Origin of the sequence: Nocardioides marmorisolisilvae (assembly GCF_031656915.1) — a bacterium.
Classification (GTDB): Bacteria; Actinomycetota; Actinomycetes; order Propionibacteriales; family Nocardioidaceae; genus Marmoricola; species Marmoricola terrisoli.
Window position 1 is genome coordinate 398,807 of sequence record NZ_CP134227.1, and the last position, 55,575, is coordinate 454,381.

The following is a 55,575-nucleotide window of genomic DNA, read 5'->3' on the forward strand; positions in this document are numbered from 1 at the left end:
AGTCCGACCAGCACCGGCTGCTGCGACCGGAGGCCCAGCGTGAGGCGCTCGACGAGTTCGCCGGGAAGTCCGTCACCACGCCGCTGCGCGACTACACGGCGAGGTTCAGCCGGCTCAAGGAGGTCGAGAGCGAGCTCCACGAGGTGACCACCCATGCCAGGGAGCGCGCCCGCGAGGCCGACCTGCTCCGCCTGGGCCTGAGCGAGATCGAGGCGGTCGCGCCGCAGCCGGGCGAGGACGCCGCCCTGGCGGCCGAGGAGGCACGCCTGGGTCACGCCGACACGCTGCGTACCGCGGCGGAGTCGGCCCGGGCGGCGCTCTCCGCGGATGAGGGACCCGACGCCACCGGTGCCCTCGCCGCCGCTCGGCGTGCGCTGGAGTCCGTGCGTGAGCATGACGGCGACGCCGCCGCCCTGTCCGACCGGGTGGCCGAGATGGGCTACCTGCTGGCCGACCTGGCCACCGACGTCGCGTCGTACTCGGCCGCGGTCGAGACCGATCCGGCACGGCTCGCGGCGGTCTCGGAACGGCGTGCCGCCCTGACCGCACTGACCCGCAAGTACGGCGACAGCATCGACGAGGTGCTCGCCTGGGCTGCGCAGGCGGTCACCAGGCTCACCGAGCTGGACGACTCCGACGAGCACCTCGAACGGTTGCGCGAGGAGAGCACCCGGCTGCGCGCGGAGCTGACCGACCTGGCCGGTCGGCTGAGCAGCGCGCGCAAGGTGGCCGCATCGCGGCTGGCCGGGGCGGTGACCCGCGAGCTGCACTCCCTCTCGATGCCGCACGCCCTCCTCGAGGTCGTCGTCGGCGACGCTGGGCGGTTCACCCCGACCGGCGTCGACGAGGTCGACTTCCTCCTCGCCGCGAACACCGGCATGGCGGCGAGGCCCCTCGGCAAGGGAGCGTCGGGTGGTGAGCTCTCCCGGGTCATGCTCGGTCTCGAGGTGGTGCTCGCCGGCACCCGCACCGCGCCGACGTTCGTCTTCGACGAGGTCGATGCGGGGATCGGCGGAAAGGCGGCGGTCGAGGTCGGTCGCCGACTGGCCGCGCTCGCCCGGCACGCCCAGGTCCTGGTGGTCACCCATCTTCCGCAGGTGGCCGCCTTCGCCGAGCAGCACGTCGTCGTGCGCAAGTCCGGTGACGGCAGCGTCACGACGTCCGGCCTGACCGTGCTCGATGACGCCGGTCGGGTCCAGGAGCTGTCCCGGATGCTCGCCGGTCTCGAGGAGTCCGACACGGCGATGGCGCACGCGAAGGAACTCCTCGACCTGGCACGCGCGTCCGTGTGACGGCCCGGTCGACCGCTTGCTAGGATCGAACCCCGTGGAGATGCCGCGCAGGGACCGTCAGACCAAACACATCTTCGTCACCGGTGGCGTCGCCTCCTCGCTCGGCAAGGGCCTGACCGCCTCGAGCCTCGGACGGCTGCTGAAGTCGCGCGGGCTCCGGGTGACGATGCAGAAGCTCGACCCGTACCTCAACGTCGACCCCGGCACCATGAACCCGTTCCAGCACGGCGAGGTGTTCGTCACCAACGACGGCGCCGAGACCGACCTGGACATCGGTCACTACGAGCGGTTCCTGGACACCGACCTCAATCAGATCGCCAACGTCACCACCGGGCAGGTCTACTCCAGTGTGATCGCCAAGGAGCGCCGCGGCGACTACCTCGGCGACACCGTCCAGGTGATCCCGCACATCACCAACGAGATCAAAGAGCGGATCCTGGCCATGGGCGGGCCGGACATCGACCTGGTCATCACCGAGATCGGCGGCACCGTCGGTGATATCGAGTCGCTGCCGTTCCTGGAGGCGGCCCGGCAGGTGCGCCACGACCTCGGCCGCGACGACGTCTTCTTCCTGCACGTCTCCCTGATCCCGTTCATCGGTCCGTCGGGTGAGCTGAAGACGAAGCCGACCCAGCACTCGGTGGCGGCGCTGCGGTCGATCGGCATCCAGCCCGACGCCATCGTCTGCCGCGCCGACCGGCCCGTCCCGGACTCGGTCAAGCGGAAGATCTCGCTGATGTGCGACGTGGACCAGGACGCGGTCGTCACGGCTGCGGACGCTCCGTCGATCTACGACATCCCGAAGGTGCTGCACAAGGAGGGGCTCGACGCGTACGTCGTACGGCGGCTGAGCCTGCCGTTCCACGACGTCGAGTGGGAGCTGTGGGACGACCTGCTGCGCAAGGTGCACCACCCAGACGAGGAGGTGACCGTCGCGCTGGTCGGCAAGTACATCGACCTGCCCGATGCCTACCTGTCGGTGGTTGAGGCCCTGCGCGCCGGTGGGTTCGCCCACTCCGCCAAGGTCAATGTGGACTGGGTCGCCTCGGACGAGTGCCGCACCGCCGAGGGCGCCGCCCGCCTGCTCAGCGACGCCGATGCGGTCTGCGTCCCGGGCGGCTTCGGGATCCGCGGCATCGAGGGCAAGCTCGGTGCGCTCACCTACGCCCGCACCCATGGCATCCCGACGCTGGGGCTGTGCCTGGGTCTGCAGTGCATGGTGATCGAGTACGCCCGCTCGGTTGCCGGCCTTGAGAAGGCGGCGTCCACCGAGTTCGACCCGGACGTGGTGGAGCCGGTGATCGCCACCATGGAGGAGCAGAAGCGCTTCGTCGAGGGCGCCGGCGACCTCGGTGGCACCATGCGGCTGGGCCTCTACCCGGCCGACCTGGCACCGGGAAGCATCGTCGCCGAGGCATACGGCGAGGCACGAGTGCAGGAGCGCCACCGGCACCGCTACGAGGTGAACAACGCCTACCGCGACCAGCTCAGCGAGGCCGGGCTGGTCTTCTCCGGGACCAACCCCGACCTCGATCTGGTCGAGTACGTCGAGCTGCCTCGGGACACCCATCCCTACTACGTGGCCACCCAGGCCCACCCGGAGCTGCGCTCGCGGCCGACCCGACCGCACCCGCTGTTCGCCGGTCTGGTCGGAGCCGCGCTCGACCGTCAGCGCGAGCTGCGCATTCCGATCGACGAGAGTGGCCTGCGTCGGCCGCTCGCTGACGAGGACGAGTGACTCCCGCCGAGCGTCAGCCGCCGGAGACTCCCGCGCTGCAGGACGTCCCAGAGCAGTGGCCGGTCACCAGCACCCGCGAGATCCATCGCGACGACTGGGTCGTCGAGGTCCATGAGGACACCCTGCACCGGCCCGGTCACGACGACGAGCCCTTCGACCGTCTGGTCATCACCCACCCTGGCGCGGTGATGGTGCTGGCGGTCGACGAGCAGGAGCGGGTCTGCTGCCTGCGGCAGTACCGCCACGTCGCCGGTCGCAACTTCGTCGAGCTCCCGGCGGGGATCTGCGACCACGAGGGCGAGGACCCGGTCGAGACCGCCAAGCGCGAGCTGAAGGAGGAGGCGGAGCTCCAAGCCGATGAGTGGCGCCACCTGTTGACGCTGTGGCCGACGGTCGGGCTCACCAACGAGGTGCACCACCTCTACCTCGCGCGCCGGCTCAGCACCCTTGATCGTGGCGACTTCGAGATGGCGCACGAGGAGGCCGAGATCGTGGTGTTCTGGGCGCCGATGCAGGACCTGCTCGACGCCGTCCTCGAAGGCCGGGTGCAGCAGGGGCCCCTGGCTGCAGGCGTGCTGGCCTACGACGTGCTCAAGCGGCGCGGCGAGATCTGACCCTCACGGCACGCTGCCGCGTCGTCAGCCGGTCAGTTCGTGACCGGCAGGGTGAGCCGCTGCCCGCTCCCGGCTGCGATCGTCACCGGTGTGGCGGGCAGGCCGCCGCGGTAGTTCTGGCTGCCCGCCGCCACCACGAGCGCGAGTCGGTGACCCGGCGCGAACCGGTGCACGATCGCCGGCATCCGCACGGTGAAGGGCTCGCGCACGTCAGGGATCCGGACCGGCGCGATCTCGCCGTTGAGCATGCTCGCCTTGCCGCCGGCGTCGACGTCGACGACCTTGAGGAAGAGGACCACCTTCCCGGCAGCGCCCGCGGCCTGGCTCAGCACCGCGGTCGGGGCGTCCACCTTCAGACGCACGGTCGGCGCGCCCACCACGTCGAGCGGGCTGGAGAGCGGTGCCGTGGTCCACGTTGCCGTCGTACCAGGCAGGGAGGTGTTCGGCAGCTGGTTGGCGCCGGAAAAGAACAGCGCCGCCGCATCGGTCGGGTCGATCGACGTGGGCAGGCCGGCCGGCGGCGTCGTCACCCGCTGGGAGCCCGCCACGACCTGCTTCGTCGAGGTCACCAGCGAGGAGGCGGAGAGGAACCACGTCCGGTTCTGCCCGACGGGGTACGCCGAGGACGCGGCGTACGCCGGAGTGGCGATGCCGGTGTAGTCCACCCAGGGGCGGAAGTAGCTGAACGCCGGGCCGGTGGAGACCGTGGGCCGATCGAGGAGGTAGTGGGTGAACCAGTCGAGCACCCGCTTGGTCTCGTACTGCGTGGTCGGGTCGGGGTTGTCCAGGTCGATCTCGCCGGGTGCCGCGGTCAACGAGGAGTGTCCCCACGACTGCCAGATCATCTTCACCGGGGTCCCCTGGGCGCGCAGCGCGCGGTAGGTCGCCGCCGCCTCGTTGAGGTTGAACAGCGTGTCGTTCTCTCCTTGCATCAGCAGCACCGGGATCCGAATCCTCGGCATGTAGGTCACCACCGAGGCGTGCCGCAGCGCGGCGATCGCGCTCGGCTGGAAGAAGCCGGTCGAGCCCGCGGTGACCAGCGCGGGGCAGACGAAGGTTGCGAAGTTCGGGCAACCCGGGATCCGGCTGGGGTCCGTCTGCATGCCTTCGATGCCGTCGGCCACACCCTCGGCGCTGAAGCCCAGGCCCCAGACCAGTTTGGTCGCACCGGGCGTGGACGGCGTGACGCCTGCGTCGAGCGAGGTGTTGTTGGGTGCCAGAGAGTAGGACAGGTCGTTCCAAGTGATGATCGGCACGATGGTGTCCACCCGCGGGTCGATGGCCGCAGTCGCGAACTGGATCTCGCCGCCGTACGAGCCACCGACCATCCCGACGCGAGGGTCGTGTGCGACGTGCCTGCCCGCATGGTCGACCCCGTCGAGGCGGACCACGTTGAGGACCGGAGCGGGGGTGGTGTGCTTGGCGTCGGTGAAGGCGATGCCGCTCGCGCCGCCGAGGTAGCTGACCAGCTGGCTCGCCGCCCGGCCATCGGTCGACGGGTCGTCCAGGGTGATCTTGCACCCGGAGCCGCCGAAGCCCAGCCCGGAGTAGGAGAGCACCTCGAATCCCCGGGTAGCGAACGCCTTGCCGATGCCGGCCTGGTCGTCCTTGGAGCCACCGAACCCGTTGGTGGTCAGGATCGCGGGGACCCGGTGCGTCGGGCTCGCCACCGCCGGTGTGTAGAGGTCGCCGATGATGTCGCAGTTCTGCGGATCGCCCATCGAGTTGGGGCCGAGGTGGACCGCGAAGTGCAGCGTCGTCACGGTGTACGGCGCAGGAGTGGCGCCGGCCGTGGTGGTCGCCGCCGCCACGGTGAGCGGGGTGCCGAGCAGCAGGGCGGTGATGAGGGCGGTGGCGCGGCGCATGGTGCCTCCCGGGCACGGGGAGTGGGTCCTTGCCGGATCAACGATTCGGGCGCGGATGAAGTTACCCCCGCGTAACCGCGCTGCGTCGACGAGCGGGCCTAGACTCGGCAGTGCGGTCACGGTCGGGTGCGCCGCGAGCAGGTCCGAGAGGGAGCCCGGGTGAGGGTCGGCGTACCGAAGGAAGTCAAGAACAGCGAGTACCGCGTGGCGATCACGCCGATCGGCGTTCACGAGCTGGTCGCGCACGGCCACGAGGTGGCCGTCGAACGTGGCGCGGGGATCGGCTCGTCGATCTCGGACCAGGAGTACGCCGACGCAGGCGCCCAGATCATCGACGGTGCCGACGAGGTGTGGGATCGCTCCGAGCTGCTGCTCAAGGTCAAGGAGCCAGTGCCGGAGGAGTACCACCGGCTGCGCGAGGGCCTGGTGCTGTTCACCTACCTTCACCTGGCCGCCGACCGCGCGCTCACCGAGGAGCTGCTCAGGCGCCGGGTGACCGCGATCGCCTACGAGACGGTGCAGCTGCCGTCGGGCTCGCTGCCGTTGCTCTACCCCATGTCCGAGGTGGCCGGCTGTCTGGCGCCGCAGGTCGGGGCGCACGCATTGCTCAAGGCCCAGGGCGGCCGGGGCACGCTGCTCGGCGGGGTCGGAGGAGTGGCGAACGCCAAGGTCGTGGTGATCGGCGCCGGGGTCGCCGGTCAGAATGCCGCGAACATCGCGCTGGGCATGGGTGCCGACGTGACCCTGCTCGACACTGACCTGGACAAGCTGCGGATGTCGTTCTGGCGCTACAACAACCGGGTGCATGGTCTGGCTTCGTCCCAACTCGCGATCCGGCAGCAGGTGCTCGAAGCCGACCTCGTCATCGGCGCTGTCCTGATCCCCGGGGCGCGAGCGCCGAAGCTGGTGTCCAACGACCTGGTCGCGGAGATGAAGCCCGGGTCCGTGCTGGTCGACATCGCGGTCGACCAGGGTGGCTGCTTCGACGACACGCGCCCGACCACCCACGAGGACCCGACCTTCACCGTCCACGACTCGGTCTTCTACTGCGTGGCGAACATGCCCGGCGCGGTGCCGAACACCTCCACCTATGCGCTCACCAACGCCACCCTGCCCTACGCCGTGGCGCTCTCGAACCGCGGCTGGAGGGAGGCCTGCCGGGTCGACCGGTCCTTGGGGCTGGGGCTCAACGCCCATGCCGGGACGCTGACGAACGCGGCGGTCGCCGAGGCCCATCAGCTGGCGTCGGTGCCGGTGGAGCAGGCCCTGAGGGAGAGCGGGGAGGTGCCGTCCTGAGTGCCGCGACCCCGGAGGCGACCGGCACCGGTCCGGACGACCTGGTCCGGGCGATCCGGACCTATCTCGACCACCTCGGCGTCGAGCGCGGCCTCGCCGACAACACCTTGAAGTCCTACCGACGCGACCTGCGCCGCTACCTCGAGCACCTGCGTGCCGAAGGCATCGAGGACCTCGACCAGATCACCGAGCAGACCGTCACCGGGTTTCTGATGGCGCTGCGCGAGGGCACGACCGAGCACCCGCCGCTCGGCGCCTCCTCGGCCGCCCGCGCCGTGGTTGCGGTGCGGGGGTTCCACAAGTTCGCTGTCCGCGACGGGCTCATCGGCACCGACCCATCGTCAGCAGTGCGCCCTCCGGCGCCCGCGAAGCGGCTGCCCAAGGCGCTGAGCATCAGCCAGGTCGAGGCGATCCTCGAAGCCGCCGGTGCGCCGGGGACCGTGCTTGCACTACGCGACCGGGCCCTGCTCGAGCTGCTCTACGGCACCGGCGCCCGGATCTCGGAGGTCGTCGGCCTGGACGTCGACGACGTCGACCTCGGTCCCGGCGCCGTCGACGCGGACGTCGCGCCGCCGGAGACCACCGTCCTCCTGCGCGGCAAGGGCTCCAAGGAGCGGATCGTCCCGGTGGGCAGCTACGCACGCGAGGCCTTGGCGGCGTACCTCGTGCGGGGCCGACCTCAGCTGGTCGCGGCCTCGACGGGCGCCGCCGGCCCGCGGGGCGCGATGTTCCTCAACGCGCGCGGCGGCCGGCTCTCCCGGCAGAGTGCGTGGGCGGTGATGGTCCGGGCCGCCGAGCGCGCCGGCGTCCGCGCCGAGGTGTCGCCCCACACCCTGCGGCACTCGTTCGCGACCCACCTCCTCGAGGGCGGCGCCGACGTCCGGGTGGTCCAGGAGCTGCTCGGGCACGCCTCGGTGACGACCACGCAGGTCTACACCCTGGTCACGGTCGACAACCTGCGTGAAGTGTTCGCTGCAGCCCACCCGCGGGCCCTGGGCTGAGGTGCGGATGTGGACCGTCCGTGCACAGGTTTGTCCCCAGCCAGTCGGGGTCCTGTGCACGCCGAGCCTGCAATGAGACACACGGTTTCCCCAGATCTGATGGACTTCATGGAATGTGCGCCTCCCGGATTGTGGTCGTCCTTCGGCGACACATAGAGTCGGCCCGGCGTGGCGGTATGTCGACAAAGCGCGCGCGGCGTAGCGTCGGCAGCAGGACGGCTCGAGGTGGACCCGAAGCGGCCCCCGGAAGCGGTAGGGCTGCCCGACAACCTTTCTGGGAGGTCACAAAACGATGAGCGGTGCCGACGGATCCTTCGGTCACTACGGCAGCAGCGCACCGGAGGTGCCGCCGCTGGGCTACGTTCCTCGTGATCGAGCCACGGACGTGGTGACGAGCACGGTCTCCCCGCTGGTGCCCCCGGCCGGGGCCCCCGTGCAGACACAGGACGCTGCCGGCACCGACGGCGCGTCCGAGGCCGGCCCGGCCGAACTCGACCTCGGAACGGACAACAGCATCGACACGCTCGTCGACGAGCCGGTGGAGGAGCCCGAGGTCGCGCTGGGACCGACGGGTCGGCCGATGCCGGAGCTGCCCGAGCCGACGCCGATCACCGTGCACGGCAACGCCCGTGTGGTGTCGATGTGCAACCAGAAGGGTGGCGTCGGGAAGACCACCACCACGATCAACCTCGGTGCGGCCCTCGCGGAGTACGGCCGCAAGGTGCTGCTGGTCGACTTCGACCCGCAGGGCTCGCTGTCGGTCGGGCTCGGCCTCAACCCACATCAGATGGACCTGACGGTCTACAACCTGCTGATGCAGCGCGACGTGACGCTCGACGAGGTCGTCGTCCCCTCCGGCGTCCCCGGCATGGACCTGCTGCCGTCCAACATCGACCTCTCGGCCGCCGAGGTGCAGCTGGTCCACGAGGTCGCCCGCGAACAGACCCTGCAGCGGCTCCTCGCCCCGGCCATCGAGAAGTACGACGTCATCCTGATCGACTGCCAGCCTTCGTTGGGACTGCTGACCGTGAACGCGCTGACCGCCTCCGACGGCGTGATCGTGCCCCTGGAGTGTGAGTACTTCGCCCTGCGTGGGGTGGCGCTGCTCAAGACCACCATCGACAAGGTCCGCGAGCGGCTCAATCCCAAGCTGCAGATCGACGGCGTCCTCGGCACCATGTACGACGGCCGCACGTTGCACGGCCGCGAGGTCATGCAACGGCTCGTCGAGGCCTGGGGAGACACGGTGTTCCACACTGTGATCCGCCGGACGGTCAAGTTCTCCGACTCCACGGTGGCCGGGGAGCCGATCACGAACTACGCGTCCACCTCCGCCGGTGCGGAGTCCTACCGCCAGCTCGCCAGGGAGGTGCTGTCGCGTTGTCTCGACGGGTGAGCATGCCGACCGCGGACGACCTGTTCCGCCGTACCGCTGAGGAAGCCTCGGGTGAGACCACGGACCGCGCCCGGCTGGCGCCCGCACCCGAGCCGGGCGAGCGGCGCGGTGGGAACCGTGCCGACGAGACGTCGCCGCGCCGGCCGAGCGGGCGCGTGCGGCACGACGAGAAGATGACCGTCTACGTCACCGCCGATGAGCTGCTCGACATCGAGCACGCCCGCCTTGCGCTGCGGCGCGACCAGGGCCTCGCTGTGGATCGTGGCCGGCTGGTCCGCGAGGCGATCGCGCTCGCGCTCGCCGACCTCGACGAGCACGGCGACGAGAGCGCCATCGTGCAGAGGCTCATGACGTCTTGAGCACCGCTGCGTCCGGCGTCGGCACGACTGAGGGTCCCGCCGGCGGTCCCACCGAGGCCCGAGCCGACGCCTCCGACCGGCCGACGGAGGCCCCGGCCTTCGCGGTACGGCTGGACAACTTCGAGGGACCCTTCGACCTGCTGCTGAGCCTGATCGGCAAGCACAAGCTCGACATCACCGAGATCGCACTGTCGCGGGTCACCGACGAGTTCGTCGCGCACATCAAGGCCGCCAGCGTCGACGACGTGTGGGACCTGGAGCAGACCACCTCGTTCCTGCTCGTCGCGGCGACCCTGCTCGACCTCAAGGCAGCGCGGCTGCTGCCCCAGGGCGACATCGAGGACGAGGAGGACCTCGCCCTGCTGGAGGCGCGCGACCTGCTCTTCGCACGGCTGCTGCAGTACCGGGCCTACAAGCAGGTCGCCGGCGTCCTCGAGCGGCGCCTGGAGTCCGAGACCCGGCGGTATCCGCGCTCGGTCGGCCTCGAGGAGCGGTTCTCCACGCTGCTCCCCGAGGTGCTGATCGGGCTCGGGCTGGAGGAGTTCGCCCACTTGGCGGCGACAGCGCTGGAACCCAAGCCTGAGCTGCAGCTCAACTTGAACCACATCCACGCTCCCACGGTCAGCGTGCGCGAGCAGGCTGCGATCGTGATCAGCTCGCTGAAGGACCGGGGCACGATGACGTTCCGGACGCTGGCCGCCGACGCACCGGACACGATGACCCGGGTGGCCCGATTCCTGGCGCTGCTCGAGCTGTTCCGCGAGGGCGTGGTGGCGTTCGATCAGGTGACGCCGCTCGGCGAGCTCACCATCCGCTGGACCGGCGACGAGGATGCCGACGTGGAGATCACCGACGAGTTCGACGGGGAGACCCCGCTGCCGCAGGCGGCGGCCGAGGCCGAGGAGAGGGACACCGCATCGTGACCGAGACACTGCCTGACACCACCGACGAGACCGCCGAGGAGGCCGCCGAGGAGGCCGCCGCACAAGAGACGTCAGCGGCTGGCGCAGACACGGATGCCGAGTCGGTTGCCGACACCCTCGCCGTACCGGTGGCCGAGCTGCGCCCGGCCCTCGAGGCGGTGCTGATGGTGGCCGACCAGCCGCTCGACCAGGTCTCGCTCGCCTCGGTGCTCGGCTATCCCGTGCCCCAGGTCGTCGAGGCGCTGACCGGCCTGGCAGCGGAGTACGACGAGCAGGGGCGCGGCTTCGAGCTGCGCAACGTGGCCGGTGGCTGGCGGTTCTACACCCGTGAGGAGTTCGCCGCCGTGGTCGAGAGGTTCGTGCTCGACGGTCAACAGGCCCGGCTCACCCAGGCGGCCCTGGAGACCCTCGCGGTGGTGGCCTACAGGCAGCCGGTGAGCCGCGCCCGGATCTCAGCGATCCGCGGCGTCAACGTCGATGGCGTGGTCCGCACCCTGGTCAACCGCGGCTTGGTCGAGGACGCGGGCACCGACCAGGAGACCGGCGCCCACCTCTACCGGACGACCAGCTACTTCCTGGAGCGGATCGGGGTCACGTCGCTGGACGAGCTGCCCGAGCTGGCACCGTTCATGCCCGAGATGGACGATCTCGATCTCGACGAGGCTCTCACCGGCGCGGTCGCCGAGGCGCCGCACGGTGAGACGGGACCGGGCCCGGCGGAGTGACCGACGACGACGGGCTGGTCCGGCTGCAGAAGCTGCTGGCCCAGTCGGGGGTGGCCAGCCGCCGCAAGTGCGAGGAGCTGATGCTCGCCGGCCTGGTGGAGGTGGACGGTGAAGTGGTCACTCGGTTGGGCACCAAGGTCGACCCGCGGACCGCGGTGATCCGGGTCGACGGCAAGCGGCTGCCGCCGGTCAGCTCGCACGTCTACCTGGTGCTGAACAAGCCTCGCGGCGTCGTCTCCACCATGTCGGACCCGCAGGGGCGCCCGACGCTGGCCGAGTTCGTCGCGGACCGGGGCGAGAGGCTCTTCCACGTGGGGCGGCTGGACACCGACACCGACGGGCTGATCATCCTCACCAATGATGGCGACTTCGCACAGAAGCTTGCGCACCCGTCGTATGAGGTGGACAAGACCTACGTGGCCGAGGTCGAGGGACTGCCGACCACGGCGACCTTGAAGAGACTGCGCGACACCGTCACGCTCGAGGACGGACCGGTGCCGGTCTCGAAGGTCAAGGTGCTCTCGCGACACGGCGCCCCCGGCCACCAGCGCGCCATCATCGAGCTGGTCATCCACGAGGGCCGCAACCGGATCGTCCGCCGGCTGCTGGACCACGTCGGCCACCCGGTACGCCGGCTCACCCGCACCCGGATCGGCCCGGTCACGGTCGGTCAGCTGCGCACCGGCTCGCTGCGCGAGCTCACTGCAGACGAGGTCGGCGCCCTCTTGGACATCGCCGGACTCTGAGCGTTCCATCTCGCGGCGATGTGGTTGGCTCGGACCGACAGCAGCCGAGGACTAGGGTCGTTCGGGACGGAAGGAGGCGTGTCGTGGCGATGCGCGCGGTGCGAGGGGCCACCCAGCTCGAGGTCGACGAACGCGATCATCTGCTCGCCAGGGTGGCCGAGATGGTCCGTGACGTGATGACGTCCAACGACCTGGCGGTCGACGACTTCGTAAGCATCATCTTCACCGCCACGTCGGATGTGCACGCGGAGTTCCCGGCGTACGCCGCCCGTCAGCTGGGGTTCCACGACGTTCCGCTGATCTGCGCTCGCGAGCTGGAGATCGAGGGGTCGATGCCGCGGGTCATCAGGATGATGGCGCACGTCGAGACCGGCCTGTCCCGAGCTGACGTCACGCACGTCTACCTGCACGGCGCCGCAGCCCTGCGCCGCGACCTCACCAGGGTGCACGCCGTCCCGGACGAGCCCGCCGATGGCTGAGCTCACCGGGCCGGTCCACGTGGTCGGTGCCGGCCTCCTCGGGACGTCGATCGGGATGGCCCTGACCGGAGCCGGGATCCCGGTGTGGCTCAGCGACATGAACCACGAGCACGTCCGGACCGCCAGCGGGCTCGGCGCCGGTGCGCCTACGCCAGCCGGGGGCGTGGCGCAGCTGGTCGTCGTGGCCGTGCCCCCCGACCACATCGCCGACGCCGTCGTGGAGGCGCTCGACTCCGGCGCGGTGGTCACCGACGTCGGCTCGGTCAAGGGCCGGCCTCTGGCCGAGATCACCGACCGGGTCGGGGAGTCCCGGCTCGCGAACTACGTGGGCAGCCACCCGATGGCCGGCAGCGAGCGGTCGGGCCCACTGGCGGCGAGCGCCGCGATGTTCGACGGCCGGCCGTGGGCGATCACGCCCCACGTCCATGCGGCCCCTGAGGCGGTCGCCCTTGTCGAGGAGCTGGCCCGGCTGTGTCGCGCCGAGCCGGTCCGACTGTCGCCGGTGGAGCACGACCGCTCCGTGGCCCGTACCTCCCACCTGCCGCATCTGCTCGCGGTGCTCGCGGCCAGCCAGCTCGCCGAGGCGCTGCCCGAGCAGCTGCTGCTGACCGGGCAGGGGGTCCGCGACGTCACCCGGGTGGCCGCGGGGGATCCCGACCTCTACGGCCAGATCATCCGTGCCAACCGTGAGGCGGTCGCCGAGCTCCTCGCCGACGTACGACGGGACCTGGACCGGGTCATCGAGGCGATGGCCGAGTCCGGTGAGGAGGAGGCCACCGAGGCCCTCGGGCTGATCCTCGCGCGCGGGGTCGCAGGAACCCGGGCGATCCCCGGCAAGCACGGTGGCCCCAGCCTGGACACGGCCGCGGTGTTCGTCGCCGTGCCCGACACACCCGGCGAGCTGGCCCGGCTGCTGTCGGACGTGGGAGAGATCGGGGTCAACATCGAGGACCTGCACATCGACCACGACCCGGCCCGTCCGGTCGGTCATGTGGAGCTCGCCGTCGGGGCCGCTGCTGCCGAGGACCTGCGTGAAGCGCTCGAGGCAAGGAATTGGACCACCCACCGGTAGGATCCGCCGGGTGTCAGCAGAGAGCGGGTCCGTGGTCGTGGCGATGGACGGGCCCTCCGGATCCGGCAAGTCCAGCACGGCCCGCGGCGTTGCCGCGCGGCTGGGACTGCGCTACCTCGACACCGGTGCCCAGTTCCGGGCGATGACGGTGTGGATGCTGCGGCACCACGTCGACCTGTCCGACCCGGAGGCGGTGGCCGCTGCCGCGGACCGACCGGAGCTGGCGTCGGGCACCGACCCCCGGCACCCCACGATCTGCGTCGATGGCGAGGACGTCGCCGAGTCGATCCGGAGCGACGAGACCACCCGGTCGGTGAGTGCCGTCGCGTCGGTGCCGGCGGTGCGCAAGCGGCTGCTGGAGCTGCAGCGCTCGATCATCGGCGCCGGCGGAATCGTCGTGGAGGGCCGCGACATCGGCTCCGTGGTCGCGCCTGATGCCGACGTCAAGATCTACCTGACGGCCGACTCGGCGGCGCGGGCCGCTCGCCGTACCGCCGAGCAACGAGGCGCCGACGTCGCCGCCACCGAGGCTGACCTGCAGCGTCGCGACCGGATCGACTCCACCCGGGCGGCGGCCCCACTGACGATCCCCGACGACGCCGTGCACATCGACACCACGCCGTACACCCTCGCCGAGGTGATCGACCAGGTCGTCGCCCTGGTTCGCGAATCATGAGCGTCAGCCTCCCGGGCGAGATGTTTCCGGGCAGCGCGACGGATCTGCCGCGTACCGACGGCGTACAGCACCCGGCGACGTCGCTGCTGTACCGAGGCCGGCCGACCGCTGCGCGCCTGGTACGCCGGCACTTCCGAGTCGAGGAGCGGGGTCGGGAGCGCGTGCCCATGGACGGCCCGGTGATCATGGTCGCCAACCACGTGGGGTTCATCGACGGGCCGCTGATGGCGATCCTGGCGCCGCGTCCGGTGCACTCCCTGACGAAGGTCGAGATGTTCAGCGGCCCGATGGGACGGTTCCTGCGCGCCTCCGGCCAGATCCCGGTGCGCCGTCACGAGCCCGACATCCGCGCAGTGCGTGTGTCGCTGAAGGTGCTCCGCGCCGGCGGCGTTGTCGGGGTGTTCCCGGAGGGCTCTCGCGGCGGTGGCGAGTGCAAGCGCGCGGAGCCGGGGGCCGCCTACCTGGCCATCGCCAGCGGCGCCCCGGTGGTTCCGGTGATCTACCTCGGCACCCGGCTTCCCGGGTCGAGGCTCAGCTCGATCCCGCCCCGCGGGTCGCGGGTCGCGATGACGTACGGCGAGCCGCTGATCTTCCCTGCCCACGGCTGGCCGCGCCGGCGGGGCGAGGTGCGGGAGATCACCGAGCAGATCCGGAATGCCCTGTTGGACACCAGACGTTGTGCCGAGGATGCCACCGGGATGTCGCTGCCCGGCCCGGCTCCCGATGGAGAGGTCGAGGAATGAGCACCGGAACGCACCCCGAGGCGGTGCCCACCCCGATCCTCGCGGTGATCGGCCGCCCCAACGTGGGCAAGTCGACCCTGGTGAACAGGCTGATCGGTCGCCGTGAGGCTGTGGTCCAGGACGTGCCGGGCGTGACCCGCGACCGGGTGTCCTATGACGCCACCTGGAACGGGCGGGCGTTCACCGTGGTCGACACCGGAGGCTGGGACCCCGATGCGCGCGGCCTCGCCGAGCGCATCGCCGCCCAGGCCGAGATCGCCGTGAACGTCGCCGACGCGGTGCTGTTCGTGGTCGACGCGACGGTCGGGATCACCGACTCCGACGAGGCCGTGGTGCGGATCCTGCGCAAGGCCGGCAAGCCGGTAGTGCTGGCCGCGAACAAGGTGGACGACGCCCGTTCCGAGGCCGAGTCGCACGCTTTGTGGAACCTCGGCTTGGGGGAGCCCTATCCGGTCTCGGCGCTGCACGGGCGCGGTTCGGGTGACCTGCTGGACGCCGTACTGGAGGCGCTGCCCGAACTGCCCGCCCAGTCGTTCGAGGCCGCCGGCGGCCCGCGCCGGGTGGCGATCATCGGGCGTCCCAACGTCGGCAAGTCCTCGCTGCTGAACAAGCTCGCCGGCGCGGACCGAGTGGTGGTCGACGACGCCTCCGGGACGACCGTCGACCCGGTCGACGAGCTGGTCGAGCTCGGCGGTCGTACCTGGCGGTTCATCGACACCGCCGGGATCCGCAAACGGGTGAAGACCGCATCCGGCCACGAGTACTACGCGTCGCTGCGTACCGCGACCGCCATCGAGCGGGCCGAGGTCGCGGTGCTGGTCATCGACGGGTCCCAGTCGATCTCCGAGCAGGACATGCGGATCATCCAGACGGTCCGGGACTCCGGGCGCGCGCTGGTGGTGGCCTTCAACAAGTGGGACCTGGTCGACGAGGAGCGCCGCTACTACCTCGACCGTGAGGTCGAGCGCGACCTGGTGCAGGTGCAGTGGGCGCCGCGGATCAACGTCACCGCCCGGACCGGCTGGCACGTCGACCGGCTGGTGCCGGCGCTCGACGCTGCGCTCGAAGGTTGGGAGACCCGGATCGGCACTGGTGCGTTCAACGCGTTCCTGGGCCGGCTGGTGGCCGAGCACCCGCACCCGGTGCGGGGCGGGAAGCAGCCCCGGATTCTCTTCGGCACCCAGGCCGCCACGGCCCCGCCGACGTTCATCCTCTTCACCACCGGCAAGCTCGACGCCGGCTACGAGCGGTACGTCGAGCGCCGGCTGCGCGAGGAGTTCGGCTTCGTCGGCACCCCGATCTCGTTGCAGGTGCGCCCCCGGGAGAAGCGCAAGCGCTGAGGCGGTGCTCGCGGTCGTGATGCAGGTCATGCTCGCAATGAGGTAAGGCTTGCCTTATGATCAGTGGAATCTGCTGAGGACAGGAGCCCCCGATGATCGTCTGTCACTGCGCCGTGGTGCGTTGCGGCGACGTGCGCGAGGCAGCCGACAGGGGAGCGTCCACGGTGGCCCAGGTGTGCGGTGCGACGGGCGCCGGCCGGGACTGCGGAGCGTGCGTGTTCGCCTTGAAGCGGGTGCTGTGCGAGCATCAGGACTCGATGTCCGTCCCGCTTCCGGAGGTTGAAGGTGCAGCCAGCTGACCCACGCGTCGTCGAGCTCCTCAACGACGCGCTCACGCTCGAACTGACCGTCACCAACAGCTACTTCCTGCATGCCCGGATGCTTGATAACTGGGGCTTCACGAAGTTGGGCAAGGTCTTCTACGACATCTCGATCGGAGAGATGCGTGATGCCGATTCCCTGATCAACCGGATCCTGATGTACGACGGGCACCCGAACCTGCAGCGGCTCGGCTCGATCACCACGGGGGAGACTCCGGGGGAGATGCTCCGGCTGGCCTTCGAGAGCGAGCAGGCTGCCGTTGCCCAGTTCACCGCGAGCGCGCTGGAGTGCCGCAACCTCGGTGACTCCGGGACCGCTGCGGTCTTCGAGCAGATGGTGCTCGACGAGGAGGGGCACGCCGACTGGTTCGAGAGCCAGCTCGACGCCATCGCTCAGGTGGGGATCCAGGGCTACCTGGCGCAGCAGATCGAGGCCGGCGCCGGGCCAGAGTGAGTCGGCGGGCCGATTCTGCCCCCGTCGTAGGGCTGCGGTAGGGTTCCATCCGGTTCACCCGCCGCGGCGGGCACCGTTCGGGCTGTGGCGCAGCTTGGTAGCGCACTTGACTGGGGGTCAAGGGGTCGCAGGTTCAAATCCTGTCAGCCCGACAAATCGGCTCTGACCTGTTTCTGCAGGTCAGAGCCGTTTTAATGCCCCGGCTCGGCCGCCCTCGATCACGCCCAGGGCCGGCTGTTCCGGACCATTCCCGGACCACCACGTCGAGAATGCGGTCCCTGCATCGATCACGGCCTTCGTGTCCGGGTGCAAATAGCGACTCGTGACGGCCGGATCCTGATGGCCTGCAACCCGTTGGAGTAGGTGCAGTTCGACGCCTGCGTCAGCCATCCATGTCAGCGCCGTGTGCCGCAGTCCGTGACGGACAAGGCCGGGGATGCCGAGCTGGTCCACGAGCTCGTCCCAGCCGGTCGCGTCGCGCAGCGTGGCGGTCGTGATGACGCCGCCACGGGGGCCGGTGACCAGAAGTTCACCGTCCGCGCGGCCGACCGTGAGCCGTGCCAGTGTGGGCCTCAGCGGCTCGATGATCGGCACGGTGCGGCGACGCCGGCCCTTGGTCGCCTTGGTGCCCAGGCCGCCACGTCCCGGGTAGGTCTGACGGCTCACGTGCAAGAGTCCGCGGTCCAGGTCGACGTCGCCGACGAGGAGTCCGGAGACTTCGCTGATGCGGAGGGCCGTGGTCGCCAGGATCGTCACCACGTCGCCGTACGACGCGTGGCCGCCGGCCTCGATCACCCGGGCCACCAGACGCTCGAGGGTGGCCACATCGGGCAGCGCGAGGTCACGTGGACTCGTGGGGCCCTCATCGACGGGGGAGCGCCCCACGGACCTTCGCCGGGCGCGGTCCTTGGCCGGATTGCGAACGATGAGCCCGTCGCGCACGGCCTCGTCGAGGACCAGCACCAGAGCGGCCACGGAGTTCTTCACCGTCGATCGCCCGTAGTGCTGCTCCCAGTCGTCGATGGCCCGGTCGACGAGGCCGGCGGTGATCATCACGACCGGGAGGTGGCCGAGGGCTGGTAGGACGCGGCGCTTGAGGCCGGCGGCGTACGGGTCGTACGTCGACGTCGGGTCAATCCCACGAGTCCAGCGGTCGCCGATGTTGGTGAGATACGTCGCCAGCGTCTGGCCCTCGTCGAAGCCGGTCCTGGCCGCGCTTTGCATCCGATCGATCCACGCCTCGGCGGCATCCATCGAGGTGTGGCTTCGCTTCACACCAACGCGGCGGTGTGTGAGTGGATCGCTCCACCGCACGCGTGCCCAGTACCGCGTCCCGCGGGCGCCATCGAGCACTTCGATGTCGACCTTGAGCCGTACACCGAGGGGAGGAAGTTTCGGCTCCCGAGGTGCCATGGGATCCACGATGCCACGACGATGCGACAAGCCGACAGGGTCGCTTGTGGCGTTGTGTGTCGTGCTGGTGACGACCGTTCCATCGCGTCCCGTGACGACTCGGGGGAGTGTGATCGAAACGTTACCGATGGGCGCCTGGCCGGTCTATCGGCGCAAGATCGCAGCGGCTCGTGGCGCATCCCGTTCGAGGCTGTCCAACACGTCGGAGGCGCTGGCGCCCTTGTCGCGCCACGCAGCAGCGATGTCGTCGACGACCCGGTGCAGCGTCAGGGCATCGAGGTGGAACTGGTCGACGAGGAAGTCGTCGGGGTGCCTGGCCTCGATGTCCCAACTGGCGAGCACCTCCGAGGGGAAGTCCTTGAGATTCGCCGTGACGATGACCTGTGCCTTGGCCTTGATCGCCGCGGCCAGGACGTGGCGATCGTCAGGATCCGGAAGGGTTAGATTCTCGATCAGCCCTTCGTAGCCGCTCACGCTGACGTCACGGATCGATTCGCTCATCAAGGTTCGTGTCCTGGCGAGGAGGGTGGCTTTGAGGTCAGGCCGGTTTGCACCCAAGTTGCGAAAGACCTCGTCGAGGATCCGGTCGGTCCACTTGGCCTGCGCCAGTCCGCTGGTGGCAACGCGGATGAGCACGTCACGCAGGGTTGCGGGGTAGAGCACGTTCGCGTCGTACAGGACGACGAAGGGCATCAGGCGACGCCGAGATCGTGCGTGAGTGCCGCCAGTTCGTCCGCGACCTTGGCCCGCTTCGCATCGTCGAGGCGCATATAGCGAACCAACGAGTCAGCGAGCACTCGACGGTGGGTGCCAACCAGTCGGTGCTCGATCTCGCCGGTTTCGAGGAGCCTGATCAGGAACGGTCGGGAGACGTTGAGCATGTCCGCAGCCTGCTGCGTCGTCAGTTCGGCGTTGGCTGGCACCAGCGTCACCCCTTGGCCATTGGCCATGTGTGCGAGCACTTGGCTCAGCAAATCGAGAACCGACCTCGGTACGACGATCTCGTCCTCAGAGTCTGGAACGGTCAGCCGCACTGGGTCGTGAGGTCCATGGCCCTTCCCGACCTCGAGCGTTGCCCGCATGTGGTCGAGCGCGACCCTGGCCAGATCGGCGTCGTTCGCCTCGGGGATAAGGGAAGAGAGTGTTGCAGACATGGTCGAATCTTAACGCAATAAACGCAACAAACGAATCGTTCGACGCTCGAGGACGAGCGCGGGAGGCAAGCCCGGCCGGGTAGGAAGCCTTCGGCGCGTAGTTGACGTCATGTCCAAGGCTTGAGCGGATCGCGTCCCTGCCGGACGTCTGCCATGGGCAGCCGGCCGTCCGAGGCCTGCGCCATCCGGTGCAGGTGCTCCTCGAGCTCCTGTCGTCCGACATCACGATGGATGACCTACTGACGGACTACCGGACCTGGAATGCGACGATCTGGCGGCAGCCCTTGAGTTCGGCGCGCTCACCAGCGGTGGCCGCCAGTCCGAGTAGGAGTCCCAAATGGATCCCTGCCAACCCTCGACTGAACCTCAGCCACGTTAACCAAGACCTTGATGTGAGATGGGTAGGACCTGAGTCACTGAAGGTTGTTCACCTACGAGATGGGAGTTGTCACACCTCTTGCACCAAGGTGGCGACCAGCGTCGCCAGGCTCGCCAGATCCGCCCGGAAGTGCCGATGTGCGGCCCGGATAGCCGTAGGCTGCTCACGTGGTCTTCCCTGTTGGTTCCCTGGCCGAGCTGCTCACCATCGGCGTGTTCGTGCTGCTGTGCGTGTGGGCCGTTTTCTGGCTGATTCGGCTAGCGGTGAGGTCCGGCGTGAGCGACGCGTTGAGGATGAACCGCAAGTGGCTGGAATCCACCAAGGAACGCGACCGAGAGTCGCCGTAGAAAGCGCACGCTCATGCCGCGATTCGCGCCGTCCCGGTTGTCGCCCTCAGGAGCCGCACCTACGCTGATTCCGTGCTCGAGCTCAGCAGGCTGGACGTTGATGAGATCGCGAATGCGCTGGCGGATCAGACCGATTACGACCACCAGTGGCTGATCGATCCGGAAACGGGAGAGCTCGCGTTCTGGACTTCGGACACCGGCATCGATGGAGAGAACCCTGTCGACATCGACGACTTGGACCTGGTGCCGATCGAGGCGCTGCCGTCGTACATCTGGTACCAGGACATGGCCGATTTCGCTGACGGGATCGGTAACGAAGGCGCGGCCCGGCGTTTGGCGAGGGCTCTGGACGGCAAGGGAGCGTTTCGTCGATTCAAACGCGAGCTCTATGAGGAGTACCCCGGGCTTGTTGCCTCGTGGCATGCATTCCGCGACACGAGGGCACAGCGTCGAGCCGTTGAGTGGCTGGCGGGGGAGAAGCTCATCGACAAGGACGTTGCGGCGCAGTTCTTCGACGAAAACCCAGACCCCGACCTGCCGTGAAAAGTGCGGACCAAAACACGGACCAAAACAGCGCGAAGAATGCGGGACTGAGCGTGACCGCGGCCATCGATCGAACCCATGCGGACGTCGTTCCACGCTCAAATCGCCAACCCCTCAAACTGGGGGTCAAGGGTCGCAGGTTCAAATCCTGTCAGCCCGACCATGTGATGTCTCAGGACATCGGAGACACCCGGACCCATGGAAACGTGGGTTCGGGTGTTCTTCATCTGGGGGTTCGTGGCTGGTAGTCCTTGCTGGGGTCGATGGTGAGCTCGCGGAGGAGTTCGCCGGTGATGGTGTTGACGACTCTGAGGTGCAGGTCTTGGACGAGCAGGGTGACGTGGGTTCCTCGTAGGGTTCGGTGAGTGGGCGTTCGTCAGGGCTCTGCGCGCAGGTGGTTATCAACCGGACGGCTGTCCCCAGCCTCAAAGCCGGTCATGCGGATGAGTTTGGCCGGCACCCCGGCGACGATCGCATGGGCAGGCACGTCCTTCGTGACGACCGCGCCAGCGCCGACGATTGCGCCGTCACCGATTCTCACTCCTGGAACGACTGTGACCGAGGCGCCCAGCCAGACCTTGCGCCCGATGTTGATCGGCGCCGGAATCATGTCGCCTCGCCGGTCGGGGTCGATTCCGTGGTCAATGGTCGTGAGCGTGCTGCCGTGTCCGATGAGCGAGCCGTCGCCGATGGTGATGCCTCCCGTGTCCTGGAACCGACATCCCATGTTGATGAAGATGTCCTTGCCCAGGGTCAGGTTCGTGCCGAACTCACTGTGGAACGGCGGGAAGACTTCGACCGACTCGTCGATGGGCTTACCGGTCAGGTCACCCAAGAGCGCCCGAACTTCCTCGGGCGGGTGATAGCTCGAGTTGAGCTGGGCAACGACCCTGAGCGCTTCTTGGGCACTGTCGTGCATGAAGCGGTGGTGGTCTGAGCCAGCCGTGATCGGCATGCCACGGTTCACATGATCGAGGAAGTCCTTCAATCGCACGCTGGTCACGTGGTCCCTTTCTCAGTAACGCTTGTTGTCGGCGAGAACGGCAATGGCGGCGTTGGTCGCATCGGGCAAGCCTGCCAGGACGTCGGCTTTCGGCTCGCCTTCTGTTGTCTGCCGCTGGTGGTGAGCTTCATCGGCATAGCTTGTTGGCGCTCTCAGGCGCTGTGCTCCTCGGTGACGTGGTCGGCGCTCTTCGTCAAGGTGCCGTACGCCTCGTCGGTGACCGGCTCCAGCCATTCGTTGCTGACATCCGTGCCGGGTGTGATGAAGGCAATGTGGGAGAACCAGGAGTCCGCCTTTGCGCCGTGCCAGTGCTTGGTCCCGGCGGGGACGCGGACCACGGTGCCGGGCTCCATGCTGATCGGGTCCTCGCCGTCGGCCTGGTACCAGCCGCTGCCCGCCGTGCACATCAGGATCTGGTCACCCCCGCCTTCGGTGCCGTGGTGGATGTGCCAGTTGTTGCGGCAGCCCGGCTCGAAGGAGATGTTGTTGACGGGAACGCTGCCTGCGGCGAGCGAGGCGTTGTAGCTCTGGCCGATGAAGTACTGGGCGTAGGCGTCGTTCTTCTCGCCGATCGGGAAGATCTGGTTGAAGTCGTTCATGTTCAAGTCCTTTCTGAGGATTGGTTGCATGTGAGCTGGGAGGGTTGGGTTAGGCGTCAGGCTCGCCTTCGATGATGTTCTTGAGCACCGTTGTCGCGCCCATTCCATTGGGCCAGCCGGCGTAGAAGGCGAGCTGCAGGAGCGCTTCCTTCAGCTCTTCGTCGGTGACGCCATTGCGCCGGGCAAACGCCAGGTGGAATTGCAGCTGATCCATCTTCCCGAGGGCTGTCAGTGCGGCGATCGTCACCAGGCTGCGATCGCGCTTGGACAGTTCCTTGCGCTCCCAGACCTCATCGAAGAGGACCCTGTCGGTGTAGTGCACCATTCCGGGCGCGAAGTCCCCGAAGGCGTTCCGTCCGCCAGTCCAGCCGGCGTTCTCGTTCTGGGTGTCGCTCATGCCAGCACACTCACCTTCACCAACGACTTGATGACGCGGCGCTCGTCCATGGCTGCGTAGGCCTCGGCGATGTTGTCGAGGTCGAAGCTCTGGTCGAAGACCTTGCCGGGATTGATCTCGCCGTTCAGGACGGCCTTGAGCAGCTCCGGCTGGTAGTGCCGGGCCGGGGCGGGACCACCGCGCATGCCAACGTTGCGATAGAACGTGCCCGCGGCGTCGACCTCGGCGTCGTGCGGTACGCCGACTCGGCCAACGATGGCGCCGGCCTTGGCGATCGCGAACGCCGTCGCGGTCGAGTCCTTGGTGCCGACGCACTCCAGGACAGCGTCCGCGCCGTAGCCGTCGGTGAGGTCCTGCAGCTGCTTGACGGCGGCATCACCGCGGTCGGTGATGATATCGGTGGCGCCCCACTGGCGTGCCAGCGCGTGCCGGGACTCGGTCTTGCTGCCCAGCACGATGGTCCGCTCGGCGCCCAGCATCTTTGCCGACAAGACGCCGGACAGGCCGACGGCCCCGTCACCCACGACGGCGACAGTGTCACCAGCGTTGACCTCGGCGCTGACTGCGGCGTGGTAGCCGGTGGCCATGACGTCGGTCAGTGCCAGTAGCGAGGCCATGGTCTCCTCAGAGAAGTCGGTGCCGGGGACCTTGAGCAGGGTGCCGTTGGCCTGGGGGACCCGGACGAACTCAGCCTGGCCACCGTCGCCGTCGCCGCCCTGGCCGAAGAACCCCCCGTGGACGCAGGCGGTCTGGAAGCCGGCCTCGCAGTTCTTGCAGGTGCCGTCACTGAACGAGAACGGTGCGATGACGAAGTCGCCGGTAGCCACGTCGGTCACGTCGCTTCCAATCTCGTCGACCACGCCGATGAACTCGTGACCAACGCCGCCGTGCGGCAAATCGGAGATGCCGCGGTAGAACCAGAGATCCGAGCCGCAGACGCAGGCCAGGACGACACGCACGATCGCATCGGTCGGCTCACTGATGGTCGGCTTCGGGCGATCCTCGATAGCGATGTTGCCCTTGCCCTTGAAGATTGCTGTCTTCATGATCGTTGCTCCTTGATTGCTGGTTGCTGATGAAGTCGTTGTGGCCCGGCAGTCAGTGAATGCCGAGTACCGTGGGCCCTTGTTGTTGCTCATGGAGTCCGCCTTACGGTCCTATTGCTGCGGCAGCCGCAAGCCGGCGATGGCGGTGATGAGCAGCACTGCTGCTGCGAGCAGCAGGCTGTCGCGCACGCCGTTGATGAAGGTGGAGCTGTCGGCCAGCAGCGCACCGAACACCGCAACTGCCATGGCGCCGCCCAGTTGACGGCTGGTGTTGAACACGCCGGTGGCCACGCCGGTTGACTGGGCCGGCACGTGATTGAGCAGCACCGCGGTCATCGGCGGCATCGCGAGCGGCCCACCGAGGCCGACCAGCACCATCACAAGCGACAGCCCCCACAGCGAGGCCGCCTCCGGCAGCACCGCAAACGTCGTCAGGCCGATAGTCATGGCGAGCAGTCCGGCGCAGATCGGGATCCGGGCACCAAAGCGCTCGACGATGCGGGCTGAGAACGGCGTCAGCGCCAGTCCGATCAACATCATCGGCAGAAACACGATGCCTGTCTCCAACGACGTCAGGCCGCGCTGACCCTGCAGGTAGAGACTCGCGACGAACGGCAGGCCGTAGTAGCCGACCATGAACGCGAACCCGGTACCCAATGCGATTCGGAACGTGCGGGAGCCGAAGAGGTCGAGCGGCATCATCGGGTGCTGGACGCGGCCCTGCGCCACGACGAATGCCAGCACGCTCAGCACGGCCACCAGGAACGCTAGGAGCACCCTCGGATCAGTCAGACCGCCTGAACCCGCCTCGATCGCGCCGAAGACAAGCGCCGTCATAGCGACCACGGCGGTGATCTGTCCGATCCAATCGAAGGGCACTGAGCGCTGCGGCGAGCGTGCGGTGCACCGAAGCAGCACCAGTGCCAGCGCTCCGACCGGCACGTTGATGAAGAAGATCAGCCGCCAATCGACCAGCGTCAGTACGCCACCCAGCAGCGGCCCCGCCGTCGACGCCACCGAGCCACCGAGTGCCCAGATTGCAACCGCCCGCCCACGCTGAACCCTGTCCTCGTAAGCCTGGCTGATCAGCGTCAGCGAGGCCGGCATGATGATGGCCGCCGCGGTGCCTTGGACGAACCGAGCTGCAACGAGGAGCCCGATCGTTGGCGCAGCCCCGCAGGCGATCGATGCCGCACCGAAGAGCCCGATGCCGAGACCGAACGCGCTCCGCGCACCGATCCGGTCCGCGAGGGAGCCAGCGGACAAGAGCAGTGCTGCGAACATCAAGGTGTAGCCGTCCACGACCCACTGCAGCCCGGTGATGCCGCCGCCCAGACCGCTGCGGATCGAGGGCAGCGCCACGTTCACCACCACCGCGTCCAGGGTAACGACGAAGAACCCGAGCACGGCGGCCGCCAACGCGAAGCCAGGACTCGCGCTGCGAGCCTTCACCGTCGTCATATCGGCTGTCGTGACGGCCATGGTGCTACTCCTCCAGCCACGGCTGAGGCGATCAGGCACAGCGGGCTTGTCCAAGAGGATCCGTGCGCAAGCGTTTCAGGACCCGATGTGATCTGCGCGGACGATCCGGATATCTCTCATCCACTTACCTCTAAGGTAGCACGTAAGCGGATACTGTCAATCCGGTTACGTGCTACGCTGATCACATGTCAGAGGCGACTCCCCGAGCACTACGCAAGGACGCCGCGATCAACCGCGAGCGCCTCCTTGCTGCTGCTCGCGAGCTGTTTGCCGAGCGGGGTCTCAACGTCACTCTGAACGAGATCGCCCATCACGCCGGCGTCGGCGTCGGCACGGCGTACCGGCGCTTCGCCAACAAGGAGGAGGTCATCGACGCGCTCTTCGAGGAAGGCCTGCAGGACATCGCGGCCGCAGCCAAGGATGCGCTCGCGGACCCCGACGCCTGGTCGGGCCTGGTCGGCTTCCTGGAACGCTCACTGCACATGCAGTTCGGAGATCGTGGACTCAACGAGATCATCAACAACCCGGCCCTCGGGGACGTACGTGTCGCCGATGCACGGGAGCGCATCGCGCCGCTCATCCACGAGCTGGTTGAACGTGCGCAAGCTCAAGGCGTCGTGCGGCCGGACCTGGATCAGTCCGATCTGATCTTCGCGCAGCTTGGACTCTCGGCGATCATGGAGAGCAGCCGATCGATCGAACCCGAGCTGTATCGACGCTACTTGGCGATCTTCCTCGACGGCATTCGAGCGGACCGGTCCGTGCTCACGAGGTTGCCGGTCGACGCGCTGAGCGCCCATGACACGCACTCCGCGATGACTCGGAGACGACAGCCGGCCACGCCGGCAACAACGTCGTCCTCTCGGGAACGTCCGCAGAGATCGTCGCCCGCCGCACACCCTGACCGGTGAGAACTCGTCTACCTCCATCGGAGAGTGACGGGACCGAGCTGTCGCGACGCGACACCGGCCCAGGGTCTGGATCCTCTCGGGTGGCATGGCCGGCACGAGGGAATGACCACCGAGACCCTTCCTGAGGGGCGTCATCGATGCCCGAGGACCGGGGCGTTGTCGAGGGAGCGTGCAGGGGGAGGGCGGCGACGATGACCCGGGGGCGCTAGCGGCGGCGGCCCACGACGTCGACGCCGTTCACCGAGGGCCCCGGAGTGCCACCGATCCGGCTTCTCGATGGTGAGGTTCTGTCGAGTTTGGGTACGTCGCCCCTGCCGAGGCTCCGAGCGGCGGGGCCGGGGTGCGGGAGCGATCGATGAGGATGTTCTGGCCGGAACCGCGAGGTCTGTCCACGGGCGGAGTGCCCGACGGAATGCCGATCCTGTCCCCGGGCAGACATCGGAGCCCCGCCACCGGCGGATGCTTCATGGAGATGGCGTCCTACCTCGCTGGCGAGACCTGGTCCGACCATCCGCGGTGCACGAATCCCACGCTGGCGCTGCTGGCCCGTGAGGTCAATGACCGCGTCGACGACGATCATCGGCGGCTGCTCGCACCGATGGTGCCTGACGTGGTCGGGATCGGGACGACGGATCCGCTAGCCCCGACCACGGTCGCCCGCGCATGCGCTTTGGCGGGCCTGGACGCGGGGGTCACGGGCACTCGGGCGCAGGCTGTGGGGTTGCTCCGCTGCGAGGCCGTGTTCAACGGAGTCACGGTCGCTGGTGAGCCGATGTTGTCCTCGGATGCCGAGGCGGCGCTCGCGGCCCGGCCCGTCGAACGTGCCTGGGCCGAACGGTTCGTCGCCGCAGCCTCCGGGGCCGGGTATCTCGCACCGCTTGAGTCCCCTCTGGACCATCACTCGGCCTCGGTGATCGTGGGCGCCGCGGTAACCGGGTTGGCGGCCGTCCCCGGCGGCAGCGCGCGCCTGGTCGACCTGCTCCGCTCCGCCATCACCAGCTGTCGGTCGGCCGCGGCGGCCCGGGCGGGCGACGTGGCGTGCGATCGGCGCCAGCGCCACCCGTTTCCACCCCGCTCGGACGCCGCAGGTGCCAGTTGAGGCGGTTCGGCCCCGGTCCAGCGGATGGACATCGTGGCCCCTGAAGGTCGGCCCCGGTCAGCGCCTTGACCGCGGCACAGGTGTCAGCCCACGATCACAGGGGTACGACGGAGGAAACCCGTCGAGAGGAGCTCAGATGACCACCACCCCTGAAGAGCCGTTGTCCGACCAGGACATCGAGGCCACCGACGCAACGGCCGGGTCGACGACCGGGACCCAGGACGCTGACGGCGTCGACGGTGACAGCACCGACACCGTCGACGGCGACAGCACCGACGGCGACAGCACCGACACCGTCGACGGTGACGGCACCGATGGCGGCGACGCCGACGGCACGGACGCCTGAGGCGCGGGCGCAGTGCCCGCACTGAACGGCACCGCGCTCGACCTGCTCACCGGCGACGCCCAGACCTTCATCGACAAGGTCTGGGCGTCGCGGGTGCACCTGCACCAGGTCGATCGGTCCGCCCTGGTCGACATCCTCGCGCTGGACGACGTCGACCGTCTTGTCACCGCATCCGGGCTGCGCACGCCGGCGCTGCGGGTGGTCCGGGACGGCCAGGTCTGCTCGTCGTCGGAATTCACCCGACAGGCCACCATCGCTGGCTCGCCGCTGACCGGACTGGTCGACGGCCGCAAGGCACTGGCGATGTACGACGACGGAGCGACCCTCGTGCTGCAGGGTCTGCACCGCTACTGGCCACCCCTGACGCAGCTGGTCCGTGAGCTCGAGCTCGCCCTGGGACACCCCTGCCAGGCCAACGCCTACCTGACCCCGCCGGGTTCGCAGGGCTTCGCCCGGCACAGCGACACCCACGACGTCTTCGTCTTCCAGACCCACGGACACAAGCAGTGGGAGATCGTCGAGGACGACACCGCGCGCGACATCGTCATGGAGCCCGGCCTGAGCATGTACCTGCCCACCGGCACGCCGCACTCCGCGCGCAGCCAGGCCGAGTCGTCCCTTCACGTGACCATCGGGGTCAACCGGACGACGTGGCGCGACCTCCTGCGTCGACGCGTCGATGCCGTGCTCGCCGACGACCGATACGACACACCGCTTCCCGCCGGCTTCATCGAGGACCCCGACCGCCTCGCCGGACCGCTGGAGGCTGAGCTCGCCGGACTGGTCGACCGACTCGCGGCCCTTGCCGCCGACGATGTGGCGACCCTGACGGCCGAGCGGTTCCTGCGGGACCGCGCCCCGGCGATGCTCGGCGCACTGGGCGACCGGGTCCGGCTTCCCCAGCTCGACGACCTGACCCGGCTGGAGCGCCGTCCGACCGCGGCCTGCCTGCTGCGCGACGACGGCGACCGGCTCCGGGTGCTGCTCGGCGATCGGGAGCTGCGGATGCCGATCAGGCTCAGACCGGCCATGGAGATGGTGCGCGACCAGGCCTCGTTCGTGGTCGGCGACCTGTCCGCGTGCCTCGACCCGCAGAGCCGCCTGGTGCTCTGCCGACGGCTGGTGCGCGAGGGCTTGCTGCGGTTCCCGCGGTGAGCGGCGCCGATCCGGCCTTCCGTTGCACCCGCTCGGAGGAGGACACCGGCGCCGATCCCGCCGGCAGCGCTTCGACGGTGCGTGCGTTCCTCCTCGTGGAGCTCGAGGGAGCCTGGGGGACCGATGCGCTGGCTGCTGCCCGGCTTCCCGCATCGGTACGGCGAATGCTGCGACGACTGGAGCCCGAGCACCGGGTCCGCCCGTTGATGATCCGCCGCCAGGGCCGGCGTACCGAAGGTGGCGGCGTGCACGTGTTCGCCGCCTGCACGGTGCCCGGCCGCCGCTGGGTCGAGCACGCTCGGATGGACGGCCACCAGGACCTTCTCGGGCTCGACCTCGCCGGCATGGTCGACGGGCACCGTCCCGGCCTCCCGGCGTACGACGAGCCGCTGTTCTGCGTGTGCACCCATGGTCGTCACGACGCCTGCTGCGCCGAGCGCGGCCGGCCGGTCTGGGAGGCTCTGCGAGCGGTGGCACCGGAGCACACCTGGCAGGTCTCCCACATCGGTGGGGACCGGTTCGCCGGCAATGTGCTGGTGCTTCCCGACGGGCTCTACTACGGGCGGATGCAGCCGGCCGACGCGGCCGATCTGGTGGCTGCCCATGCGCAGGGCGAGCTGCTGCTCGACCGGCTGCGCGGTCGAACTGCGCAGCCCTTCCCGGTGCAGGCGGCCGAGATCTACCTGCGTCGTGCGCTGGGCCTCCTCGGTCGGGACGCCGTCCGGTTCGTCGGCCACCACCGCGATGGCGAGGTGACCGACGTGGATCTCGAGACCTCCGAGGGCCGGCACCTGGTGCGGGTGCGCAGCGCGCCCGGCCCTGCCCGCCAGCTGACCTGCCGGGCCGAAGGCCCGGGCCGGCCGCTGATCCACGAGCTGCTGTCGATCGGCTGAGCGTCGATGGAGCAGCCGACCGCGGACGGGTTGCGCCGGACGACGGCGCTGCTCTCGGTCGCGGTGCTCGGCTTCGCGGTCCAGCAGACCGCGGTGGTGCCCGCGATCCAGGACATCGAGAGGTCGCTGCATGCACCACCGGAGTGGTCGGCGTGGCTGGTCACGCTCTACCTGGTGGTCGCCACTGTCGCGACGTTGGCACTGGGCCGATTGGCAGATCTCCACGGTCGGCGCCGGATGCTGCTGGTCGGAATGGTGGTCTTCGCGGTGGCGTCGGTCGGCGCAGCGGTCGCCCCGAGCATCCTCGTGCTGCTGCTCTGCCGGGCGCTGCAGGGGATCGGCGGCGCGGTTTACCCGCTGGCGCTGTCGATCGCCCGCGCACACGCACCCGAGGGCGCGGCGACGACCGCGATCGCCCTGCTCACCGCTGCGTTCGGGGTCGGTACGGCGGTGGGCTTCGTGGCCGGCGGCCTGCTCTCCAGCTACGCGTCCTGGCGTTGGATCTTTGTGCTCGGAGCCGTGCTCGTTGGTGCGGGCGTGTTGATGCTCTGGCGGGGATTGGAGGAGACCGAGGGTCGTGCCACCGGCCGATTCGACCTGATCGGCACGGCGGTCCTCGCGCTGAGCACAGTCGGGCTGCTCGCCGCGCTGACGCTCGCAGCCGGGGCCGGTTGGAGTTCCCCCGAGGTGGTCGGCCTGCTGGTGCTCTCGGCCGGGTCCGCCGGCGGCTGGATCGCGATGCAACGTCGGGCGGTGGACCCGCTCATCGACCTGCACGTGCTGTCGAACCGGTCGGTGGCTGCGGCCAACCTCGCCACGGTGGCGATCGGGTGGTCGATGTTCAGCGCGTTCCTCCTGGTGCCGCGGTTCGCCCGTCTCACTCCGGAGCACTCCGCCTACGGGCTCGGGGCGGACAGCGCCATGGTGGGGCTGATCCTGCTGCCGATCGCCGTCGGCCAGATCGTGGCGTCACTCGCCGCCGGCCGGTTGATCGGACGGGTGGGCGCGACGGTCGTGCTGGGCACTGCGCTGCTCGTCCTGGCCGCGGCGGGCGCGGTCCTTGCCGTGGACCGGACCAGTGTCCCGCTGACACTGCTGGGCACCCTCCTGCTCGGCCTGGGAGCCGGATCCGGCCTCCAGTCGGGCAGCGCGGTGGCGACCGAGGCAGTGGCCCCGGACGTAGCCGGCATCTCAGCCTCGGTGAACAGCACCACCCGACGACTCGCCGGTGGCGTCGGAGGACAGGTGAGCGTTCTGGTGCTGACCGCGTTCGCTGCCGGCTCGACACTACGGCCGTCGGGCTTCACCATCGCCTATCTGGTCGGCGTCGGTCTCTGCGTGGTGGGGGTGACGGTGACGGTGAGCGTGCGGTTGTTCGCCCGGTCCACCGCCTGACGGGCCATCACGATCGTCGTCACCACGATCGCGACTCCGGTCAGCGCCCACCAGAACGCGCGGTGCCCGGACCGTCGTACGCCGTGCAGCGTGTCACCCACCGTCACGACCGGGCTCGTCGGGTAGGCCTCGCGTGCGCTCTCCTCCGCCGACTCCCGATCGTCGAACCCGTGCGAGGCGACCAGCGGCTCGACGGAGAAGTCGTCGGGCAGCCACCGCCACCGCCACGTCCCGTCCGGCTGGCGCGCCACCTCGATGCGTCCCGGTGTGCTCATCGTCATCCCCTCACGGACTGGTCGGTGCTGGGCTCCTCGTCCTGCTGCGACTCCGCGTCGCCGACGTCGTCCTCGTCGTGTTCCTCGTCCTCGTCCTGCGGGCCCCAGCGGATCCACAGCGGACTCTCGGTGAGCTCCCGCTCGGTCTCGTCGGACTCCTCCTGCTGCTCGGCCGCCTCGCGGCGCACGTGGTTGCTCGCGGCGCGGTGGGCCAGCAGCGCCGCCACCACCGGCAGCACGAGCACGCACACGCGCAGGGTGTCGCGGACCGTCTCGATGGTGGCGCCGCTGAGCTGGACGATGAGCTCCTCGCCCGCGGCGAGCAGCAGGATCGAGTAGAAGCCGATCGCCCAGACGCCGATCGCGAAGCGGCGCGGGCTCGACATCGGCCCTGCGGCAATGTGGTGGGTGCCCCGGTCGCCGGTGAGGCGTCGGTCGATGAACGGCCAGAGATAGAGCACTGCGAAGGTGAGCCCGGGCAGCAGGACCGCGGGCCAGAACTGGTCTGGGATCGTGAAGCCCCAGAAATGCAGCTCGACGGGCGGGAACATCCGCAGCGCTCCCTCGACCCAGGCGATGTACCAGTCCGCCACCGACGGCGACATGATCGTCGAGCTCTTGAACTCGCCCCAGACCCAGACCGGGTTGATCTGCACCAGGCCGCCCATCAGGAAGCACACCGCGGCGACGACGGAGAACAACGACAGAGACCGCAGGGCGTACGACGGCCACATCCGCGACCCGACGACGTTGGAGTCGCGGTGCCCGGGCCCCGCGAAGTGGCTGTGCTTCTGCCGAATCAGCACGGCGAGGTGGATCCCGATGAGCCCGGCGATCGCCACCGGCACCACGAAGACGTGCAGGATGTAGAGCCGGCCGATGATGTACGGCCCGGGGAAGCCCGCGCCGAAGACCAGGTAGGCGAGCCAGCCCCCGACGAACGGCACCGCCTCCAGCGTGGAGTAGAAGATGTGCAGCCCCGTGCCGGAGAGCAGGTCGTCGGGCAGGGAGTAGCCGGCGAACGAGGTGAAGATGGCCGCGACGAACAGGGTCAGGCCGACCGTCCAGTTCAGCTCGCGCGGCTTGCGGAACATGCCGGTGAAGAAGATCCGGCAGAGGTGGAGCGTGATGGCCGCGATGAAGATCAGCGCGGCCCAGTGGTGCACCTGCCGCATCAGCAGGCCGCCTCGGACGTCCCAGCTGAGCTGCACGGTGGAGGCGAACGCCGACGAGACGTCCTCACCGTGCAGGGGTTGGTAGCTACCGTCGTACACCTTCAGCGAGCTGCTCGGGTCGAAGAAGATGGCAAGGAAGGTGCCGGTGGCGACCAGCACCACGAAGCAGTAGAGCGCGATCTCGCCGAGCATGAAGGACCAGTGGTCGGGAAAGACCTTCCCGAGCGCGGTGCGCGCCATGTCGGCGTACCCGAGCCGTTCGTCGAGCCGCCGCAGGGTTCGGTCGCGGGCGGCGTCCACTGGTCCGCGCATCACCACCCCCACCAGGCGGCGCCGGGCGCGCGAGTGAACTCGCCGGTGGCGATCAGGTAGCCCTCGCTGTCCAGGGCGAGGGGGAGCTGGGGGAGCGGGTGCGCGGCGGGGCCCTCCACGGGCTTGCCGCCGTCGAGGACGTCGAAGACCGAGTGGTGGCAGGGACAGAGCAGTTGGGCGGACTCGTCGGAGTAGAGGCCCACCGGGCATCCGGCGTGGGTGCACAGCTTGGAGTAGGCGATCACCCCGTCCGCCACCCAGTCCCGGCGCGAGGCGGGCAGCTCGAGCTGCTCCGGGTCGACCCGGATCAGGAGGGTGGCACCAGCGGACTGGCGAGGGTCCCAGGTCGCCGGGAAGACGGTGAGCACCGACCCCACGGCGAGGTCGTCGGGTCGGACCTGCTCGCCACCCTCGGTCACCACGGCGTCGCCGGCCCTCCACGGGCTGTCCGACAGCAGCGCGTGCGCCCCCGGCCCGAGGTTCCGGGTGGGGAAGAGCGAGCGCAACGGGAACAGCGCCGCCAGGCCGATCGAGCCCGCCGCAACGCCGAGCATCGACCAGAGCACTCCGGAGCGCGGCACCTTCTGCTCGGTGAGCGCGGTGCGGAACCGCTCGAAGCCGGTGTCGTCGGTCGGCCCGACCGCGCGCTCCTCGACGTAGTCGGGCTCGTCCTCGTCGATCAGCTGCGCCCAGATGCCCAGGCCGATGCCGAGGAACAGCAGCGCCCAGCCCAGGGACGCGCCGTAGGCCCGGTTCCCCCAGTCCATGACGTACGACGTCGCGAAGGCGGCCGCCCCGAGCACGGAGAGGGCGAAGCAGATCAGCACGCTGCGAGGTGCGTGTGCGTCCCGGTCGGTCATTGCTTCCTCCGTCGGCCGAGCAGCAGCAGGACGATGATCAGGATCGGCACCGGGACCGCCCAGGCGAAACTGCCCTCGAGGATCGGGCCGTATTGGTCGAGGCCGCCGCCGCCCCGGATCTGCCGGTTGCCGAGCATGGAGACGTAGCTGACCACGTCGTCGAGCTGGTCGTCGCTGAGCTGTCCGCGAGTGAACGGCGGCATCGGTCCGGGGCCGAGCCGCATCGCCTCCGCCACCTCGCGTGGGTCGTCGGCGAACAGTGACGGGACGATCGTGCCGTCGGTGAGCACGACTCCGGTCCCCGAGGAGGAGTGGCAGGCGGCGCAGTTGCTGATGAACAGCGACTGGCCCTCCGCGACGTCGCCCGGCCGCACCTCGGGGATCGGCTCGCCTCCGCTGCCGAGCGAGTCGACGAAGCCGACGATCCGGCCGATCGTCGCCGCGTCGTACGCCGGCTTGTGCCGGCGCACCGTCTCGTCGGGCGAGCTGAGCGGCATCCGGCCCGTGCGTAGGTAGAAGTCGAGGGCAGCGGGCCCCTTGTCGGAGAGTCGGGGTGCCACCGAGGTGCCCTGCGCCTGCTGGCCGTGGCACCACGCGCAGTCCCGCAGGTAGACCTCCCGCCCAGACATCGACGGCGACGAGGTCGTCCGGGCGGTGGCAGGAGCGACGGCGCCATCGGTGCGTGCCGGGCCGTCGGGCGCCCGGGTGCTGGTCAGGACGAGGGCCACGAGTGCGATGACGGCGAGCACGCCCCCGGCCCGCAGCGCGCGGGCGCTGCGGGGACTGGTCGTCGTGGTCGTCCGGGTCATCTCACCTCAGGGTGTAGAGGTAGGCGGTGATGTCGATGGCGTCGCGGTGCGTCACGCCGAGGTCGGGCATGGCGTTCCCGGGCACCACCGACTGGGGGTCCTCGATCCAGTGCTCGAGGTTCTGCTCGGAGTTGGGCAGCACGCCGGCGACGTACCCGCGCCGGGAGAAGTGGGTCAGCGGCGGCCCGACGAGCCCGTCCGCGCCGGCGACGCCCGGGACCTCGTGGCAGCTACCGCACCCGTAGTGGCTGATCAGCGCGGCACCGCGGCCCGGATCGCCGGTCCGCATCTGCTGCGGAGGGGCCTGACTGCTCTCGGGTCCAGCGCACCCGGCCGCGACGGCGGCCGCGGCCACCAGCGTGACGAGCAGGACGAGGACGTTTCGCCTCATCGGATCCTCCCCAAGTCGGGACGGACGTCGGTCGTGTCCAAGAACAGCGCCCGTGCAGGATGGTCGCGGTCGAGGCCGCGCAGCCAGGAGGCGAACAGCACGATCGCTCCCAGCACGTACCCGAAGTCCATGGGGGCCCACATCACCAGCGCGCCGAGGTGCTGGTCGAGCATCGGGTCGAGGCCCACTGCGCGTGCAGCGGCCGCCTGGGCCGGGTAGATCGGGTGCTGCGGAAACGTGAGCACGGCTCCGAGCGCGGCACCTGGCGGGACCGCCACGACGAGGTAGAGGACGGCTTGCAGCCCGGTCAGGCGCCGCGGAGAGTCGCCCAGCAGGTGCCACCAGAACCACCACGCGGTGAGCAGGAAGGTGGCGTGCTCGCTCAGATGCACCAGCTCGTTGCGCACCGCGAGGTCGTAGGCGGCCGGCAGGTGCCAGGCCCACATCGAGCCGATGTGCAGCAGCCAGGCCAGTGGGGCCGCCAGCAGCAGCCCGGACGGAAGGTGGTGCGCGACCTTCACCACCGGACGACGGACCCCGGCCGGCAGCCCGGCGAGCAGTACCCGGCCCGGAGAGGACCAGGCCAGCAGCGGGCCGCAGACCATGATCAGGACGACGTGCTGGAGCATGTGGGTCCACAGCCGCTCCTCGAGGAGCTCGCCGAGTGGTGAGCCTGCCACCAGCACCAGCACGGCCACCGCGGTGGCCAGCGCCCACGGCCTGCCGCGCTGGGCTCGCCGGCCCTGGGCATGCCGGCGGAACCGGACGAGGCCGCGCAGGTAGCAGACCCACAGCACGAGCGACCCGGCCAGCAGCACGACCTCGACGATCCGCATCAGCACGGCTCCACCACCAGCAGCCCGATCGCGCCGGCCGTGATCGCGACCAGCGCCATCACGTCGAGGAAGAGCCCCATGACCAGCATCAGCCCGGTCCGGCCGGCGGCGAGGACGTCAGGGTCGAGGGCCCGCAGCCGGCGCCGTACGGCGAGGTTGGTGATCACCGCGGCGAGCGCGAGCAGCCACGGCAGCACCGTCGCTCCGGCCTCCACCCAGCCCGCGGTGGCACCGCGGCCCGCTCGCTGGAGGATGTTGCCGTCCAGCGAGCCGTAGCAGGACACCTCGGCGACGCTCCAGGCGATGCCCAGGTGCAGGGCCCACGCGAGCACGCCGCCCCCAGTGGCGAACCAGATCATCCACGCCTTCATCCCGATCGCCTCACACGTGCGGAGAGATGTAGACGGTGAGGTAGACCGCGACGGCGAGCACCGACAGGAAGTACCAGTACATCGCCACGACGGCACCGGCCCCACCCTGCGCCCTCCGCGGGCCGCGGAGCAGGGAGCCCAGCGCCAGCAGGCCGAGCATCAGGACGCCGAGGATCACGTGTACGGCGTGCAGACCGGTGATGGTGTACAGCATCGAGCCGTAGGCGTCCTTGCTCATCGTCGACGCCGGCCACTCCTCGGTCCAGTCGATCCACTGCAGGACGACGAAGGCGATCCCGCCCAGCGCTGCCACGAGGGTCAGCAGGGCGGTGCCACGGGGTCGGCGGCGCGCGCTGCGCACGGAGAGGAACATCGGCACGCAGCTGAGCAGCAGGATGCCGGTGCCGATGGACGAGACCAGCAGGTGCGGCGGCTTGTCCCCGGTGGGCGGCCACGGACCCTGGTGGCCGAACCGCAGGTAGAAGTAGCTCGCCAGGAAGGCGGCGAACATGGCGGCCTCCGTCGCGATGAACAGCGCCATCGCCCACCAGCCCGTCGTCCGGCCGACAGGGGCCTCCGGCACCACGGTCGGTGTCCGGCGGGCACTGGCCTCGGTGCTGTCCAGGCTGTCCAGGCTGTCAAGGCTCGTCATGGCGCGACCGTCCTCGTGGCTTCCCGGCGAGGTCGCGGGAGGTCGTGGATCGACTCGGGCTCGTCGATCTCGGGCCGCTGCCACATCCACCAGCCGATGGTCGCGGCCATCAGGGCGAAGGAGACGCCGGCCGCGACGTACCAGCCGACCAACAGCAGCACTACGCTGCCGGTGAGGAAGATCGCCACGATCAGGGGCTGCATGGTCTCGCCCGGCATCGCCATGATCCGCTCGATGCGGCCGTCGAGCTCGCTGGTGCGCAGCGCCTGGTGGTGGTCGGTCATCGTGCGTTCCGGATCGTCACGGTGGTCGATGATCGACTGCGTCGAATCGCCGTCCCAGAGCGGATTCAGGCTGTGCACGGTGGGAACCACCGGGAAGTTGTACGGCTTGGGCGGCGAGCCGGTGCTCCACTCGAGGGTGTTCGCCTCCCATGGGTCGTCCGGCGCCCGACGTCCGTGCAGCAGGCTCTGCGCGAACACCAGGAGGGTGACCACGAAGCCGGCACCGAGCAGGTAGGACCCCAGCGTGGACAGCAGATTCCACAGCGTCCACCCGTCGTCGGGACTGTAGGTGTAGATGCGTCGCGGCATGCCCAGCAGACCGGAGATGTGCATCGGGAAGAAGGTGAGGTTGAGACCGGCGAAGACCAGCACGAAGCTCCAGATCCCACCCACGTTGCTGACCATCCGGCCGGTCATCTTCGGCCACCAGTAGAAGAGGCCGCCCAGCATGGGCAGCACGGCGCCGCCGAACAGCACATAGTGGAAGTGGGCGACCACGAAGTAGGAGTCGGTCACCTGCTGGTCGAAGGTGACCACGGCGAACATCACCCCGGTCACGCCGCCCATCACGAATGCCACGATGAAGCCGATGGCGTAGAGCATCGCGGGCGTGACGCTCACCCGCCCTCGCCACATCGTGCCGATCCAGGCGAACATCTGGATGCCCGCCGGGATGCTGATCGTCAGGGTTGCCGCCGAGAAGAACGTCAGGGAGACGTCGGACAGCCCGACGGCGAACATGTGGTGCACCCAGACGCCGAAGGAGATGATGCCGGTGCCCACGGTCGCCAGGACGACGTACGGATAGGCGAGGATCGGTCGCCGGGCGAACACCGGGATGATCGTCGAGACGATCCCCATCGCCGGCAGCACGATGATGTAGACATCGGGGTGACCGAAGAGCCAGAACAGGTGCTGCCAGAGCACCGCGTCGCCACCATGGTTCGGGTCGAAGAACCGCGCGCCGAAGCGACGGTCCAAGAACAGCATCAGGTTCGCGGTGTCCAGGGGCGGCAGCGCAAACACCAGCATCACCGACTGCGTCAGGATCGCCCACACGAACAGCGGCATCCGGTTCAGCGACATGCCCGGCGCACGCATCTTCAAGGTGGTGACGATCAGGTTGATCGACCCGATGGTGGTGGAGACGGCCAGGAAGAGCAGCCCGAGCGAGTAGAAGTCGAGGTTGAGCTCGGGGGAGTACTCGTTGCTCAACGGCACATAGGCGAACCAGCCCGCATTCGGAGCCATGCCGAGCGGCAGGCTGGTGAACATGAAGATCCCCGAGAACAGGAAGATCCAGTAGCTCAGCGCATTCAGCCGCGGGAAGGCCATGTCGCGCGTGCCGATCATCAGTGGCAGGACGAAGTTGCCGAAGCCGGCGTTCATCGGCGTCGCGAAGAAGAAGATCATCGCGGTGCCGTGCAGGCTGAAGAGCTCGTCGTAGAGTCCGGGGCTGACCACGCCGTTGTCCGGCTGACCGAGCTGGGTGCGCATCACCAGCGCCTCGGCCCCGGCCAGCATGAAGAAGACGGTGGCCGTGACCAGGTAGCGCCTGCCGATGCGCTTGTGGTTGACGGTGGTCAGGAAGCCCTTGAGTCCAGGCTCCTCCTCCCACTGCGCATCAAGGGCCGCGCCGACCGCAGCCTCGGCGACGGCGCGCTCGGGGCGGACACCCTCGCGCACCCGCCGGGCCGTGGCCGGGGGGACGTCGCTCGCGTCGATGGTCGTCATCGGGCTACTCCAGGCTCTCGAGATAGGTGACGACTGCGTGCAGATCGGCGGGGGACAGGCGCTGGGGCGGCATCCGGTTGCCGGGCTTCACCGCTTGGGAGTCGGCGACCCAGCCGGAGAGGTGGCCGATGTCGTTGGGAATGGCGCCGCCCGCGAGTCGGTCGCGGGTGGCCAGGTGCGTGAGGTCCGGTCCGATCGTTCCCGCGGCCGACGTTCCCCGGATGGTGTGACAGGTCGCGCAGCTGCCGGTGGTGAAGACCTCCATCCCGCGGTGCTCCTCGGCGGTAGCGGGCGCGGTGGCGTCGTTGCTCTGGTCGGCCAGCCAGCTGCGGAACGAGTCCCGAGGCTGGGCGACCACCTCGAAGCCCATGTGCGCATGCTGGAGCCCGCAGTACTCCGCGCACTCGCCTTGGAAGCGGCCGACGCGGTCGACGGTCACCCAGGTCTGGTTGATGCGGTGCGGGAAGACATCCATCTTCGGCATGATCTTCGGGACCCAGAAGCTGTGGATCACGTCGTCACTGCGCAGCCGCAGCTCGATCGGTGTTCCGACCGGCACGTGCAGCTCGTTGGCGGTCACGGCGCGGGTGCCGTCGTACCGGAACTCCCACCACCAGCGGTGGCCGATCACATCGACGGTCATGGCCGGGTGCTCCGCGGGGCTCGACGTCTTCACCAGATCGGTGACGCTCAGCGCGAAGGTCGCGGCGAAGACGATGCCCGGGATGATCACTCCGAGCACCAGGACGTACCGCTTCCCGTCGCCCTGCTTCACCTCTGGGTTGCGGCCGCGGCGCCGGAACACCACGGCGAGCAGCGTCATCGCGATCACCACGAGGCAGACGAACGCGGCGACGGCGAAGAGCAGCCACCACGACTCGGCCGCGATCGAGGCCTTGGGGCCTTCGGGCTGCAGCGTCGAGGGGGAGCGGTGCTCACAGCCGGAGAGAGCAGACACCGCAACAGTCAGCCCGATGAGTACGGCAGCACGGCGTCCACCGCTGCGGTGGCCGCGCTGGCGCATGCGTCCTCCTCGTCGAAGTCGTGACCAACCCCGAATCGGGCCCGGGGCAACCTCCGCCGCTCGTCGGGTGCGGGAGGCGTACCCGGGGGTCCGGCGGGCAAACGGAGGGGGAGATTGGACGAACACTCCTTCCGATTGCGCCCTCCGATTACGCCTTCCGATTGCGCACCGACGAAGTGGGTACGGCGACCGGAGTTCCTGTGGCCCGCACCCCGAGGAGGCACCCATGCGATCCCTCGACCCCGACTCCGTTCCGTCCCGCGCGGGAGGTAGCAGCACCGGAGGGGACGGCGCCGTTCATCGAGGGGTCCGGCCCGACATGCTTCTCGGCGCTGCCGTGCTGCTCTGCGGTGCGGCAGCTCTCGTGCTCGGCCTGGTGGTCGCGCCTCCCGACTCCGTCCAGGGGAACGCCCAACGGCTGATGTACGTGCACGTGCCGAGTGCCTGGACCGGCTTCCTCGCGGTCGGGCTGATGGCGCTGGCGAGCCTGATGGTGGTCCTGGTCGGCAGTGCCCGATGGGACCGGGTGGCACGGGCCGCCGCGGAGCTGGGCACGGTCGCGATGGCGCTGGCGTTCGTCGAGGGCAGCGTCTGGGGACAGCGTGCCTGGGGTGTCTGGTGGACCTGGGATCCACGACTGGTGACCACCGCGGTCCTCGTGGTCAGCCTGATCGGCCTGCTCGCGTTCCGCGGCTTCTCCGGGAACGACCAGCGCGCCCGCCGTCGTACGGCGGTCCTGGGGCTGGTGATCTCCCTGGAGGTGCCCGTGGTGCATCTCTCCGTGCTCTGGTGGCGCAGCATCCACCAGCCGCCGACCCTGCTGCGGCCGTCCCTGTCGGATCCGATCGACCACACCATGCTGCTTGCGCTCGCCGTCAGCATGCTGACGTTCACGCTCGCGGGCATCTGGTGGCTGCGCCGTCGCTACCACCAGCTGACCGTGCGTCAGGAGCAGGTCGCCACCGGAGTCGCACGGCTGCGTGTCCTCGCGCAACGGTGCATCCCTGCAGGTTCGGCGACCGAGGACGCCGTCCGCAACGACGTCGCTGCATCCGGGGGCGAGCGCTGATGGGTGGCTGGGCGACCGTCGGCCTGGGCTACGGACTGTGTGCTCTCGTGTGGCTCGCGATGTGGGTCGTGAGCCTGCGTCGGGCGGGCCGGCGGTGAGGCGTCGGCGGCGCCTGCCGCTGCTGGTGGTGGTGATCGCGGTCCTGGCCGCGGCGGGCCTGCTCAGTGCGGCCGCGATGCAGGGCACCTTCGACTACTACCGCACCCCGTCGGAGCTGGACGCCAACGCAGTCAGCTCCCAGCAGTCGGTGCGCCTGGGCGGGATGGTCGAGCCGGGCAGCGTGCACCACCACGGGGCCGAGGTGCGCTTCGTCCTCACCGACGGCGCCCACGACGTGGTGGTCGTGTCGCACGGGACCCCGCCCAGCACCTTCCGCGGCGGCCAGGGCGCGGTGGTGATCGGGCACTACATCGACGGCAAGGTCTTCCGAGCCGACTCGGTCGAGGTCCGGCACTCCAACCAGTACCGCGCAGCGGGCGACTCCGGCTGACGGCGGGCGCGACGTGATCGGCTGGATCGGCACCTTCTCGCTGGCGGTCGCGCTGAGCGGTGCGGTCGCCTCGGCGGGACTCTGCGGGAGCGCCGCGCTGAGAGGGCGTGCGCCCGCGCGGTGGGTGGCGGTGGTCCCCCTGCTCGGCGCTGCCGCGACGGTGGCCACCCTGGAGTGGGCGCTGCTCACCCACGACTTCGCGGTCCGCTTCGTCGCGGAGAACGGCAGCCTGTCGACGCCGACGTACTACACGGTGACCAGTCTGTGGGCGGCGCACGACGGGTCGATGCTCCTGTGGGTGCTGATCCTGGCCGGCTACCTGGCGGTGGAGGGGCTGAGGATTCGCGCGGTGGCGCCCGACGTCCGCGCCTGGGCGCTGGCGGTGCTGTCCGCCGCGACGGCCTTCTTCTGCGGCCTCGCACTGTTCTCCGGCGACGTGTTCGACCGGGTGTCGCCGGTGCCTGCGGACGGTCCGGGTCCGACGCCGTTGCTCCAGGACCATGCCGCGATGGGCATCCACCCGCCGCTGCTCTACCTGGGCCTGCTCGGCATGGCCGTGCCGTTCTCCTACGCGGTGGCCGGACTGGTGACCGCACGGACCGGCTCGCGCTGGGTGGCGGTGCTGAGGTCCAGCACCCTGACCGCCTGGATCCTGCTGACGGCGGGGATCGTGATGGGCGCGTGGTGGTCCTACGCCGTCCTCGGCTGGGGTGGCTACTGGGCCTGGGACCCGGTCGAGAACGCCTCGCTGCTGCCGTGGTTGACCGCGACCGCGCTGCTGCACTCCTGCATGGTGCAGCGGAACCGACGCGCGTTGTCGATGTGGAACCTCACCCTGGCGGTGACCACCTTCGTGCTGGCCTGCCTGGCCAGCTTCCTGACCCGGTCGGGGCTGGTGACCAGCGTGCACTCGTTCGCCGAGTCCGGCGTCGGACCCGTCCTGCTGGGCTTCCTGGCCGCCCTCGTGGTCGGTGCCCTGGTGCTGGCCCTGCTGCGCACGGCTCCCACAGCCCGAGGACGCCCACGAGCAGGGGTCGGCGCGCCGCTCGGTCGGGGCACGGCGATCACCCTGGAGAACCTGCTCCTGGTGGCGCTGGCCACCACGGTGTTGATCGGCACGCTCTTCCCGATCGTCGCGCAGGTCACCACGGGCGCCCAGCTCTCCGTCGGGCCGCCGTACTTCAACAGGGCGGCGCTGCCGGTGGCGCTGCTGCTGCTCGTGCTGATGGGCATCGGGCCGATGCTCGACTGGCGGGTCCGGTCGAGCAGCGCGGCCCTGCATGCGCTCGCGCCGCGGGTGCTGCCCGGGATCGTGGTCGGTGCCCTCACCGTCTGCGTGGTGCTGCTTGCCGCACCCACGGGGGGGATGGCACTGGCCACCTTCGGGCTGGCGGCCTACGTGGTCACCACCACCCTGGTCGACACCGCACTGCGACTGCGGAGCCGGGGCCGCGGGCAGGAGCGGGTCACCCGGCATCGGTTGGCCGGGCTCGTCGTTCACGTCGGCGTCGTAGTCGCGGCGGTCGGGATCGCGGCCTCGTCGTCGTACACGCACGTGGTCGACCACAGCGTGTCGAAGGGGTCCGTCACGACCGTCGCCGGCCGTGACTTCCGGCTGCAGTCCGTCAGCAGCAGTACGACGGGAGCGGGGCGGACCGTCACGGCCAGGCTGCTCCTTACCCGCCCCGACGGCAGTGTGACCGTGCTGCGTCCGCAGCTGCGGAACTTCACCGCGCGTCAGATGACGGTGACCAGTCCGGCGGTCGTCGTCGGTCCGTTCGCCGACGTCTACGTCACGCTGCTGTCCACCGACGGCGGCCGGACCGCCGAGCTGCGGCTCGCGGTGAACGCGATGGTCGACTGGATCTGGGCCGGCGGCGCGATCGCAGTGCTGGGCGGGCTTACGGCGCTCTGGCCGCGGCGTCGGCGTACGACGGTACCGGCGTCGGCCCACGACGCGGTGCCGGGGACCGAGCCCGACCCTGCCCGCGAGCCCGTCGCCGTCCTGATGGAGCAGCAGTGAGCGCGCAGCGCTGGGGGATCGTCGGGGTGCTGATGTTGGTGGTCGCGCTCGTGGTCGGGCTGGGCGTGGCGATGGACCGGCACCCCAGCGAGGCCGCCGGTGCGTCGATGCAGGGCCGTCCGGCGCCCGAGCTGCGTGGGACGACCCTCGACGGAAAGGCGTTCCGGCTACGACCGGGCCACGTGACGATCGTGAACGTCTGGGCGTCGTGGTGCGCTCCCTGCCGGCAGGAGCTCCCGACGCTGGCTGCCCTCGCCCGCAGCTGGCGCTCGCGTGGGGTGCGGCTGGTGACGATCGACACCCGCGACGGGCCGGCGGCAGCCCGCTCCCTGCTGGCCGAGGTGCACGCCCGCGGGATCCTCGCCGTGCGCGATCCGCACGGACGGCTCGCGGTGGACTGGGGAGCCACGGGAGTGCCCGAGACGGTCGTGCTGGACGCCCGGGGCGTCGTCCGCGCTCGCTGGCTCGGCGCGATCAGCAGGGAGTGGCTCGACGGGAAGCTCAAGGCAGTGGCGGGTGAGGGATCGTGAGGGGTGTCGTCCGCCGATTCGCACCCGGGCTTGGCCTGGTCGTCTCCCTCGTCGCCCTCGTTGCTGCCGTGATCCTCGGAGTGCAGCACGGTGCTCCGCGACCCTCGCTGGGGGAGCAGGTCGACCAGGTCGCAGCCACGTTGCGCTGCCCGACCTGCGAGGCGGAGTCGGTAGCGGCCTCCAATGCGCCGATCGCCCGCAGCATGCGCAGCGAGATCCGCGCCCAGCTGTCCGCCGGGCGCAGCCCCGACCAGATCCGGTCCTGGTTTCGGCAACGGTACGGCGAGCGGGTGCTGCTGATCCCGGACTCGGGGGGACCCGGCCTGGTCCTGTGGGTGGTCCCGGCTGCGGTCCTGCTCGGTGGTGTCGTCGTATGGCTGCTGGTCGCGCGACGACGGCGTCCGGTGCGTGGCGTCGCAGGACCACGGCCGTCCACCGCGGGCATCGCTCCCGTCCGGCTCGCGGTGGCGGGCTGTGCTTGCGTGGTGGTCGCCGTCGCGGTCCCGGTCCTGGTCAACGGCAGCGCGGCGACCCCCCGTGTGTCGGCGACGAGCGCCCCCGATGAGGCGACTGCACCGCTGAGTGCGGCGCAGCGCACGCGCACGGCTCTCGACCTGCTCGAGGAGGGGCACCCGCGAGCGGCGATCCCGCTGGTGCGCCGTACGGCGGCCTCGGCCGGCCCCCAGCGCGCCATGGCGATGCTGGTGCTCGGGCTGGCCGAGCGAGCCCTGCACCGCGAGGCCGCGCGGACGGAGCTGCGGTCCTTCCTGAGGCAGTTCCCGCATCACCCAGCCGCCGACCAGGTGCGACGACTGCTCCGGGAGGATCGATGAGACGGGCGACCCGGTGGGCGACGGCTGCCCTCTGCGCCATCGTGCTGCTGGCCGCCTGCGGGGAGGTCGGTCCGTCGCCCTCGGGCGGTGACGTGGGAGCACCAGCCCCGACGCACCGGCTCAGGGTCGGCCTCACCGAGTGGGAGATCAATGTCTCGTCCGCCGAGGTGAAGCCCGGACGACTGCACCTGGTCGTCACCAACGCGGGCGCCACCGAGCACGACCTGGTCATCGTGACCGGGCACCGGCGCGTGCACCTCGCGCCGATCGCGCCGGGTCGCCAGCGCGCGCTCACGCTGCCGGTCGCAGGGTCGATCGACCTCTCCTCCCGGATGCCCGGGCAGCTGCGGCCGATGCACGCCGTCGTACGTGTGCGATGAGGTCGCACACCGCATGGGCGTCACGGCGACGGGTACTTCTGGCGTCAGCATCGGACCGGCCGCGACGGCCGGGGAACAGGAGCCAGAGATGCCCAGCAAGTCCGCGAACGTGAAGAACGAGAAGCAGTACGAGGCCCTCAAGGACAAGGGCATGTCGAAGCAGCGTGCCGCCAAGATCGCCAACTCCGAGGGCTCGTCGTCGCGCGGCGGGAAGAGCAGCGGCTCGGGAGGCAACAGCTCCCAGGGCGGCACCACCGCCCAGAAGAAGAAGGCGGGCCGCAAGGGCGGCAAGGCGTCGAGCAACAAGAGCTGAACGGAGACAGCATGCGGCTGGAGACGGTCCAGGAGATCCTCGGCCACGACGGGGAGTTCCTGACGGTGGACGCGGAGGTCGGGCGCACGGGCGAGGACGGCGCTCGGCAGATCGAGTCGCGCTGGACGACCCTGCGTCACCAGCTCGAGGAGGCGGGGGTTGGTGCGGGGCTCCTCGAGGAGATCGGCAGCCGGCTCACCGAGCCGACCCATCTGCCGGGGGAGCAGCGTCGGACCATCGTCGCGGTCGGGGACCGGGTCGCACTGGACGACGTGCACGCGCTGCACGCGTCCTGGCCGGAGACCGTCGATGTGGGCGTGCTGCCCGACCTGCGCGGGTGGCTGCGCGCCGAGGACGCGGCGCTCCCGTTCCTGCTGGTGCGGATAGACAGGGTGGGCGCCGACCTCGAGATGTACGCCGCGGCGAGCCGTCCACCCACCGCAGAGCGGTCCGTGCACGGCCTGGACTACTACATCACCAAGGTGCAGCCGGGGGACTGGGCACAGAAGCAGTTCCAGCAGACCGCCGAGAACCGCTGGCAGCACAACGCCGAGGAGGTCGCGGAGGCAGCCCGTTCGATGGCTCGCCGGCACCGGCCCCTGGTGATGCTCGTGTGCGGCGATGTCCGTGCCCGTGCCGACCTGGTCAACGCCTGGAGCGAACGCGACACGCCAGTCGTCGCGTTGAAGTCGGGTGGCCGTGCCTCCGGGGTGTCCGACGACGCGATGTGGTCGGAGGTGGAGTCGGCGCTCGCGGCAGTGGAGGCGGAGCGGGACCGGGTACTTGTCGACCGGCTGGCCGAGGGGGTGAGCAACGGCGTCGCGGTCTCCGGGCTGGCCCCGGTGCTCGACGCCCTTGTCCAGCAGCGCGTGGACACGCTGCTGGTCGACCTCGCCGGGCTGGAGGATATGACGGTGCGCCCGCAGGAGCACCCGGGCCTGGTGCTCCCGCCCCGTGCGCTGGAGGCCGACGAGCTGCCTGCGGACCGGGCGCTGGTGGCGGGCGCCGCGCTGTCTGGCGCTCAGGTCGCCCTGCTCCCGGCGGAAATGATGCCGGCGGGCCCGGTCGCGGCGCTGCTGCGCTGGTCCGACTGACCGATCGGCGGAGCCGTTCGCAGGCCGATTGCCCCCGGGCGCGTCGGGTACCCGCGGCGGATGAGTGACGACAATCCGCACGCACCAGTCCGGGTGGCGAGCTTCGCCGCCGCGCTCGCCGTCTTCGGTACGACGTCGATCGGGGTGCTGCTGGCGGCCCGCCGCAAGGGCATGCCCGACCACTATCGGACCCAGGACCTGCTCCTCGGAGCGCTGGCGACCCAGAAGTTCACCCGCTTGATCGCCAAGGATCCGGTGACCGTGCCGATCCGGGCCCCGTTCACTGACTTCGAAGGTGTGTCGGGGCCGGCGGAGCTGGCCGAGAGCCCGAAGCCCGGCCATGCCCGGCACACCGTGGGCGAGCTGTTGTCGTGCCCCTTCTGCCTGGCGCCGTGGGTGGCCGGAGCCTACGAGACCGGACTGCTGTTCGCCCCGCGGGTCGCCCGCGCGTGGGCAGCGGTGTTCTCGATCGTCGGTGCCTCGGACGCGTTGCAGCAGGCCTACGCACGGCTCCAGGAGGACTGAGCGGGAGGCTCCTACCCAATCCCGAGGACGAGGACGAGGGCGCCGAGGGCGGCCGGCGTGAACCGCCGTGTACGGGGCACCCCGGATGTGACTCGCGATGCGACCGGGCCGAGAGGGACCGGACTGAGTACAGGAGGAGAGGCCGATGAGGGCAGTGACGTGGCACGGACCCCGGGACGTCCGGGTGGAGACGGTGCCGGATCCCATGATCGAGGAGCCCACCGACGCGATCGTGCGGATCACCACCAGCGGAATCTGCGGTTCCGACCTGCATCTCTACGAGGTGCTCGGCCCGTTCATGACGCCGGGCGACATCCTCGGCCACGAGCCGATGGGCATCGTTGAGGAGGTCGGCAGCGGTATCACCGGGATCGCCCCCGGTGACCGGGTGGTGATGCCGTTCCAGATCAGCTGCGGCTCCTGCTTCATGTGCAACCAGGGACTACAGACCCAATGCGAGACCACGCAGGTCACCGAGCAGGGGATGGGGGCCGCGCTCTACGGCTATACGAAGCTCTACGGGGCGGTGCCCGGCGGGCAAGCGGAATACCTGCGAGTGCCCCGGGCGGACTACAACCCGATCAAGGTGCCCGAGGGACCAGCCGACGACCGGTTCGTCTACCTCTCGGACGTGCTGCCGACGGCCTGGCAGGCGGTCGAATACGCCGGCATCCCCGACGGCGGCACCGTCGCGGTGATGGGCGTCGGCCCAATCGGCGACATGGCCTGCCGGATCGCAGCCCATCGGGGTCATCGGGTGATCGCCGTCGACCTGATCACCGAGCGGCTCAACCGAGTGCGGGCCTTCGGTGCGGAGACGATCGACCTGCGCGAGGTCGACCTCTCCGACCTGGGTGCGATGATCCGCGAGACCACGGATGGCCGGGGCCCCGACGCGGTCATCGACGCGGTCGGGATGGAGGCGCACGGGTCGCCCGCGGCCAGTGCGGTCCAGAAGCTGACCGGCCTGCTGCCGGGCAAGATCGCCGAGAGGCTGATGGACATCGCAGGCGTGGACCGGCTCGCTTCGCTGCACGCCGCGGTCGACGTCGTGCGCAGAGGGGGCACCATCTCCGTGATCGGCGTGTACGGCGGAGCGGCGGACCCGATGCCGATGCTGACCCTGTTCGACAAGCAGGTCCAGCTGCGGATGGGACAGGCCAACGTCCGGCGCTGGGTCGACGACATCCTTCCGTTGCTCGGCGACGACGACCCACTGGGTGTCGACGATTTCGCCACCCACCGGCTGCCCCTCGACGAGGCCCCGCACGGCTACGAGATCTTCCAGAAGAAGCAGGACGAGGCCTGCAAGGTGGTCCTCCGGCCCTGACGGTCGGTGCCGTGCCAGGCGGGTGACCGGCGATCCGGTGAAACAGATGTCCTCGGGCCCGTGACCTCGGGCAGGTGAAACACGTTACAGATTTGCTCGGGGTTCTCCTTGCGGGAGAGCCGGACTCCCCCTAGCCCGGTCACGAGGAGTGTCCGGACGGATTCCAGGAGGATCGGAGTGCGTCGACTTCATAGCACGGCAGCGGCGGCGGCCGCCCTGGTGGCCATGATGACCGCGGCCGCGTGCGGAGGCTCACAGCTGAGCCCTGCGGAGGTCCGCGCGGCCAACGACGCCGTGGCCGGACAGGCGGCTTCCGCTTCCGGGACCACGACGGGTACGACCGGGACCGGCAGTTCCGAGAGCACCGGTTCGACGGGTGGCACGGGTGGCACGGGAGGCACCGGATCCGCTGGCACGGCCGGGACGACAGGCTCGTCAGGCGGCAGTGGTGGCGGTGGCGGTCCCGGGAGCACGGGCTCGACCGGTGGCTCGACGGCCCCGACCGGTGGCAGCGCGGCCGCCGGTGTGCCGAAGGGCTCGTGCGCCGGCTTCAAGAACCAGACGGGCGTCACCAACAGCACGATCACGATCGGCAACGCATCCGACATCAGCGGCCCGGTGCCGGGCCTGTTCACCTCGGCCCAGCAGGCCGTCAAGGCGTACGTCGCCTACTTCAACTCCACCTCCAGCATCTGCGGACGCAAGCTCGCCCTCACCACCGAGGACAGCCGGACCGACGCCGGTGCGGACCAGCAGGCCTACACCCAGCTGTGCGCCTCCAGCTTTGCGGCGGTCGGGTCGATGTCCGCCTTCGACTCCGGCGGCGCCCCGACCGCGCAGCAGTGCGGCCTGCCGGACATCCGCACCGCGTCGACCACGACCCAGCGCAACGCCTGCACGACCTGCTTCGCCGCGCAGGGAAGCAACGCCAACTACTACGAGAACGCCCCCGCCGACTACTTCATCAAGCACGACAAGGCGGCCACCCAGCACGCCGCGATCCTCTACATCAACGCCGGTGGCGCAGCCCAGAACGCGGCAACCATGCACTCCGCATTCGCCAAGCGCGGGATGAAGATCGACTACTTCGCCGGCATCGACACCACCGAGTTCAACTACGGTCCCTACGTCCAGGCGATGAAGAGCAAGGGCATCCGCTACATCATCTTCCTCGGTCCCTACCAGGACACGGTGCGTCTGGTCCAGACGATGCAGCAGGCGAAGTTCAAGCCCGACGTGTTCCTCCAGGACCCGACGGTCTACGACCCCGGCTACGTCAAGCAGGCCGGTAGCGCGGGGGAGGGCACCTACGTCTACATGAACTTCGTCCCCTTCGAGCAGGCCTCGAGCAACACGCAGATGTCGACGTACATCCGGTGGCTGCAACAGGTCGCACCGGGAGCCTCGCCCAGCTTCTACGGGGTGTTCGCCTGGTCCGCGGCGGCGCTGTTCACCCAGGAGGCGATCAAGCTCGGAGGCAAGCTCACCCGCGCCTCGATGGTCTCCGCCCTCAAGGGTGTGCACGGGTGGACCAACCACAAGATGACCGCGCCGCAGGACGTCGGCGGCAAGATCAACGGGTCGTGCTGGCGGTTCGTGCAGCTGCGGGGCGGGAAGTGGGTCCCCGTGAGCGGCGGCTACCAGTGCGACGGCGTGACGAGGGGATGACGTGGGCTCCTTCCTGTCCTACACGCTGATCGGGCTGTTCACCGGCGCGGCGTACGCCATCGCGGCGAGCGGCCTGGTGCTCACCTACAGCACCACCCGGGTGTTCAACATCGCCCACGGCGCGTTCGGGATGCTGTTCGCGTTCGTGTACTGGGACTTCAGCCAGCGCCAGGGGCTGCCCGCATGGCTGTCGCTGGTGCTGGTCCTCCTCGTGGTCGCGCCGCTCGTCGGGGTCTTCGTGCAGCGCGTGTTCACCAAGGGCCTGGGCTCGGCCCCCGTCGGCGTCTCTCTCGTGGTGACAGTCGGAATCCTGGTCGGCCTGATCGGCGTCGCCACGCAGATCTGGCCGCCGGCCGCCCGCAGCGTTCCGCTGTTCTTCGCCGGCCACATGATCACCATGGGATCGGTGATCGTGACCTACCACCAGCTCCTCACGATGGTGCTCTCCGGCGTGGTGGCCGGGGCCCTCTACCTGTTGCTCAACCGGACCAGGGTGGGTACGGCGATGCGGGCGAGCGTCGACAACCCCGGGCTCCTGCAGCTGTACGGCGGCCGTCCACAGGTCGTCGCGGCGATGTCCTGGGCGATCGGCGTGTCCTTGGCCGCGCTCGCCGGGATCCTCCTCACGCCGGTGATCGGTCTGCAGTACTACGACCTGACGCTGCTGGTGATCAGCGCGTATGCCGCTGCGATGCTGGGCCGGCTCACCAGCTTGCCGCTGACCTACGCGGGGGCGATGGGGCTGGGCCTGGTCCAGTCCTACGCCGTCGGCTACCTGCCGACCGGCGGGGACATCGCCGGCCTCCGTGCGGTGGTACCGACGCTGTTCCTCTACGTCGTGATCGTGCTGATGCCCCAGGCGCCGCTCCGGGTCGGGCAGGTCAAGGGCCTCGTGGCCGTGAACGTCCCGTCCTTCCGGCGGTCCACGGTGATGGGCCTCGTCCTGGTCGTCGTCGCACTGGCCTTCACCGCGACGTTGTCGGGCAGCAACCTGCTGTTGCTGGGCACGGCCGCCACCTACGCGATCGTGATGCTGTCGCTAGTGCTGCTCACCGGGTACGGCGGCCACGTCTCGCTGGCCCAGTTCACTTTCGCCGGCGTGGGCGCGCTTGCCTATTGCAAGCTCGACCAGCCGAACCTGCTCGGGCTGTTCCTTGCCATCGCGATCTCGGCGGTCTGCGGCGCGCTGGTGGCGCTGCCGACCATCCGCCTCACCGGTCTTTACCTTGCGCTGAGCACGCTCGCGTTCGCCGAGCTGATGGACAAGCTGATCTTCCAGGCCTCGTTCGCGTTCAAGTTCAACGGCACCCTGCCGGCCGCGCGGCTCTCCCTGTTCGGGCTGCAGGTGTCGGACACCGGCGCGTACACGTTGATGATGATCGTCTTCTTCGCGCTGGCAGCGATCGGCGTGCTGGCGATCCGTCGAGGCCGGCTGGGCCGGATCCTGATCGCGATGCGCGACAGCGAGGTGGCGTGCGGCACGCTGGGTCTGGACCTGCGCTGGGCCAGGATCGCGCTCTTCGCCATCTCAGCCGGCATCGCCGGGCTCGCGGGGGCGCTGTTCGCCGGGCTGCGGGGCACGGTCGGCGCGCAGGACTTCCAGTTCTTCTCCAGCCTGCTGCTCCTGCTGATGGCCGTGGTGTGGGGTGTCACCTCGGTCACCGGCGCCGCGATCGGCGGACTGTTCTTGATGTACTTGCCCGTGGCCCAGTCCGACCACCCCGCCGTCGCGGGCGTCGCATTCGTGGTCCTCGGCTTCGGCGCGGTCGCGCTGGGCCGCGACCCCAACGGGCTGGCCAGCAGGATCTTCGCCTCGGGCAGGTGGCTGAACACGCGGCTCTACCCGCTGCTCGCCGAGCGGTTCCCGGGCATGGCCCTGGACCGCGATGACGGAGATGGACCGCCGCCGCCGTACCCGGACGTGGAGGGCGAGGAGGTGGCCGGCGATGTCGCTGCTGCGCATTGACGACGTGACCGTGCAGTTCGGCGGGATCACCGCTGTGGACCACGCTTCGTTCGAGGTGGAGGCGGGCACCGTGACCGGCTTGATCGGACCGAACGGAGCCGGCAAGACCACCTGTTTCAATGTGATCACCGGGCTGCAGAAGCCGACCGGCGGACGGGTCCACCTGCAGGGCAAGGACATCACCCGGATGTCCGTGCACAGCAGGGCGCACCGTGGGATCGGACGCACCTTCCAGCGGCTCGAGGCCTTCGGGTCGCTGACCGTGCGCGGCAACGTCCAGGTCGCCTTCGACATCCACGACGGCGTACGCGGGCTGCTGCGTGCGCCGGCCCACCGCGCCGATGCGTTGCTGGAGCGGGTCGGGATCGCCGAGTACGCCGACGAGCGCGCGGACGCCGTCCCCACCGGAACCGCCCGCCTCCTCGAGGTGGCGCGGGCGCTGGCCTGCGAGCCACGGCTGCTGCTGCTCGATGAGCCGTCCTCCGGTCTCGACGAGGCGGAGACCGAGGCGTTCGGGCAGCTGCTCATCGAGCTGGCCGCCGAGGGCCGCACGATCCTGATGGTCGAGCACGACATGGACCTGGTGATGTCGGTGTGCGGGATGCTGCACGTGTTGGACTTCGGATCGGTGATCGCCTCCGGGACGCCGAACGCGATCAGGGGGGACGCGAAGGTGCAGAAGGCCTACCTTGGCTACAGCGAGACCGAGCACGCGGGCGAGACGACGCGGGAGTTCGACGAGCCGGTCACGGCCGAGATCCCTGCGGCGGGGCGGTGAGGGACTGATGGGCGTACCGATTCTGGAGGTCATCGACCTGCACGCGGCCTACGGACGCATCGAGGTCCTGCGCGGCGTGGACCTTCGGGTGCCACGAGGCGCCGTGGTCGCGTTGCTCGGTCCGAACGGCGCCGGGAAGTCGACCCTGCTCAAGGTGATCAGCGGACAGATGGAGCAGACCTCGGGCGACGTCCACATGGCGGGCGTCAGCGTCCGTGGTGGCCAGCCCGAGGAGCTGGCGCGGCTTGGCCTGACCACCGTGCCGGAGGGCCGCAGCGTCTTCCCCAACCTCAGCGTCCGCGAGAACCTGCTGCTGATGTCGTACGCCGGGGTCCCGGCCGCTCAGGTGCTCGAGACGTCGTACGCCTACTTCCCGCGGCTCTACGAGCGTCGCGATCAGCTGGCCGGCACCCTGTCGGGGGGCGAGCAGCAGATGGTCGCCCTGGCCCGGGCGCTCACCTCCGATCCCGCGCTGCTGCTGCTCGACGAGCTCTCGATGGGCCTGGCACCGCTGATCGTCGACGACCTCTACGACACTGTCGCGGAGATCGCGCGCAGCGGGGTGTCGATCCTCGTGGTCGAGCAGTTCGCCCGCACCGCGCTCCGGATCGCCGATCACGCCGCGGTGATGACCGGCGGCCGGATCGTGGCGTCCGGCGAACCTGAGGAGATCCGCGAGATCATGACCGATGTGATGCTCGGAGGTGCAGCATGAGGCGCACGAGGACGATGCCTGCCGGAGTGGCCGCGTTCGGCGCGCTCACGGTCGCGCTGTTCTGCCCACCGGCGGTCGCGGCGCCCTCGTCCACGATGGCGCGTGCTGCCGACTTCGGTGGATTCGCCACGACCGCGAGCGGCACTCCGCTGCGCCTGGAGCTCTTTGAGCCCGCGATCCCGATCCCGGCCAGCCCGCAGGCCGAGTTGAACCTGTCCTACACCAAGGTCGCCGCGTCCTCCGGTCCCACCGGTACGGCGCGCGCCTCGGCACTCTGGCCGGGAGACCCGGTCGGGGAGGGCCTGAAGACCATCGTCGACCAGGCTGGCCTCCCGCCCCAGCTCGGTGCCCAGGGCTACCCGGTCCAGGTCAACGCCCAGTCGCCGGGAGGCCCGCAGTCGCAGAAGCAGGAAGTGCTCCCCGGACAGGTCGACCGGGTGCGGGCCGGCGAGACCAGCAGCGTGGCGAGGTCCGGCTACTCCGCCTCGGGCAACCTGGCCGGTGACCAGCAGGCCGGCAGTGCCGGTTCAGGGGACGGCTCAGGGGACGGCTCGGGCGCCGGTGGGCTCCTCGATGCGTTGAAGAGCGGCGACCTCGGAGCCATCGGGGGAGCGCTGACCGGCACTCAGCAGGGCACCGACGGGGCCGAGCCGACGTCGAGTCCGCTGGGCGCACTGAGCCTGTTGGTCGACCCGAGCGGGATGAGCAGCGTCAGCAGGACCGACTACGGCACCAGCACGGTGAGTGCCCAGTCGACCACGGCGATCGGCCGACTGGACCTGTTGGGCGGAATCGTCCAGCTCTCCGGGATCAGCAGCCAGGTGGTCGCGACCAGCGACGCCACCGTGGCCAAGACCGTGCACAAGGTGGACTACGGCCGGTTGTCGATCATGGGCACCTCGTTCGCGCTCACCTCCGGCGGGATCGAGGCGTCGGGGAAGACGACGGCGATCCCGGGCCTGTCCGACAACCCCACCAAGGCGCTCGCGCAGCTCGGCATCAGCATCGACCTGCCCCAGCCCACCCACTCGGCCAAGGGCACCGTGGCGTCGGTGTCCGCCCGCGGGCCGGTGATCACGATCGACACCGAGCCACTGAAGAGCAGGCTTCCGGCACTGCCGCTGGACAAGGTGGCCAACTCCCTGCCTGACTCGGCCGGACAGTTGAAGAGCCTGCTGCTGGCGGCGTCCCAGGCTCACCCGAAGATCGTCCTGGTGCTCGGCCAGGCCAGCGCGGACGCGCAGACGGTCAAGGCGATCGGCGCTCCGCCGATCGGCTCGACCGGCACCCCGTCGAGCCCACCGGCATCCTCGTCGAGCACACCCGCCCCTACGGCCCCCGTCGCCTCGGGCGGCGGCGCCTCGGGCGGGACGCCCGGCACCGGTGCAGGCAGCCCGACGGCCGCCGGCCCGGTCTCCACCACCGCGATCGCCCCGACCAGCGCCACCCCGGGCCTGCCTCCGCTGGGCAGTGTGCCGGGAATGCTGACCCTGGGGGGCCTCGCCCTCGCCGCCCTGACCGGATGGTGGCTGCGACGCGCACTGGCGATCCTCTTCGGCGGCTCGGGCCCCTGCGCCCACGGCCTCCAGTCCGGCCTACCCGATCTCCGGAAGGTGTGAGATGACCACCGAATCGACCCCACCAGCGCGTCCCGCCGCGCCACCACCACCGGCCCGTCCGGCCGCAGCGCCGCGGCCGATGATGCCCAGGGCCGCGAGCCGGGGCAACGGCGTCGCACCGCTGCTCGACAACCGCGCCCAGCTGCTGCATCTGGTGCTCTTCGTCGCCGGCGCAGTGCTGCTCCCGCTCGGGCTCATCGTGATCGGACTCGGCTGGTACGGCGTCTCGCACACGCCCTACGAGTACGACCAGCTCTCCTACCTCGTGTCCGGCGGCATCCTCGGCCTCGGGATCACCTTCTGCGGGGGCTTCCTCTA

The 55,575-nt window shown here is 69.8% G+C and carries 60 protein-coding genes, 1 tRNA gene and 1 pseudogene (2 of these 62 only partly in view); 43 read left to right on the forward strand and 19 right to left on the reverse strand.

What is annotated here, in order from left to right; translation table 11 throughout:
• The 3 genes in view from recN to Q9R13_RS01930 are tightly spaced (at most 40 nt apart) and all read left to right on the forward strand, a layout consistent with a single transcriptional unit that may run on beyond the window.
• Positions 1-1,292 carry the 3' portion of a DNA repair protein RecN gene (recN, locus tag Q9R13_RS01920; protein WP_310963356.1) on the forward strand. It extends 385 nt beyond the left edge of the window, so only the last 1,292 of its 1,677 coding nucleotides appear in the window; its start codon lies beyond the left edge, outside the window; its stop codon occupies positions 1,290-1,292.
• A 40-nt stretch (positions 1,293-1,332) separates the two neighbouring features.
• Positions 1,333-3,030: a CTP synthase gene (locus Q9R13_RS01925; protein WP_310965012.1), complete on the forward strand. Its 1,698-nt coding sequence runs from the start codon at positions 1,333-1,335 to the stop codon at positions 3,028-3,030.
• Positions 3,027-3,644, forward strand: coding sequence for an NUDIX hydrolase (locus Q9R13_RS01930; protein ID WP_310963357.1), 618 nt, complete (start codon positions 3,027-3,029; stop codon positions 3,642-3,644). Before Q9R13_RS01925 ends, Q9R13_RS01930 begins: the two co-directional genes overlap by 4 nt.
• Positions 3,645-3,676: 32 nt before the next feature.
• Here the strand turns inward: Q9R13_RS01930 and Q9R13_RS01935 are convergent, their stop codons facing one another.
• On the reverse strand, positions 3,677-5,509 hold the full coding sequence (locus tag Q9R13_RS01935) for a CocE/NonD family hydrolase (RefSeq protein WP_310963358.1): 1,833 nt from the start codon (positions 5,507-5,509) through the stop codon (positions 3,677-3,679).
• Positions 5,510-5,668: 159 nt separating this feature from the next.
• On the opposite strand from Q9R13_RS01935, the gene ald reads away from it, so the two are divergent.
• The 15 genes from ald (at position 5,669) to Q9R13_RS02010 (ending at position 17,191) form a co-directional block, all read left to right on the forward strand.
• Positions 5,669-6,805 carry an alanine dehydrogenase gene (gene ald / locus Q9R13_RS01940; protein WP_310963359.1) on the forward strand — a complete coding sequence of 379 codons (1,137 nt, stop codon included), beginning with the start codon at positions 5,669-5,671 and terminating at the stop codon, positions 6,803-6,805.
• A 53-nt stretch (positions 6,806-6,858) separates the two neighbouring features.
• A complete protein-coding gene (gene xerD / locus Q9R13_RS01945; RefSeq protein ID WP_310965013.1) occupies positions 6,859-7,806 on the forward strand; it encodes a site-specific tyrosine recombinase XerD in 948 nt (315 codons plus the stop codon).
• A 292-nt stretch (positions 7,807-8,098) separates the two neighbouring features.
• On the forward strand, positions 8,099-9,202 hold the full coding sequence (locus tag Q9R13_RS01950) for a ParA family protein (RefSeq protein WP_310963360.1): 1,104 nt from the start codon (positions 8,099-8,101) through the stop codon (positions 9,200-9,202).
• Between the two features lie 2 nt (positions 9,203-9,204).
• Positions 9,205-9,561 carry a hypothetical protein gene (locus tag Q9R13_RS01955; RefSeq protein WP_310965014.1) on the forward strand — a complete coding sequence of 119 codons (357 nt, stop codon included), beginning with the start codon at positions 9,205-9,207 and terminating at the stop codon, positions 9,559-9,561.
• Positions 9,558-10,484 (forward strand): segregation and condensation protein A, encoded by a 927-nt coding sequence (locus Q9R13_RS01960; protein ID WP_397218813.1) that lies wholly within the window; start codon positions 9,558-9,560, stop codon positions 10,482-10,484. Before Q9R13_RS01955 ends, Q9R13_RS01960 begins: the two co-directional genes overlap by 4 nt.
• Entirely contained in the window at positions 10,481-11,209 is a 729-nt protein-coding gene (gene scpB, locus Q9R13_RS01965; RefSeq protein WP_310963361.1) for an SMC-Scp complex subunit ScpB, read from the forward strand. Before Q9R13_RS01960 ends, scpB begins: the two co-directional genes overlap by 4 nt.
• Positions 11,206-11,955, forward strand: coding sequence for a pseudouridine synthase (locus tag Q9R13_RS01970; RefSeq protein WP_310963362.1), 750 nt, complete (start codon positions 11,206-11,208; stop codon positions 11,953-11,955). Before scpB ends, Q9R13_RS01970 begins: the two co-directional genes overlap by 4 nt.
• An 89-nt stretch (positions 11,956-12,044) precedes the next feature.
• Entirely contained in the window at positions 12,045-12,434 is a 390-nt protein-coding gene (gene aroH, locus Q9R13_RS01975; RefSeq protein ID WP_310965016.1) for a chorismate mutase, read from the forward strand.
• On the forward strand, positions 12,427-13,506 hold the full coding sequence (locus Q9R13_RS01980; protein WP_310963363.1) for a prephenate dehydrogenase: 1,080 nt from the start codon (positions 12,427-12,429) through the stop codon (positions 13,504-13,506). The genes aroH and Q9R13_RS01980 overlap by 8 nt, the downstream gene beginning before the upstream one ends.
• A 10-nt stretch (positions 13,507-13,516) precedes the next feature.
• Entirely contained in the window at positions 13,517-14,182 is a 666-nt protein-coding gene (gene cmk, locus Q9R13_RS01985) for a (d)CMP kinase (RefSeq protein WP_310963364.1), read from the forward strand.
• Positions 14,179-14,925 carry a lysophospholipid acyltransferase family protein gene (locus tag Q9R13_RS01990; protein ID WP_310963365.1) on the forward strand — a complete coding sequence of 249 codons (747 nt, stop codon included), beginning with the start codon at positions 14,179-14,181 and terminating at the stop codon, positions 14,923-14,925. The genes cmk and Q9R13_RS01990 overlap by 4 nt, the downstream gene beginning before the upstream one ends.
• A complete protein-coding gene (der, locus tag Q9R13_RS01995) occupies positions 14,922-16,265 on the forward strand; it encodes a ribosome biogenesis GTPase Der (RefSeq protein WP_310963366.1) in 1,344 nt (447 codons plus the stop codon). Before Q9R13_RS01990 ends, der begins: the two co-directional genes overlap by 4 nt.
• A gap of 92 nt (positions 16,266-16,357) precedes the next feature.
• A complete protein-coding gene (locus tag Q9R13_RS02000) occupies positions 16,358-16,564 on the forward strand; it encodes a (2Fe-2S)-binding protein (protein WP_310963367.1) in 207 nt (68 codons plus the stop codon).
• Entirely contained in the window at positions 16,551-17,039 is a 489-nt protein-coding gene (bfr, locus tag Q9R13_RS02005; RefSeq protein ID WP_310963368.1) for a bacterioferritin, read from the forward strand. Before Q9R13_RS02000 ends, bfr begins: the two co-directional genes overlap by 14 nt.
• Positions 17,040-17,117: 78 nt before the next feature.
• A tRNA-Pro gene (locus Q9R13_RS02010) sits at positions 17,118-17,191 on the forward strand.
• A gap of 28 nt (positions 17,192-17,219) precedes the next feature.
• Here Q9R13_RS02010 and Q9R13_RS02015 read toward each other — a convergent pair.
• From Q9R13_RS02015 to Q9R13_RS02025, 3 genes are all read right to left on the reverse strand, one after another.
• On the reverse strand, positions 17,220-18,314 hold the full coding sequence (locus Q9R13_RS02015; protein WP_310963369.1) for a tyrosine-type recombinase/integrase: 1,095 nt from the start codon (positions 18,312-18,314) through the stop codon (positions 17,220-17,222).
• A gap of 282 nt (positions 18,315-18,596) precedes the next feature.
• A complete protein-coding gene (locus Q9R13_RS02020; protein ID WP_310963370.1) occupies positions 18,597-19,145 on the reverse strand; it encodes a PIN domain-containing protein in 549 nt (182 codons plus the stop codon).
• Entirely contained in the window at positions 19,145-19,606 is a 462-nt protein-coding gene (locus Q9R13_RS02025; RefSeq protein ID WP_310963371.1) for a helix-turn-helix domain-containing protein, read from the reverse strand. The genes Q9R13_RS02020 and Q9R13_RS02025 overlap by 1 nt, the downstream gene beginning before the upstream one ends.
• A 101-nt stretch (positions 19,607-19,707) precedes the next feature.
• Between Q9R13_RS02025 and Q9R13_RS20340 the strand changes: the two are divergent.
• From Q9R13_RS20340 to Q9R13_RS02035, 3 genes and pseudogenes are all read left to right on the forward strand, one after another.
• Positions 19,708-19,845 (forward strand): annotated as a pseudogene (locus tag Q9R13_RS20340) (DUF433 domain-containing protein); the annotation flags it as partial.
• 307 nt (positions 19,846-20,152) lie between these two features.
• Positions 20,153-20,332 carry a hypothetical protein gene (locus Q9R13_RS02030; protein ID WP_310963372.1) on the forward strand — a complete coding sequence of 60 codons (180 nt, stop codon included), beginning with the start codon at positions 20,153-20,155 and terminating at the stop codon, positions 20,330-20,332.
• A gap of 72 nt (positions 20,333-20,404) precedes the next feature.
• Positions 20,405-20,875 carry a UPF0158 family protein gene (locus Q9R13_RS02035; RefSeq protein ID WP_310963373.1) on the forward strand — a complete coding sequence of 157 codons (471 nt, stop codon included), beginning with the start codon at positions 20,405-20,407 and terminating at the stop codon, positions 20,873-20,875.
• A gap of 376 nt (positions 20,876-21,251) precedes the next feature.
• Here Q9R13_RS02035 and Q9R13_RS02040 read toward each other — a convergent pair whose 3' ends face one another.
• From Q9R13_RS02040 to Q9R13_RS02060, 5 genes are all read right to left on the reverse strand, one after another.
• Positions 21,252-21,878 (reverse strand): DapH/DapD/GlmU-related protein, encoded by a 627-nt coding sequence (locus Q9R13_RS02040; RefSeq protein WP_310963374.1) that lies wholly within the window; start codon positions 21,876-21,878, stop codon positions 21,252-21,254.
• A 152-nt stretch (positions 21,879-22,030) separates the two neighbouring features.
• On the reverse strand, positions 22,031-22,477 hold the full coding sequence (locus tag Q9R13_RS02045) for a cupin domain-containing protein (protein WP_310963375.1): 447 nt from the start codon (positions 22,475-22,477) through the stop codon (positions 22,031-22,033).
• A gap of 49 nt (positions 22,478-22,526) precedes the next feature.
• Positions 22,527-22,874: a carboxymuconolactone decarboxylase family protein gene (locus tag Q9R13_RS02050; RefSeq protein WP_310963376.1), complete on the reverse strand. Its 348-nt coding sequence runs from the start codon at positions 22,872-22,874 to the stop codon at positions 22,527-22,529.
• Positions 22,871-24,013, reverse strand: a complete 1,143-nt coding sequence (locus Q9R13_RS02055; protein WP_310963377.1) for a zinc-dependent alcohol dehydrogenase family protein — start codon at positions 24,011-24,013, stop codon at positions 22,871-22,873. The genes Q9R13_RS02050 and Q9R13_RS02055 overlap by 4 nt, the downstream gene beginning before the upstream one ends.
• A gap of 18 nt (positions 24,014-24,031) precedes the next feature.
• On the reverse strand, positions 24,032-25,441 hold the full coding sequence (locus Q9R13_RS02060) for an MFS transporter (protein WP_310963378.1): 1,410 nt from the start codon (positions 25,439-25,441) through the stop codon (positions 24,032-24,034).
• Positions 25,442-25,587: 146 nt separating this feature from the next.
• Here Q9R13_RS02060 and Q9R13_RS02065 point away from each other — a divergent pair, with 146 nt between their 5' ends.
• From Q9R13_RS02065 to Q9R13_RS02090, 6 genes are all read left to right on the forward strand, one after another.
• Positions 25,588-26,313 (forward strand): TetR/AcrR family transcriptional regulator, encoded by a 726-nt coding sequence (locus Q9R13_RS02065; RefSeq protein WP_310963379.1) that lies wholly within the window; start codon positions 25,588-25,590, stop codon positions 26,311-26,313.
• Positions 26,314-26,779: 466 nt separating this feature from the next.
• A complete protein-coding gene (locus Q9R13_RS02070; RefSeq protein WP_310963380.1) occupies positions 26,780-27,412 on the forward strand; it encodes a hypothetical protein in 633 nt (210 codons plus the stop codon).
• Positions 27,413-27,548: 136 nt separating this feature from the next.
• The gene (locus tag Q9R13_RS02075) at positions 27,549-27,758 is read left to right on the forward strand and encodes a hypothetical protein (RefSeq protein ID WP_310963381.1); all 210 of its coding nucleotides are present in this window, start codon (positions 27,549-27,551) and stop codon (positions 27,756-27,758) included.
• Positions 27,759-27,770: 12 nt separating this feature from the next.
• A complete protein-coding gene (locus tag Q9R13_RS02080) occupies positions 27,771-28,913 on the forward strand; it encodes a cupin domain-containing protein (RefSeq protein WP_310963382.1) in 1,143 nt (380 codons plus the stop codon).
• The gene (locus tag Q9R13_RS02085; protein WP_310963383.1) at positions 28,910-29,806 is read left to right on the forward strand and encodes a sucrase ferredoxin; all 897 of its coding nucleotides are present in this window, start codon (positions 28,910-28,912) and stop codon (positions 29,804-29,806) included. Before Q9R13_RS02080 ends, Q9R13_RS02085 begins: the two co-directional genes overlap by 4 nt.
• Before the next feature lie 6 nt (positions 29,807-29,812).
• Positions 29,813-31,201: an MFS transporter gene (locus Q9R13_RS02090; protein WP_310963384.1), complete on the forward strand. Its 1,389-nt coding sequence runs from the start codon at positions 29,813-29,815 to the stop codon at positions 31,199-31,201.
• On the opposite strand, the gene Q9R13_RS02095 is transcribed toward Q9R13_RS02090, so the two are convergent.
• From Q9R13_RS02095 to coxB, 10 genes are read right to left on the reverse strand one after another with little or no spacing between them, the layout of a single operon-like run.
• A complete protein-coding gene (locus Q9R13_RS02095) occupies positions 31,120-31,476 on the reverse strand; it encodes a hypothetical protein (protein WP_310963385.1) in 357 nt (118 codons plus the stop codon). The two genes, Q9R13_RS02090 and Q9R13_RS02095, sit on opposite strands and share 82 nt — an antisense overlap.
• 2 nt (positions 31,477-31,478) lie before the next feature.
• Entirely contained in the window at positions 31,479-32,963 is a 1,485-nt protein-coding gene (gene qcrB / locus Q9R13_RS02100) for a cytochrome bc1 complex cytochrome b subunit (protein WP_310963386.1), read from the reverse strand.
• Entirely contained in the window at positions 32,963-33,823 is an 861-nt protein-coding gene (locus Q9R13_RS02105; protein ID WP_310963387.1) for a ubiquinol-cytochrome c reductase iron-sulfur subunit, read from the reverse strand. The genes qcrB and Q9R13_RS02105 overlap by 1 nt, the downstream gene beginning before the upstream one ends.
• Positions 33,820-34,632 carry a c-type cytochrome gene (locus Q9R13_RS02110; RefSeq protein WP_310963388.1) on the reverse strand — a complete coding sequence of 271 codons (813 nt, stop codon included), beginning with the start codon at positions 34,630-34,632 and terminating at the stop codon, positions 33,820-33,822. Before Q9R13_RS02110 ends, Q9R13_RS02105 begins: the two co-directional genes overlap by 4 nt.
• 1 nt (position 34,633) lies before the next feature.
• Positions 34,634-35,023 (reverse strand): c-type cytochrome, encoded by a 390-nt coding sequence (locus Q9R13_RS02115; RefSeq protein ID WP_310963390.1) that lies wholly within the window; start codon positions 35,021-35,023, stop codon positions 34,634-34,636.
• Entirely contained in the window at positions 35,020-35,859 is an 840-nt protein-coding gene (locus Q9R13_RS02120) for a cytochrome c oxidase assembly protein (protein ID WP_310963391.1), read from the reverse strand. Before Q9R13_RS02120 ends, Q9R13_RS02115 begins: the two co-directional genes overlap by 4 nt.
• Positions 35,859-36,230 carry a hypothetical protein gene (locus Q9R13_RS02125; RefSeq protein WP_310963392.1) on the reverse strand — a complete coding sequence of 124 codons (372 nt, stop codon included), beginning with the start codon at positions 36,228-36,230 and terminating at the stop codon, positions 35,859-35,861. The genes Q9R13_RS02120 and Q9R13_RS02125 overlap by 1 nt, the downstream gene beginning before the upstream one ends.
• Positions 36,231-36,240: 10 nt before the next feature.
• Positions 36,241-36,882, reverse strand: coding sequence for a cytochrome c oxidase subunit 3 (locus Q9R13_RS02130; protein WP_310963393.1), 642 nt, complete (start codon positions 36,880-36,882; stop codon positions 36,241-36,243).
• A complete protein-coding gene (gene ctaD, locus Q9R13_RS02135) occupies positions 36,879-38,900 on the reverse strand; it encodes a cytochrome c oxidase subunit I (RefSeq protein ID WP_310963395.1) in 2,022 nt (673 codons plus the stop codon). Before ctaD ends, Q9R13_RS02130 begins: the two co-directional genes overlap by 4 nt.
• 4 nt (positions 38,901-38,904) lie before the next feature.
• Positions 38,905-39,924, reverse strand: a complete 1,020-nt coding sequence (coxB, locus tag Q9R13_RS02140; RefSeq protein WP_310963397.1) for a cytochrome c oxidase subunit II — start codon at positions 39,922-39,924, stop codon at positions 38,905-38,907.
• Positions 39,925-40,150: 226 nt separating this feature from the next.
• On the opposite strand from coxB, the gene ccsA reads away from it, so the two are divergent.
• The 16 genes from ccsA to Q9R13_RS02220 all read left to right on the forward strand — a co-directional run.
• Positions 40,151-40,993, forward strand: coding sequence for a cytochrome c biogenesis protein CcsA (gene ccsA / locus Q9R13_RS02145; protein WP_310963398.1), 843 nt, complete (start codon positions 40,151-40,153; stop codon positions 40,991-40,993).
• A 94-nt stretch (positions 40,994-41,087) separates the two neighbouring features.
• Complete coding sequence (locus tag Q9R13_RS02150) at positions 41,088-41,483, forward strand: cytochrome c maturation protein CcmE (RefSeq protein WP_310963399.1); 396 nt, start codon at positions 41,088-41,090, stop codon at positions 41,481-41,483.
• A gap of 13 nt (positions 41,484-41,496) precedes the next feature.
• A complete protein-coding gene (locus Q9R13_RS02155; RefSeq protein WP_310963400.1) occupies positions 41,497-43,506 on the forward strand; it encodes a heme lyase CcmF/NrfE family subunit in 2,010 nt (669 codons plus the stop codon).
• Entirely contained in the window at positions 43,503-44,036 is a 534-nt protein-coding gene (locus Q9R13_RS02160; protein ID WP_310963401.1) for a TlpA family protein disulfide reductase, read from the forward strand. Before Q9R13_RS02155 ends, Q9R13_RS02160 begins: the two co-directional genes overlap by 4 nt.
• The gene (locus Q9R13_RS02165) at positions 44,033-44,869 is read left to right on the forward strand and encodes a cytochrome c-type biogenesis protein (RefSeq protein ID WP_310963402.1); all 837 of its coding nucleotides are present in this window, start codon (positions 44,033-44,035) and stop codon (positions 44,867-44,869) included. The genes Q9R13_RS02160 and Q9R13_RS02165 overlap by 4 nt, the downstream gene beginning before the upstream one ends.
• Positions 44,866-45,249: a hypothetical protein gene (locus Q9R13_RS02170; protein WP_310963404.1), complete on the forward strand. Its 384-nt coding sequence runs from the start codon at positions 44,866-44,868 to the stop codon at positions 45,247-45,249. Before Q9R13_RS02165 ends, Q9R13_RS02170 begins: the two co-directional genes overlap by 4 nt.
• An 88-nt stretch (positions 45,250-45,337) precedes the next feature.
• On the forward strand, positions 45,338-45,562 hold the full coding sequence (locus Q9R13_RS02175) for a DUF7218 family protein (protein ID WP_310963406.1): 225 nt from the start codon (positions 45,338-45,340) through the stop codon (positions 45,560-45,562).
• Positions 45,563-45,573: 11 nt separating this feature from the next.
• The gene (locus Q9R13_RS02180) at positions 45,574-46,656 is read left to right on the forward strand and encodes a baeRF2 domain-containing protein (RefSeq protein ID WP_310963407.1); all 1,083 of its coding nucleotides are present in this window, start codon (positions 45,574-45,576) and stop codon (positions 46,654-46,656) included.
• A 60-nt stretch (positions 46,657-46,716) separates the two neighbouring features.
• Positions 46,717-47,181 carry a DUF1360 domain-containing protein gene (locus tag Q9R13_RS02185; protein WP_310963409.1) on the forward strand — a complete coding sequence of 155 codons (465 nt, stop codon included), beginning with the start codon at positions 46,717-46,719 and terminating at the stop codon, positions 47,179-47,181.
• 145 nt (positions 47,182-47,326) lie between these two features.
• On the forward strand, positions 47,327-48,511 hold the full coding sequence (locus Q9R13_RS02190; RefSeq protein ID WP_310963410.1) for a zinc-dependent alcohol dehydrogenase: 1,185 nt from the start codon (positions 47,327-47,329) through the stop codon (positions 48,509-48,511).
• 177 nt (positions 48,512-48,688) lie between these two features.
• On the forward strand, positions 48,689-50,179 hold the full coding sequence (locus Q9R13_RS02195; protein WP_310963411.1) for an ABC transporter substrate-binding protein: 1,491 nt from the start codon (positions 48,689-48,691) through the stop codon (positions 50,177-50,179).
• A gap of 1 nt (position 50,180) precedes the next feature.
• A complete protein-coding gene (locus Q9R13_RS02200; RefSeq protein ID WP_310963412.1) occupies positions 50,181-52,145 on the forward strand; it encodes an ABC transporter permease in 1,965 nt (654 codons plus the stop codon).
• Positions 52,126-52,923, forward strand: coding sequence for an ABC transporter ATP-binding protein (locus Q9R13_RS02205; protein ID WP_310963413.1), 798 nt, complete (start codon positions 52,126-52,128; stop codon positions 52,921-52,923). Before Q9R13_RS02200 ends, Q9R13_RS02205 begins: the two co-directional genes overlap by 20 nt.
• 7 nt (positions 52,924-52,930) lie before the next feature.
• On the forward strand, positions 52,931-53,638 hold the full coding sequence (locus tag Q9R13_RS02210; RefSeq protein WP_310963414.1) for an ABC transporter ATP-binding protein: 708 nt from the start codon (positions 52,931-52,933) through the stop codon (positions 53,636-53,638).
• Positions 53,635-55,257 (forward strand): hypothetical protein, encoded by a 1,623-nt coding sequence (locus Q9R13_RS02215; protein ID WP_310963415.1) that lies wholly within the window; start codon positions 53,635-53,637, stop codon positions 55,255-55,257. Before Q9R13_RS02210 ends, Q9R13_RS02215 begins: the two co-directional genes overlap by 4 nt.
• A gap of 1 nt (position 55,258) precedes the next feature.
• Positions 55,259-55,575, forward strand: partial view of a hypothetical protein gene (locus Q9R13_RS02220; protein ID WP_310963416.1) — the 5' portion only. The gene runs 346 nt beyond the window's last position; only the first 317 of its 663 coding nucleotides appear in the window; its start codon is at positions 55,259-55,261; its stop codon lies beyond the right edge, outside the window.

What these genes read in the sequence shown, in the direction of transcription:
- Q9R13_RS01980 (WP_310963363.1), top strand. Translation starts at nt 12,427, where the DNA reads ATGGCTGAGCTCACCGGGCCGGTCCACGTGGTCGGTGCCGGCCTCCTC.
- Q9R13_RS02205 (WP_310963413.1), top strand. Translation starts at nt 52,126, where the DNA reads ATGTCGCTGCTGCGCATTGACGACGTGACCGTGCAGTTCGGCGGGATC.
- Q9R13_RS02115 (WP_310963390.1), bottom strand. Translation starts at nt 35,023, where the DNA reads ATGAGGCGAAACGTCCTCGTCCTGCTCGTCACGCTGGTGGCCGCGGCC.
- Q9R13_RS02180 (WP_310963407.1), top strand. Translation starts at nt 45,574, where the DNA reads ATGCGGCTGGAGACGGTCCAGGAGATCCTCGGCCACGACGGGGAGTTC.
- Q9R13_RS02050 (WP_310963376.1), bottom strand. Translation starts at nt 22,874, where the DNA reads ATGAGCGACACCCAGAACGAGAACGCCGGCTGGACTGGCGGACGGAAC.
- Q9R13_RS02075 (WP_310963381.1), top strand. Translation starts at nt 27,549, where the DNA reads ATGACCACCACCCCTGAAGAGCCGTTGTCCGACCAGGACATCGAGGCC.
- aroH (WP_310965016.1), top strand. Translation starts at nt 12,045, where the DNA reads ATGCGCGCGGTGCGAGGGGCCACCCAGCTCGAGGTCGACGAACGCGAT.
- ccsA (WP_310963398.1), top strand. Translation starts at nt 40,151, where the DNA reads ATGCGATCCCTCGACCCCGACTCCGTTCCGTCCCGCGCGGGAGGTAGC.
- Q9R13_RS02175 (WP_310963406.1), top strand. Translation starts at nt 45,338, where the DNA reads ATGCCCAGCAAGTCCGCGAACGTGAAGAACGAGAAGCAGTACGAGGCC.
- Q9R13_RS02070 (WP_310963380.1), top strand. Translation starts at nt 26,780, where the DNA reads ATGGAGATGGCGTCCTACCTCGCTGGCGAGACCTGGTCCGACCATCCG.
- Q9R13_RS02020 (WP_310963370.1), bottom strand. Translation starts at nt 19,145, where the DNA reads ATGCCCTTCGTCGTCCTGTACGACGCGAACGTGCTCTACCCCGCAACC.
- Q9R13_RS02125 (WP_310963392.1), bottom strand. Translation starts at nt 36,230, where the DNA reads ATGAAGGCGTGGATGATCTGGTTCGCCACTGGGGGCGGCGTGCTCGCG.
- Q9R13_RS02190 (WP_310963410.1), top strand. Translation starts at nt 47,327, where the DNA reads ATGAGGGCAGTGACGTGGCACGGACCCCGGGACGTCCGGGTGGAGACG.
- Q9R13_RS02090 (WP_310963384.1), top strand. Translation starts at nt 29,813, where the DNA reads ATGGAGCAGCCGACCGCGGACGGGTTGCGCCGGACGACGGCGCTGCTC.
- der (WP_310963366.1), top strand. Translation starts at nt 14,922, where the DNA reads ATGAGCACCGGAACGCACCCCGAGGCGGTGCCCACCCCGATCCTCGCG.
- Q9R13_RS02095 (WP_310963385.1), bottom strand. Translation starts at nt 31,476, where the DNA reads ATGAGCACACCGGGACGCATCGAGGTGGCGCGCCAGCCGGACGGGACG.
- Q9R13_RS02120 (WP_310963391.1), bottom strand. Translation starts at nt 35,859, where the DNA reads ATGCGGATCGTCGAGGTCGTGCTGCTGGCCGGGTCGCTCGTGCTGTGG.
- Q9R13_RS01925 (WP_310965012.1), top strand. Translation starts at nt 1,333, where the DNA reads ATGCCGCGCAGGGACCGTCAGACCAAACACATCTTCGTCACCGGTGGC.
- Q9R13_RS01935 (WP_310963358.1), bottom strand. Translation starts at nt 5,509, where the DNA reads ATGCGCCGCGCCACCGCCCTCATCACCGCCCTGCTGCTCGGCACCCCG.
- Q9R13_RS02055 (WP_310963377.1), bottom strand. Translation starts at nt 24,013, where the DNA reads ATGAGCAACAACAAGGGCCCACGGTACTCGGCATTCACTGACTGCCGG.
- Q9R13_RS01990 (WP_310963365.1), top strand. Translation starts at nt 14,179, where the DNA reads ATGAGCGTCAGCCTCCCGGGCGAGATGTTTCCGGGCAGCGCGACGGAT.
- Q9R13_RS02105 (WP_310963387.1), bottom strand. Translation starts at nt 33,823, where the DNA reads ATGACCGACCGGGACGCACACGCACCTCGCAGCGTGCTGATCTGCTTC.
- qcrB (WP_310963386.1), bottom strand. Translation starts at nt 32,963, where the DNA reads ATGCGCGGACCAGTGGACGCCGCCCGCGACCGAACCCTGCGGCGGCTC.
- Q9R13_RS02045 (WP_310963375.1), bottom strand. Translation starts at nt 22,477, where the DNA reads ATGAACGACTTCAACCAGATCTTCCCGATCGGCGAGAAGAACGACGCC.
- Q9R13_RS01950 (WP_310963360.1), top strand. Translation starts at nt 8,099, where the DNA reads ATGAGCGGTGCCGACGGATCCTTCGGTCACTACGGCAGCAGCGCACCG.
- Q9R13_RS02110 (WP_310963388.1), bottom strand. Translation starts at nt 34,632, where the DNA reads ATGACCCGGACGACCACGACGACCAGTCCCCGCAGCGCCCGCGCGCTG.
- Q9R13_RS02210 (WP_310963414.1), top strand. Translation starts at nt 52,931, where the DNA reads ATGGGCGTACCGATTCTGGAGGTCATCGACCTGCACGCGGCCTACGGA.
- Q9R13_RS02185 (WP_310963409.1), top strand. Translation starts at nt 46,717, where the DNA reads ATGAGTGACGACAATCCGCACGCACCAGTCCGGGTGGCGAGCTTCGCC.
- Q9R13_RS02130 (WP_310963393.1), bottom strand. Translation starts at nt 36,882, where the DNA reads ATGACGAGCCTTGACAGCCTGGACAGCCTGGACAGCACCGAGGCCAGT.
- Q9R13_RS02065 (WP_310963379.1), top strand. Translation starts at nt 25,588, where the DNA reads ATGTCAGAGGCGACTCCCCGAGCACTACGCAAGGACGCCGCGATCAAC.
- Q9R13_RS02170 (WP_310963404.1), top strand. Translation starts at nt 44,866, where the DNA reads ATGAGACGGGCGACCCGGTGGGCGACGGCTGCCCTCTGCGCCATCGTG.
- Q9R13_RS02215 (WP_310963415.1), top strand. Translation starts at nt 53,635, where the DNA reads ATGAGGCGCACGAGGACGATGCCTGCCGGAGTGGCCGCGTTCGGCGCG.
- coxB (WP_310963397.1), bottom strand. Translation starts at nt 39,924, where the DNA reads ATGCGCCAGCGCGGCCACCGCAGCGGTGGACGCCGTGCTGCCGTACTC.
- Q9R13_RS02000 (WP_310963367.1), top strand. Translation starts at nt 16,358, where the DNA reads ATGATCGTCTGTCACTGCGCCGTGGTGCGTTGCGGCGACGTGCGCGAG.
- ctaD (WP_310963395.1), bottom strand. Translation starts at nt 38,900, where the DNA reads ATGACGACCATCGACGCGAGCGACGTCCCCCCGGCCACGGCCCGGCGG.
- Q9R13_RS01955 (WP_310965014.1), top strand. Translation starts at nt 9,205, where the DNA reads ATGCCGACCGCGGACGACCTGTTCCGCCGTACCGCTGAGGAAGCCTCG.
- Q9R13_RS02025 (WP_310963371.1), bottom strand. Translation starts at nt 19,606, where the DNA reads ATGTCTGCAACACTCTCTTCCCTTATCCCCGAGGCGAACGACGCCGAT.